The organism is Chryseobacterium sp. 2987, assembly GCF_031456375.1.
Taxonomy (GTDB): Bacteria; Bacteroidota; Bacteroidia; order Flavobacteriales; family Weeksellaceae; genus Chryseobacterium; species Chryseobacterium vaccae.
Genome location: NZ_JAVDUN010000001.1, coordinates 115,344 through 173,014 on the forward strand (window position 1 = coordinate 115,344; position 57,671 = coordinate 173,014).

53 protein-coding genes and 1 tRNA gene (1 of these 54 only partly in view) are annotated in these 57,671 nt (G+C 38.1%); 15 read left to right on the forward strand and 39 right to left on the reverse strand.

Annotated features, from left to right (window positions below):
* Positions 1-43: 43 nt before the first annotated feature.
* Positions 44-595, reverse strand: a complete 552-nt coding sequence (locus J2Y40_RS00605) for a pyruvate decarboxylase (RefSeq protein WP_309995793.1) — start codon at positions 593-595, stop codon at positions 44-46.
* A gap of 173 nt (positions 596-768) precedes the next feature.
* Here J2Y40_RS00605 and rpsO point away from each other — a divergent pair, with 173 nt between their 5' ends.
* Complete coding sequence (gene rpsO, locus J2Y40_RS00610; RefSeq protein ID WP_062696685.1) at positions 769-1,038, forward strand: 30S ribosomal protein S15; 270 nt, start codon at positions 769-771, stop codon at positions 1,036-1,038.
* 413 nt (positions 1,039-1,451) lie between these two features.
* Here the strand turns inward: rpsO and J2Y40_RS00615 are convergent, their stop codons facing one another.
* Positions 1,452-2,873 (reverse strand): sugar MFS transporter, encoded by a 1,422-nt coding sequence (locus J2Y40_RS00615; RefSeq protein ID WP_153394500.1) that lies wholly within the window; start codon positions 2,871-2,873, stop codon positions 1,452-1,454.
* A 449-nt stretch (positions 2,874-3,322) separates the two neighbouring features.
* On the opposite strand from J2Y40_RS00615, the gene J2Y40_RS00620 reads away from it, so the two are divergent.
* The gene (locus J2Y40_RS00620) at positions 3,323-5,563 is read left to right on the forward strand and encodes a polyribonucleotide nucleotidyltransferase (protein WP_153394498.1); all 2,241 of its coding nucleotides are present in this window, start codon (positions 3,323-3,325) and stop codon (positions 5,561-5,563) included.
* Between the two features lie 78 nt (positions 5,564-5,641).
* On the opposite strand, the gene J2Y40_RS00625 is transcribed toward J2Y40_RS00620, so the two are convergent.
* From J2Y40_RS00625 to J2Y40_RS00655, 7 genes are all read right to left on the reverse strand, one after another.
* Entirely contained in the window at positions 5,642-7,708 is a 2,067-nt protein-coding gene (locus tag J2Y40_RS00625) for a M13 family metallopeptidase (RefSeq protein ID WP_153394496.1), read from the reverse strand.
* A gap of 82 nt (positions 7,709-7,790) precedes the next feature.
* A complete protein-coding gene (locus tag J2Y40_RS00630) occupies positions 7,791-10,199 on the reverse strand; it encodes a TonB-dependent receptor domain-containing protein (RefSeq protein ID WP_309995798.1) in 2,409 nt (802 codons plus the stop codon).
* A 5-nt stretch (positions 10,200-10,204) separates the two neighbouring features.
* Positions 10,205-10,645, reverse strand: coding sequence for a MarR family winged helix-turn-helix transcriptional regulator (locus J2Y40_RS00635; RefSeq protein WP_153394492.1), 441 nt, complete (start codon positions 10,643-10,645; stop codon positions 10,205-10,207).
* A gap of 544 nt (positions 10,646-11,189) precedes the next feature.
* Entirely contained in the window at positions 11,190-14,363 is a 3,174-nt protein-coding gene (locus tag J2Y40_RS00640) for a M1 family aminopeptidase (RefSeq protein ID WP_309995803.1), read from the reverse strand.
* Between the two features lie 2 nt (positions 14,364-14,365).
* Entirely contained in the window at positions 14,366-15,238 is an 873-nt protein-coding gene (locus J2Y40_RS00645) for an ABC transporter ATP-binding protein (RefSeq protein WP_153394489.1), read from the reverse strand.
* A 137-nt stretch (positions 15,239-15,375) separates the two neighbouring features.
* Complete coding sequence (locus tag J2Y40_RS00650) at positions 15,376-15,579, reverse strand: helix-turn-helix transcriptional regulator (RefSeq protein ID WP_045494476.1); 204 nt, start codon at positions 15,577-15,579, stop codon at positions 15,376-15,378.
* Between the two features lies 1 nt (position 15,580).
* Positions 15,581-16,096: a DUF2975 domain-containing protein gene (locus J2Y40_RS00655; protein WP_309995818.1), complete on the reverse strand. Its 516-nt coding sequence runs from the start codon at positions 16,094-16,096 to the stop codon at positions 15,581-15,583.
* A gap of 164 nt (positions 16,097-16,260) precedes the next feature.
* Here J2Y40_RS00655 and J2Y40_RS00660 point away from each other — a divergent pair, with 164 nt between their 5' ends.
* On the forward strand, positions 16,261-16,605 hold the full coding sequence (locus J2Y40_RS00660) for a TfoX/Sxy family protein (protein ID WP_153394485.1): 345 nt from the start codon (positions 16,261-16,263) through the stop codon (positions 16,603-16,605).
* A gap of 378 nt (positions 16,606-16,983) precedes the next feature.
* Here the strand turns inward: J2Y40_RS00660 and J2Y40_RS00665 are convergent, their stop codons facing one another.
* From J2Y40_RS00665 to J2Y40_RS00725, 13 genes are all read right to left on the reverse strand, one after another.
* Positions 16,984-18,042: a DNA polymerase beta superfamily protein gene (locus tag J2Y40_RS00665; protein ID WP_309995822.1), complete on the reverse strand. Its 1,059-nt coding sequence runs from the start codon at positions 18,040-18,042 to the stop codon at positions 16,984-16,986.
* A complete protein-coding gene (locus J2Y40_RS00670) occupies positions 18,017-20,275 on the reverse strand; it encodes a MarR family transcriptional regulator (protein WP_309995825.1) in 2,259 nt (752 codons plus the stop codon). Before J2Y40_RS00670 ends, J2Y40_RS00665 begins: the two co-directional genes overlap by 26 nt.
* On the reverse strand, positions 20,251-21,489 hold the full coding sequence (locus J2Y40_RS00675) for a hypothetical protein (RefSeq protein ID WP_309995827.1): 1,239 nt from the start codon (positions 21,487-21,489) through the stop codon (positions 20,251-20,253). The genes J2Y40_RS00670 and J2Y40_RS00675 overlap by 25 nt, the downstream gene beginning before the upstream one ends.
* 122 nt (positions 21,490-21,611) lie before the next feature.
* Positions 21,612-22,025, reverse strand: a complete 414-nt coding sequence (locus tag J2Y40_RS00680; protein ID WP_309995831.1) for a hypothetical protein — start codon at positions 22,023-22,025, stop codon at positions 21,612-21,614.
* Between the two features lie 6 nt (positions 22,026-22,031).
* Positions 22,032-22,742, reverse strand: coding sequence for a hypothetical protein (locus J2Y40_RS00685; protein ID WP_309995834.1), 711 nt, complete (start codon positions 22,740-22,742; stop codon positions 22,032-22,034).
* 76 nt (positions 22,743-22,818) lie between these two features.
* Positions 22,819-24,195 (reverse strand): TROVE domain-containing protein, encoded by a 1,377-nt coding sequence (locus tag J2Y40_RS00690; protein WP_309995837.1) that lies wholly within the window; start codon positions 24,193-24,195, stop codon positions 22,819-22,821.
* Positions 24,196-24,297: 102 nt separating this feature from the next.
* Positions 24,298-24,428 (reverse strand) — tRNA-OTHER (locus J2Y40_RS00695).
* Between the two features lie 154 nt (positions 24,429-24,582).
* Positions 24,583-25,239, reverse strand: a complete 657-nt coding sequence (locus tag J2Y40_RS00700) for a hypothetical protein (protein ID WP_309995840.1) — start codon at positions 25,237-25,239, stop codon at positions 24,583-24,585.
* Between the two features lie 137 nt (positions 25,240-25,376).
* The gene (locus J2Y40_RS00705; protein ID WP_153394469.1) at positions 25,377-26,108 is read right to left on the reverse strand and encodes an ATP-grasp domain-containing protein; all 732 of its coding nucleotides are present in this window, start codon (positions 26,106-26,108) and stop codon (positions 25,377-25,379) included.
* The gene (locus J2Y40_RS00710; RefSeq protein ID WP_309995845.1) at positions 26,105-26,749 is read right to left on the reverse strand and encodes a hypothetical protein; all 645 of its coding nucleotides are present in this window, start codon (positions 26,747-26,749) and stop codon (positions 26,105-26,107) included. The genes J2Y40_RS00705 and J2Y40_RS00710 overlap by 4 nt, the downstream gene beginning before the upstream one ends.
* A 14-nt stretch (positions 26,750-26,763) precedes the next feature.
* Entirely contained in the window at positions 26,764-27,393 is a 630-nt protein-coding gene (locus J2Y40_RS00715; RefSeq protein ID WP_309995848.1) for a hypothetical protein, read from the reverse strand.
* Positions 27,394-27,403: 10 nt separating this feature from the next.
* On the reverse strand, positions 27,404-28,078 hold the full coding sequence (locus J2Y40_RS00720) for a hypothetical protein (RefSeq protein ID WP_153394464.1): 675 nt from the start codon (positions 28,076-28,078) through the stop codon (positions 27,404-27,406).
* Between the two features lies 1 nt (position 28,079).
* A complete protein-coding gene (locus J2Y40_RS00725; RefSeq protein ID WP_309995853.1) occupies positions 28,080-28,832 on the reverse strand; it encodes a nucleotidyltransferase domain-containing protein in 753 nt (250 codons plus the stop codon).
* A gap of 273 nt (positions 28,833-29,105) precedes the next feature.
* Between J2Y40_RS00725 and cobT the strand changes: the two genes are divergently transcribed.
* The 3 genes from cobT to cobC are packed head-to-tail and all read left to right on the forward strand — an operon-like array spanning position 29,106 to position 31,432.
* Positions 29,106-30,110: a nicotinate-nucleotide--dimethylbenzimidazole phosphoribosyltransferase gene (gene cobT / locus J2Y40_RS00730; protein ID WP_309995857.1), complete on the forward strand. Its 1,005-nt coding sequence runs from the start codon at positions 29,106-29,108 to the stop codon at positions 30,108-30,110.
* Positions 30,111-30,893, forward strand: a complete 783-nt coding sequence (locus J2Y40_RS00735; protein ID WP_153394458.1) for an adenosylcobinamide-GDP ribazoletransferase — start codon at positions 30,111-30,113, stop codon at positions 30,891-30,893. It begins immediately after the preceding gene.
* On the forward strand, positions 30,878-31,432 hold the full coding sequence (cobC, locus tag J2Y40_RS00740) for an alpha-ribazole phosphatase (protein ID WP_153394456.1): 555 nt from the start codon (positions 30,878-30,880) through the stop codon (positions 31,430-31,432). Before J2Y40_RS00735 ends, cobC begins: the two co-directional genes overlap by 16 nt.
* Before the next feature lie 175 nt (positions 31,433-31,607).
* Here the strand turns inward: cobC and J2Y40_RS00745 are convergent, their stop codons facing one another.
* The 3 genes from J2Y40_RS00745 to J2Y40_RS00755 form a co-directional block, all read right to left on the reverse strand.
* A complete protein-coding gene (locus J2Y40_RS00745) occupies positions 31,608-31,745 on the reverse strand; it encodes a hypothetical protein (RefSeq protein ID WP_185151952.1) in 138 nt (45 codons plus the stop codon).
* Between the two features lie 488 nt (positions 31,746-32,233).
* Positions 32,234-33,247: a YafY family protein gene (locus tag J2Y40_RS00750; RefSeq protein ID WP_153394454.1), complete on the reverse strand. Its 1,014-nt coding sequence runs from the start codon at positions 33,245-33,247 to the stop codon at positions 32,234-32,236.
* A gap of 43 nt (positions 33,248-33,290) precedes the next feature.
* Complete coding sequence (locus tag J2Y40_RS00755; RefSeq protein ID WP_309995862.1) at positions 33,291-33,623, reverse strand: HopJ type III effector protein; 333 nt, start codon at positions 33,621-33,623, stop codon at positions 33,291-33,293.
* 379 nt (positions 33,624-34,002) lie between these two features.
* Here J2Y40_RS00755 and J2Y40_RS00760 point away from each other — a divergent pair, with 379 nt between their 5' ends.
* Positions 34,003-35,388, forward strand: coding sequence for an RtcB family protein (locus tag J2Y40_RS00760; RefSeq protein ID WP_309995865.1), 1,386 nt, complete (start codon positions 34,003-34,005; stop codon positions 35,386-35,388).
* A gap of 434 nt (positions 35,389-35,822) precedes the next feature.
* Here the strand turns inward: J2Y40_RS00760 and J2Y40_RS00765 are convergent, their stop codons facing one another.
* A complete protein-coding gene (locus tag J2Y40_RS00765; protein WP_309995868.1) occupies positions 35,823-37,007 on the reverse strand; it encodes a DUF1501 domain-containing protein in 1,185 nt (394 codons plus the stop codon).
* Between the two features lie 26 nt (positions 37,008-37,033).
* A complete protein-coding gene (locus J2Y40_RS00770; RefSeq protein ID WP_309995871.1) occupies positions 37,034-38,410 on the reverse strand; it encodes a DUF1800 domain-containing protein in 1,377 nt (458 codons plus the stop codon).
* Between the two features lie 450 nt (positions 38,411-38,860).
* Between J2Y40_RS00770 and J2Y40_RS00775 the strand changes: the two genes are divergently transcribed.
* From J2Y40_RS00775 to J2Y40_RS00800, 6 genes are all read left to right on the forward strand, one after another.
* On the forward strand, positions 38,861-39,424 hold the full coding sequence (locus tag J2Y40_RS00775; protein WP_062696656.1) for a hypothetical protein: 564 nt from the start codon (positions 38,861-38,863) through the stop codon (positions 39,422-39,424).
* A gap of 114 nt (positions 39,425-39,538) precedes the next feature.
* On the forward strand, positions 39,539-40,588 hold the full coding sequence (locus tag J2Y40_RS00780) for a glucokinase (protein ID WP_153394444.1): 1,050 nt from the start codon (positions 39,539-39,541) through the stop codon (positions 40,586-40,588).
* A 147-nt stretch (positions 40,589-40,735) separates the two neighbouring features.
* On the forward strand, positions 40,736-41,302 hold the full coding sequence (locus J2Y40_RS00785) for a YceI family protein (protein WP_153394442.1): 567 nt from the start codon (positions 40,736-40,738) through the stop codon (positions 41,300-41,302).
* Between the two features lie 78 nt (positions 41,303-41,380).
* Entirely contained in the window at positions 41,381-42,007 is a 627-nt protein-coding gene (locus J2Y40_RS00790; protein ID WP_153394440.1) for a YceI family protein, read from the forward strand.
* Positions 42,008-42,157: 150 nt separating this feature from the next.
* Positions 42,158-42,823 (forward strand): alpha/beta hydrolase, encoded by a 666-nt coding sequence (locus J2Y40_RS00795; protein ID WP_153394438.1) that lies wholly within the window; start codon positions 42,158-42,160, stop codon positions 42,821-42,823.
* Positions 42,824-42,937: 114 nt separating this feature from the next.
* Positions 42,938-44,359, forward strand: a complete 1,422-nt coding sequence (locus J2Y40_RS00800) for an L-serine ammonia-lyase (RefSeq protein ID WP_153394436.1) — start codon at positions 42,938-42,940, stop codon at positions 44,357-44,359.
* 107 nt (positions 44,360-44,466) lie between these two features.
* Here the strand turns inward: J2Y40_RS00800 and J2Y40_RS00805 are convergent, their stop codons facing one another.
* The 4 genes from J2Y40_RS00805 to J2Y40_RS00820 form a co-directional block, all read right to left on the reverse strand.
* Positions 44,467-46,104: a serine hydrolase domain-containing protein gene (locus J2Y40_RS00805; protein ID WP_309995883.1), complete on the reverse strand. Its 1,638-nt coding sequence runs from the start codon at positions 46,102-46,104 to the stop codon at positions 44,467-44,469.
* A 4-nt stretch (positions 46,105-46,108) separates the two neighbouring features.
* Positions 46,109-46,690: a YIP1 family protein gene (locus tag J2Y40_RS00810; RefSeq protein ID WP_153394432.1), complete on the reverse strand. Its 582-nt coding sequence runs from the start codon at positions 46,688-46,690 to the stop codon at positions 46,109-46,111.
* A gap of 10 nt (positions 46,691-46,700) precedes the next feature.
* Complete coding sequence (locus J2Y40_RS00815) at positions 46,701-46,973, reverse strand: DUF2089 family protein (RefSeq protein WP_153394430.1); 273 nt, start codon at positions 46,971-46,973, stop codon at positions 46,701-46,703.
* 156 nt (positions 46,974-47,129) lie between these two features.
* On the reverse strand, positions 47,130-47,972 hold the full coding sequence (locus J2Y40_RS00820) for a prephenate dehydrogenase (RefSeq protein ID WP_153394429.1): 843 nt from the start codon (positions 47,970-47,972) through the stop codon (positions 47,130-47,132).
* 655 nt (positions 47,973-48,627) lie between these two features.
* Here J2Y40_RS00820 and J2Y40_RS00825 point away from each other — a divergent pair.
* Positions 48,628-49,272, forward strand: coding sequence for a hypothetical protein (locus tag J2Y40_RS00825; protein WP_309995888.1), 645 nt, complete (start codon positions 48,628-48,630; stop codon positions 49,270-49,272).
* Between the two features lie 112 nt (positions 49,273-49,384).
* Here the strand turns inward: J2Y40_RS00825 and J2Y40_RS00830 are convergent, their stop codons facing one another.
* The 8 genes from J2Y40_RS00830 to tsaE form a co-directional block, all read right to left on the reverse strand.
* On the reverse strand, positions 49,385-49,918 hold the full coding sequence (locus J2Y40_RS00830) for a hypothetical protein (protein ID WP_309995890.1): 534 nt from the start codon (positions 49,916-49,918) through the stop codon (positions 49,385-49,387).
* Positions 49,919-49,924: 6 nt separating this feature from the next.
* The gene (locus J2Y40_RS00835) at positions 49,925-50,413 is read right to left on the reverse strand and encodes a hypothetical protein (protein WP_309995892.1); all 489 of its coding nucleotides are present in this window, start codon (positions 50,411-50,413) and stop codon (positions 49,925-49,927) included.
* A gap of 82 nt (positions 50,414-50,495) precedes the next feature.
* Complete coding sequence (locus J2Y40_RS00840; protein WP_153394421.1) at positions 50,496-52,778, reverse strand: cation:proton antiporter; 2,283 nt, start codon at positions 52,776-52,778, stop codon at positions 50,496-50,498.
* A gap of 214 nt (positions 52,779-52,992) precedes the next feature.
* Entirely contained in the window at positions 52,993-53,703 is a 711-nt protein-coding gene (locus J2Y40_RS00845; RefSeq protein WP_309995894.1) for a response regulator transcription factor, read from the reverse strand.
* Positions 53,681-54,451, reverse strand: a complete 771-nt coding sequence (locus J2Y40_RS00850) for a histidine kinase (protein WP_309995896.1) — start codon at positions 54,449-54,451, stop codon at positions 53,681-53,683. The genes J2Y40_RS00845 and J2Y40_RS00850 overlap by 23 nt, the downstream gene beginning before the upstream one ends.
* Positions 54,452-54,560: 109 nt before the next feature.
* Entirely contained in the window at positions 54,561-54,932 is a 372-nt protein-coding gene (locus tag J2Y40_RS00855) for a hypothetical protein (protein WP_153394415.1), read from the reverse strand.
* Positions 54,932-56,125, reverse strand: coding sequence for an alanine dehydrogenase (locus J2Y40_RS00860; protein ID WP_153394414.1), 1,194 nt, complete (start codon positions 56,123-56,125; stop codon positions 54,932-54,934). Before J2Y40_RS00860 ends, J2Y40_RS00855 begins: the two co-directional genes overlap by 1 nt.
* A gap of 70 nt (positions 56,126-56,195) precedes the next feature.
* Positions 56,196-56,603 (reverse strand): tRNA (adenosine(37)-N6)-threonylcarbamoyltransferase complex ATPase subunit type 1 TsaE, encoded by a 408-nt coding sequence (gene tsaE / locus J2Y40_RS00865; RefSeq protein ID WP_153394411.1) that lies wholly within the window; start codon positions 56,601-56,603, stop codon positions 56,196-56,198.
* Positions 56,604-56,813: 210 nt separating this feature from the next.
* On the opposite strand from tsaE, the gene dnaG reads away from it, so the two are divergent.
* Positions 56,814-57,671 carry the beginning of a DNA primase gene (gene dnaG / locus J2Y40_RS00870; protein ID WP_153394409.1) on the forward strand. It continues 1,125 nt past the right edge of the window, so 858 of the gene's 1,983 nt are visible here — the first part of the coding sequence; the start codon lies at positions 56,814-56,816; the stop codon falls past the right edge of the window.

A 57,671-nucleotide genomic window follows, 5' to 3' on the forward strand; every position in this document is an offset into this window, starting at 1 on the left:
GGACCGTCCAACTTTAAACATTGAATATAAAACTTTAAACCAATTACAATTCTACTCCCTCAGCGTATTTAAGCTTACGTAATTTTTTAAGGATCCCCTTAATGGCACCATCTGTTCCTATTTTAATGGAGTTTTCAGTAGAACCGAGAAGCCGCATATTTTTACGATAGGTATCATAATCTGTTTCTGTTACAAGATTTCCTACAGCATCAAAAAGCTTCATGCTGACCACAACCTGATTGGAGAATACATATTTACCGATACCGACTTTAAAATATTTTACTTTTGGAACCACCGCAAAATCAGCGTCATTGTTGACACAATAATCCGTGATGGTTTGTTTTTCAATGGTATCAAAAGGGATTTGTACACCGGCTCTTAGCATTTTGTTTTTTCTGTTGCTGAAATTGTCTGAAACAGCGCTGAAAAAAGCCTGATTGGTGGGTTCTTTGATTTCGTCAATGTCAGGTTCTACCTCGGGATTAAAGTATAAAACCTTTTTCGTTTTGTCGTCGTTGCTTTTCTGCGCCTTCACTGAAGTAAAGCCGATTAATAAAAAAGTGCTGACTGCTGTAAAAAATATAATTTTTTTCATCTGTAATTCGTATGCAAAATTACTGCCTTTTAATGGGATGACATAAACTTTATTAAGAAATTTTTAACATTTTTTTCTATCAATTTTGATATATGAAATCAATAATGTTTGCAGAATCGGAAAATAGTCGTAATTTTGCACCCGTTACATAATAATCATTAAACAATATTGGAATGTACTTAACAACAGAAAAAAAGCAGGAAATTTTCGCAAAACACGGAAAATCTGCACAGGACACAGGAAGTGCTGAAGGACAAATTGCACTTTTCACTTTCAGAATTAACCACCTTTCAGGTCACCTAAAAGGTAACCACAAAGATTTTAACACAGAGAAATCTCTTGTTAAATTGGTAGGTAAAAGAAAAAGATTACTAGATTACCTTAAAAATAAAGATATCGCAAGATACAGAGCGATCATCGCTGAACTAGGTTTAAGAAAATAGTCTATAAAGATTTTCAAAAACAAAGCAACTTCGAAAGAGGTTGCTTTTTTGTTTTACAGATCCCTCCTGTTTCAACAATAAAGTGTTCACAAACGTCCGTGTATTTGTGAGATCTGCGGGCACGCAAGAGTTCTTTAAAAATCTACGATTTTTATCTGGCTATCAGCAAAAAGAATCAGCTCAATCAGCAAAATCAAAGAGACTATCTGGTAAAAATCGTTCATGTAACTCTGTAGAATTTATTCAATAGAGGTGAACTTTATCCGCCTAAATCATAAACATTTAATCCTCCGGCTTTAACAAAACTTAATAAAACAAGTAAAATCCATGAGAAAAAATCATTAGTAAGCACCTAAAAAGAAAGCGAAATCCCTTAAGTATTTCGCTTTCTATATTTATTTATGACTGATTTTCTAATGACCGGATTTTGCTTCCGTACTTTGAACATGACCGAGGTATTTCGTACAGTAAATTCCGAATACCAGAATAACCAGATAACAGAATACCGGAATAATAAATGAATGCTGCACTCCGAACTGATCAGCAAGGTATCCCTGAAGAATTGGAACGATAGCACCTCCCAGAATGGCCATAACCACTAAAGATGATCCCTGGCTGGTATATTTTCCTAATCCTGAAATGGCCAGAGTGTAAATATTGGAAAACATAATGGAGTTGAAAATTCCTATTCCTAAAATACTGTACATCGCCAGCTCACCGTGGTTCACCATGGCAGAGATCAGCAGAAGGACATTCACTGATGCAAATATGGAAAGTGTTCTTGCAGGAGCTGCTTTACCAACAAAGAAAGCAATGAAATTAAGAACAATGAATACCAGGAAGAAACTGATCTGTGCAAAACTCAGATTGACAATACTGAAAATCACCAGGAATACTGCTGCCGCTGCTGCCAGCATATAAAAGGCTTTTTTCTCCTGACTTAATGATTGATTCAAAGAAATAGCGCCAAGAAAACGCCCGATCATGGCACCACCCCAATATAAAGCCAGATAATTTTTACTGACCACTTCATTAAAACCCATGATTTGAGGCTGTTCCAGAAAGCTGATGATAAAACTTCCAACAGCTACTTCACCGCCAACATAGCAGAACATGGCAAAAACACCAAATTTCAGATGACTGAATTCCAATGCTCCCCAGCCTTTTACAATCTCTTCTTCTCCCATTTGGAAAGAAGGCAGCTTTACTCTGGAGATCAGCAGACCTACCAAAAGCAGTATTCCTGCAAAGATCAGGTAAGGAATTCTTGTGGCTACGGCACTGAATGAACCATCCGGAGCTGAGAAAAACTCAAAGATCAGGTGTCCTCCAAGTACCGGAGCGATCGTTGTTCCGAATGCATTGAAGGCCTGAGTCATATTCAGACGACTGGACGCCGATTCTTCACTTCCTAATAAAGATACATAAGCGTTGGCCGTGATCTGGAGGACTGTAAACCCTAGTCCGAGAATAAATAAAGCCCCAAGAAATAGTGGATAATAGGAAAAAGTAGCGGCCGGATAAAATAATACACAGCCTAAAGCTGCCAGAAGTATCCCGAATAAAATACCTTTTTTATACCCTAACTTGTTAATGGGATCTCCTTTGGAAATGGAAATCAGGAAATAAATCAATGATCCGATAAAATAAGCTCCGAAAAAACAGAACTGTACCAGCATCGATTCGAAAAAGGTAAGTTTAAAAAGCTGCTTTAGATACGGAATGAGAATATCATTCATGCAGGTAATAAATCCCCACATGAAAAAAAGCAGGGTGATGGTGATCAGCGGAACAGTATAATTTCTGTTCTGCGGCTGTACTTCTTTATTGATCATAAACATTTATTTAATATGAAAAGTCTGTTAAACCTGTTCAGTTGATTTTTCGTCTGCAGCATATTTTTGTGAGAAGCAGGGCAAAGATAAGGCTGTCTCCTGTTTTTTTGCAACTTTTCCAGTGTTTTATACTATTACAGACATGGTTTTGGCTTCGTAAAACTATATTTACATTTTTTGAGACAATAATACGAAAACGACCGGATTTTATCATGAATAATCTTTGAAAAAATAGGGTTTCCTGCCCCATAATGATCATTAAGTCTAATTCTTCGCATGAAATTTTTATGTTTTTGAGAAAACTGATCCATGAAATCTTACCATGTAGCATAGGTTTTTTGAAGCTGAAAATTTAATATATCATTATTATATAGTACCTTTGCAGACGAAAATTTAAAGAGTTTAAATATTAATTCATACTCAATACGGAGTATAAAGACGACAAATTTATGAGTATACCTCAAGCGTTTACAGAAACGATTACTCTTGCAGACGGCAGAGAAATCACAATTGAAACAGGGAAACTGGCTAAGCAGGCTGATGGATCTGTGGTAGTAAAAATGGGCGGAACAATGCTTTTAGCAACTGTTGTAGCCAATAAAGAAGCTAATCCCGGAGTAGATTTTTTACCATTAACGGTAGACTATAGAGAGAAATTCTATGCAGGAGGAAGAATTCCTGGAAACTTCTTCCGTAGAGAAGCAAGACCTTCAGATCAGGAAATTTTAACCATGAGATTAGTAGACAGAGTATTACGTCCACTTTTCCCTGAAGATTTCCACGCTGAAGTTCAGGTAATGATTTCTTTAATTTCTTATGACGGAAAAGCGATTCCTGATGATTTGGCAGGTTTAGCAGCTTCTGCAGCAATTGCCATTACTGATATCCCTTTCAACGGACCAATGTCTGAAGTAAGAGTGGTAAGATTTGATGGGCAGCTTTCTATCAACCCAAGCTATGAAGAATTAAAGAATTCTGAATTGGATATTATGGTTGGAGCTACTAAAGATTCAATCGTAATGGTAGAAGGAGAAATGAAAGAAATTTCTGAGCAGGAAATGTTAGAAGCGATTAATTTTGCTCATGCTGAAATTAAAAAGCAGATTGAAGCTCAGGAGAGATTAGCAGAAAAAGTAGGAAAAGCTTTCCCTAAGAGAGAATATTCTCACGAAGATCACGATGAAGAAATTCGTGAAAAAGTTTGGAAAGAAACTTACGATAAAGTATATGAGGTGGCAAGAACTCCATCTGGTAAAGAAGAGAGAGGTGAGAAATTCAAAGCGGTTCGTGAAGAATTCTTAGCTCAATATGCTGATAATGCAGAAGAGCTGGAAAGAGTAACGCCTTTCGTAAAAGTATATTATCACGACGTAGAGAAAGAAGCAATGCGTCAGATGATCCTTGAAGACAATATCCGTCTTGATGGTCGTGATCCTCAGACGATCCGTCCTATCTGGTCAGAAATTGACTACCTTCCGGGAGCTCACGGTTCAGCCATCTTTACAAGAGGTGAAACTCAGTCTCTGACTGCTGTAACACTGGGTTCTGTGAAAGATGCCAACATGGTAGACAGCGTAATTTCGCAGCACGACGAAAAATTCTTCCTTCACTATAACTTCCCGCCATTCTCTACAGGTGAAGCAAGACCTTTAAGAGGAACTTCAAGAAGAGAAGTAGGACACGGAAACCTTGCTCAAAGAGCATTACAGGCAGTTATTCCTGAAGAAAATCCATACACCATCAGAATTGTTTCTGATATCTTAGAATCAAACGGTTCGTCTTCAATGGCAACAGTTTGTGCAGGAACATTAGCATTAATGGATGCAGGGGTACAGATTACAAAACCTGTTTCAGGTATTGCAATGGGATTGATTACAGATGCAAAATCCGGTAAATTCACTGTACTTTCCGATATCTTAGGAGATGAAGATCACCTTGGAGATATGGACTTTAAAGTAACAGGTACTGCAGACGGGATCACTGCTTGTCAGATGGATATCAAAATTCAGGGACTTTCTATGGATATCATGGAAAAAGCTTTGATGCAGGCCAGAGACGGAAGATTACACATCTTAAATAAAATCACGGAAACTATTTCTGAACCAAGAGCTGATGTGAAGCCTCACGCTCCGAAAATGGTGGTAATGGAGATTTCTAAAGACTTCATTGGTGCTGTAATCGGGCCTGGTGGAAAAATTATCCAGCAGATGCAGAAAGATACAGATACGGTTATCGCTATCGAAGAAATCGGAGAAATCGGACGTATCGAAATTGCAGGTACAGACAGAGAAAAGATCAATGCTGCTGTAGCGAAGATCAACGAAATTACTTTCGTTCCTGTAGTAGGAGAAGTATACAATGGTAAAGTAGTGAAAGTAATGGATTTCGGAGCTTTCGTTGCTATTGCTAAAGGTACAGAAGGACTTCTTCACATTTCTGAAATTGAATGGGCTCGTTTAGACAAAGTTCCATATGCTGAAGGTGATGAAGTAGAAGTAAAATTCATGGGTTATGATGACCGTAAGAAAATGAAGCTTTCAAGAAAAGTTCTTTTACCAAGACCTCCAAAACCGGAAGGAAAACCAAGACAGGAAGGACAGGGTAGACCAGACGGACAAAGAAGACCGGAAGGACAAAAGCCACAAGCTGAAAGACCTGCGGAAGACCAAAACCCTTCAACAGAAGCTTAAGATTAATTCTATATAAGAAAATCCCTCACACTGAGGGATTTTTTTGTTTTATGATTCCGCAAAATCGGAAATAATCGCTTACCAGATTTTAATTCTTTCTTCCGGATTTTTATAAAGCTTATCCCCGGATTTTAACTCAAATGCTTTGTAGAAAGCTTCGGTATTCACTAGAGGTCCGAAAGCTCTGTACATTCCCGGCGTGTGCTCATCGGTCTTGATCTGGTTGATTAAAGCCGGTTCCGTGTAAAGCGTTCTCCAAACCGTAGCCCAGCTCAGAAAGAATCTTTGATCCTGCGTATAGCCGCTGATCTTTTCTATGGCTCCCTTATCTTTAAGATACATCTGAAGAGCATCGTAAGCAATGTTTACCCCTCCGAGATCTGCAATATTTTCGCCATTCGTAAAGGTTCCGTTCACGAAAGTTCCTTTTACCGGTTCATACTTGTCATATTGGGCGGCAAGAGATTTTGTGGCTTTTTCAAAATTGGCTTTATCTTCAGGTGTCCACCAGTCTGTAAGATTTCCTTCCGCATCAAACTGGGCGCCGGAATCATCAAATCCATGGGTGATTTCATGTCCTATCACCGCACCAATACCTCCAAAGTTAATCGCAGGATCTGCTTTCGGATTGAAGAAAGGGGGCTGAAGAATGGCAGCAGGGAAAACAATCTCATTGTTTTGCGGATTATAATAAGCATTCACCGTTTGCGGAGACATAGTCCATCTGGATTTATCAACCGGTTTACCTACTTTATCAAGGGCTTCCTGATACTGCCATCCTGAAATGTTCTGAAGATTTTTGTATAAATTTCCACCCTGGGTTTCAGACAGGATATTGAGTTTGGAATAATCTTTCCATTTGTCTGGATAAGCCACTTTTACAGTGAATTTATTAAGCTTTGTCAATGCCTTTTCCTTCGTAGTGGAAGACATCCAGCTCAGATTGCTGATGTGCTGTGCAAAACTTTTCTTCAGATAACCGATCAGTTCCTCCATCTGAGCTTTCGCTTCGGCAGGGAAGTATTTTTCAACATATAATTTTCCGAAAGCTTCACCCAGGCTGCCATTAATCAGTTCATAACCTCTTTTGTTAAGAGCTCTCTGCTCCTTTTGGCCACGGAGGTACTTATTGTAAAAATTGAATTTTGTTTCATCAAGCTGCTGCGTCAGGAAAGAAGCATTTCCCGACAATAGGTTGAATTTTAAATAATCCTTGATGATATTGATGTTTTGAGGAACAAGAAGCTGATCGAGGTTTTTATAATAATTCAGTTCCCCGATGATCACTTTATCCGTCTGTACCCCTGCTTTTTTAAGATATGCCGGAAGATCTGTATTCTTCACCAGAGCAGAAAGTTCCGCCATGGTTTTCGGGTTATTCTGAAGATTAACATCACGGATCTGCTCATTGGTAAGCAGAGTTTTGGCGATGGATTTTTCAAAATCAACAATTTTTCCGGCTGCCTCAGTAGAATTTTTGTAGCCCAGAACATTCAGCATTGAAGCCACATATTTTGTATACTCCTTTATGGCTTCAGTATTCTTTTCGTTATTTTTCTGATAATAATCCCGACCCAATCCTAATGAACCGCTTCCAAGATAAACCGCATTCATTTTGGAGTCTGCAAGATCAGCGCTTACTCCCCAGCCGTAAAGAGGATTGTTACCCTGTCTTGTTGCTGCAGTCAGGTATTGATTAAGATCTGCAAGGGTTTTAATGGCGTCAATTTTAGATACATCTTCTTTTAAAGGAGAGATTCCGTCTTTATTTCTTTTATCCATATCCATATACGTGAGATACAGGTTCTGGATTTTTTTACCTTCGCTTCCGTCTGCAAATTGGTCTTTTAAAAGCGAATTTAAAATAGAAATAGAATTGTTATCCGTATTCTCTCTGAGCTGGTCAAAGCTTCCCCATCTTGAACGGTCAGAAGGAATTTTGGCTGTTTTCATCCACTTTCCATTCACGAAGTTGTAGAAATCATCCTGTGGACGAACCGACATATCCATGAAGGACATATCCAATCCGGGATCATTGTTTGTAGTTCGTACTGTTGAGGCATTAGGCCCTGATTTTTGGGCGTTGGCCATATCAAAGGCTAAGAATGTTGCCATAGCCAGTAGGGTGATGTTAAGTTTTTTCATAGTGCTGTTTTTTTATCGTTAAATTTTGTTTTTCCTTAGTTGCCTTTAAGTTGTTGATGCTGAATAGAAAATTTTATTCTTTTTATGCCCCGATTCTCTGTTTCAGATCATCCGCACCGCCTGTTTTTCTTGGCTGTCCGTTTTTCGCAGAACCAAAATTGTAGGTGTAGGAAAGCGTTACCACTCGGCTGTCTCTTTTCACTACAAAATTTTCTATGTAATTATTGAAAACCACCTGTGCTTTCGGATTGCTGGTAAAGAATACATCGTTGAAAGCCAGCTTCAGCGTACTGTTATTGCTGAATTTTTTCTGAGCTCCGATATTCAGATACCAGTTAGGCTGAACATCCATATACGCATAAACTTCCCTCGCTCTGTAATTACCTGTAAGCTCAGCTGTAAAGCCGTTTCCTAATTTAAATGAATTGATGCTGTTAAGGTTGAAAGTGAAATTCCCTTTATTGTTAATCTGGGTTCCCGAAACATTTCCGGTGTAAGATCCGTAGTAAAAATTGGCGCTGTTATTCATATCCCACCATTTCGTTAATTTTACCGGAGCAATCAGATTAAGTCCGTAATAAGAGGCTGAACTTAGGTTCTCATTGGTTTGTACGGTAATATTTTTTCCGTTTTCTACTACCGGTTTTATCACATCCGTAATATTTTCGGAGGTTTTGCTATAGCTTAAAGTAGCGAAATATTTATTGCTCAGGCTGTAGGTCAGTTCATAATTCATTGTGGTCTGTGGATTCAGATCAGGATTTCCGGCTCTGTAGGTAGTAGGATCAAGATAGAATTTGAAAGGGTTCAGCTGGTTGTAGCTTGGTCTGGTGATCCTTCTGCTGAAATTGACTTCCAGGCTGCTCTTATCCGTCATATTGTAAGAAAATACAGCACTTGGGAAAAGCTGGGTATAATTCTTTTTATTGACCTGATTGGTAGTCAGCTGGGTTCCTTTTACGTTCGTATTTTCTGCTCTCAGTCCAAAAATAGCACTGAATTTCTCCCATTTCTTCGATACATTTCCATAAACAGCATTGATATTTTCTTCATAAATAAAATGGTTGGTTTTATTTACATCCAAGACAGGAGTTCCTGAACTGGCATCAAAAAATTTCAGATCATTGTCTGCCTTTACAAAACTTACTTTAGCTCCCGCTTCAATTTTCCAGTCATTTTTCAGGTTTTTGGAAAGATCGGATTTTAAGGAATAAATATTAAGATTCCCGCCAATATCACCCTGTAGAATGTCAAGGCTGTTTCCGCCAGCTGAATAAGTCCTTGTTTCAAAATTCTGAAGAGAAGTGTTGGCGTAATGAATATAATCGAAATCGGTAGTCAGTTCCGAACCTAGTGAATCCAGTGTATACTTATGATTCAGGTTGAAAGAAATATTTTTCCAATGGTCATGAGAACGGTTTTTGGTAGTGAAATTACTTTCAGGGAGATAATTATTGCCCAGCACAATGCTTGAATTATCCCCTTTAGGATCAAATTTATTACTTACAAATCCTGCGGAAAAACCTAAAATATTTTTGTCGTTCAGATAATAATCCATTCCGGCTCTGGCGATATGATTTCTGAAATTAAGTTTCAGGAAATTGTCCTGTACATAGGCTCTTTGAAAAACACCGTCCTCATAAAAATTTCTGTCAAGCTTCAGGTGGTTGTAAAATTCACGATAAGCAAAACTGTAATTCGCAAATATATTCAGCTTTTTATTCCGGTGGTTAAGGCTGATACTGTTATTGTTCTTGATAAATTTTCCGGTTCCTAGAGACGTTGAAACGGTTCCGTTAGTCCCTTTTCTCTGATCTTTTTTAAGCTTGATGTTGATGATGGAAGTACCAGCTGCATCATATTTAGATGAAGGATTGGTAATAAACTCTATTTTTTCTACAGTAGAAGAGGGAATGCCGCGAAGGTAAGCTGCCAGGTCGGTTCCCGTCATGGGAGTATTTTTCCCATCGATCTGTACCAGGAGATTTCCTTTTCCGCGGAGGCTGATATTATCGTTGCTGTCTACATTCACACCCGGAGCTTTTTCCAGGACTTCAAATGCAGAATTTCCGGTGCTGGCAATACTATTTTCAACATTCAGGATCATCTTTCCGTCCTGTCTCTCAATATATGGTTTTGCTTTTGTGATGGTAACGCCTTCAATAGATTTTACATTCAGGTCAATAGAAGAAAGTATTTTGTTCTCAGTTAAAGCAATATCACCGGACTGATAGACTTCGGTACCGTTTTTACTGATCTTTAACTGATAGTTTCCCGCTTTAAGGTCGTTAAAGCTGAATTTTCCGCCGGAATCTGCAATTTCGGTTTTGATCAGTTTATTGTCCGGGCTGAATAAGTTGATTTCCAACTGTTCCGGTTTCTCAGAACTGAGAGTTCCGGAAAGAGAATAATTTTGTAAGGTCTGGGCAGAGAGCAGGGAGCTCATCAATATTATGATCCAGGTTAATAAGAGTAAGAATATTCGGGTCATGGTATTTATTTTTTAGCGTTAAGACAGTTTTCTGAAATTTTGAGCATCGCTGAATTCACTATTTCCATTTCCTCATTGCTAATGCCTTCCAGTGCTTTGGTTCGGTTACCCTCAACAATTTTCTGAACATCTTTAATGATTTTCTTTCCGGAGTCGGTCACCTGCAGATTGGTTTTTCTGCGGTCTTCAGGATGAATGTTACGTACTACATATTCCGATTTTACAAGCAGATCTATAATTCTGGTCACTGAAGCATTATCCTTGAAGACGAGATCACCAATTTCATTCTGGGTAATTCCCGGGTTTTCCAGAACAGCTTTAATAATAAGCCACTGATCGATGGTAATGGTAAATCCGTGGGCTTTCAGCTGGCGTTGCGCGTAATTCCTGTAAGACCTGATTGCTTTATCTATATTGTAGAATATAATTGAATTTAATTTCTCCATGATTTTAAAATTTGAATAAAATGACCTATCAATTATTGATATATCAATTAATTAGTAAAATGTATTTTTATTTTGTTACAGAAACATGGAAATATTTTTTTGTAATAATTGAAAAACCAGCTGTATGATGAGGGTACAGCTGGTTTTTTGTATAATATTTGCATATTTTTCTCTCGAAAATTTCGCAGATTAAGCAGATATTTGTGGAGATTTTTCTGTGATTTTGTAGATAAAGCGAATCTTTTGTTGGTTTCGCGCAATGGCGCAAGAATTTTAATTATTATAATGCTTTTAGGCGCAAGAAAATCAAAGATTTTCGGCAACTTTTCTGGATTACTTTAAGAGTTAAAACAGCCGGAGGCCAATCCACCGCTTCATCGAATCAACAGAGTTGATTCTGGACTTTTGCTTCCTTAAAATCAAAACTGCCTATGCATTGAACTTTGCGTTCCAAAAAATACAGTATCATATTGATAAAATTTGAGTTTCCCACAGATTCCACTCATGTTTGCGGAGATTTTTGTCTCGCAGATTTTTTCATTCATTATATAGTTTTAAATAAAGCATCAATCTTCTTTTTAGTCGCAGCATCAGGAGAAAACTTGTAAAATTCATTGAGTAGATCCAGCGAAGAAGGTTTCTTTGGGTACCGATTATTTTGTAAAAAGTTTTTTAACGCAGTATTTACTTTATCTTCACCAATCAGCTCACTCAGTTTTACCATGGCTACAGCACCTTTGGAATAGGAAATATGAGGAGTATCTCCCGTAGCTCTGTAAATTGGCAGGTCTTCAAACAGTCCCTTTTCATTATCATAAATCTGCTGATGTACATTAAGCCTGTCTTTCATTTTTTCCCTGCCGTGCATTTTTTTATAAAGCATCATTTCCGTGTACATAGCCAGAGTTTCTGTAAGCATAACAGAACCTTCTCTTTCGTCGGGGTTAATCTGGCTGTTTCCCCACCATAAATGTGACAGCTCATGTCCGGCAAGTTCATTAATAACATCCTGTTCTTTATCAGCGTGAATATTGGCATGGAAAACCATATCTTCAGGCATGAAAACAGCGGATGGATAAGCAGTTGCGGCAAAACCTTTGGTGAAAGAAGAAATTTCTGCAAAATTCACTGTTTTAAAAGGATATTTTCCAAAATTCTTAATACAGTAATCTAGAGTGAGCTTGGCATTGTTGAGAAGATGATCTGCATTTTCGAAATGTTTTTCATGATAAAAGAGATTGATGGCAATTCCTTTATATTGAATAGTTTTCACACGGTAAAAAGCAGATGAAATGGCAAATCTGAATGGAATCTTGTTGACATGATACTGAAAATAACTTCTTCCTGAACGCTTCCATTTTTTTACCAGATCCCCTGTGCCGATAGCAGTTTGTCCCGCTTCGGTTGAAATAGTCATATCAAGATCGATAAAATCATTTTTAAAAACTTCGGGAGCTTCCGGTTTTTTCAGAGGAATCAGTTTTCCGAGGTTATTCTTTTTCCGTAAATGCTCATCCTGAATTTCATAGTTTTTTTGATAACCTATCAACGGGTAATATCTGCTGATTCTCATAAAAGAACCATCATCTATGACTGCATTGAAAGATTGGTGGCCATTCACAGCATACCAGCGGTAATTCAGTTGAAAATCGAGAGAAGCTGTACTGCCAGGCTGTAAAGGATGTTTCAGAAGGATTTCCGGTGCTGTATCCATAATTTTTATGGTTTCGGATTCTGTTTTTAAAAGGGCTGATTCTGTTTTCAAATCTGAATTGAAATTGATCAGGATTCTGTTAATGGGTTTTCCGGATAGATTGACAAGTGTATATCTTCCTGTAATCTGATATGAATTTTGAGAAGGATAGAGCTGTATTTCAGTCGTAACATTAGTAATTTCCGGTTGAGGAAGATTTTCGTATGGGTGAAACTTTTTTTCATATTGAACGGAGCTGGCAATATTTTCTTCTTTATTCTCAGGAATATAGCCTTTCATAAAAGTCATCCCGGTCCAGACCCCTGAGATAAGCATTAACACAGTGAAGATAAACGATAAAGTATTGAGCTTTTTGGTTTTTACCCATTGATTAACACTCCATAAAACAGTGATCATCCCGGCTCCGAATAACAGTCTTTCTGCAAACGAAGCTGCGTAGGGACCATAACCGTTAAAGTCGCTGTAAGTTCCTTTAAAATCTGAAAAGATCCTGAAAAGAGGGTAGGGAATGAGTTTTCCGGAAACCGGCCCGGCCAGCATGAAAACTGCCAGAACAGAAATTCCCAGGGCAATAAATTTATTCCGGATCAGGTTATTAACCAGCAGCATGAATGCTGAAAAAAGAATAACCGGAAAGGTATTGAACAGGAAAACCCCGAGATAAGCATTCCAGTCAATATGCAGATAGTTATAAACGGTCTGGAATATAATTCCTTCCATAATAAGAACTGTGGTAAAGAAGAATATCAGAGCAGAAATAGAAAGAAAATGCCCGGCAAGCCTGTTCTTGGAAAGGAAAGTGCTGTTTTCAATCAGTGAAAATCCCGATGAGCTGCTTCGCCAGTACAGGTCGTTGATAAAATAAGCTGCTACGATCAGTCCGAAGAGATGAAAGTTTTCTGAAATGGTTGTCGCCATCAGTCCGGATCCTGCATATTTCTGCGGAAGACGGATTCCCTTTTCGATTTCGGCATACATTTCCATTCCGACTGCAAACACCAACAGGATCACAACAGCAGGAACAACGATACTTTTAAAAAGATAGATCAGGTCAATTTTCGCATACGAAAGAACAGACTTAAAAGAAGCTGCTTGGCCGAAATGCTGTGAAGAAATAACAGGATTAGGAATAAATGTTTTTGGCTTTTCCGGTAAAACTGGGGTGATTTTCTTTGATTTTCCATGTTTTGAGGCATTACTAAACGAAAACAGACGATGAGTTAAAAACAGGAATGCCCCGGAAATAAGCATAAATAGGATTCTGTTCCATAACAGATATCCAGCGAATGGAACAAGCAATGTGTTTTTCTGATCAACGGAGAATTTTCCGGCTTCAAAAAAGTAAGAAGACAATCCGAAAGGATCCAGAAGTGCTGAGATTTGCTGGGCTTTCGGCGACTGCGGCAGGTTACCTGCCATAAAAGGCGATCTGGAAAAGATCAGGACAACCATATACGACACATACAGCAAAAGTCCTCCTGCTACTGTCATCAGCTTTTTCTTTGAGATAAACGAGGCAAAAAACAGAAAACTGCAGACCAGAAAGCTGTTCAGCATTCCGAAGATCAGTAATGGATAAAGAGAGTACATCAGATTGAATCCCGGCTGCATTTCACTTCCGGAGCGGGTCATCTGGCCTGCTATAAACCCTATGATCAGGAGCACGAAGCTAAAAAAAGTCTGACCAAAATAACTTGCGAATTTTCCGTTCAGGTAGGTTCTTTCTGTCAAAGGAAATGAAAAAAGTACCTGGTCAAACCTGGAATCCTGATCTTTGAAAAGCATCTGAACAGCATAGATTACCGCAAAAAATATAATGGAAAGACTTAACATTCCAATCATAAAACCTGTTGTATAGGCCGAGTTCAGATAAATTCCTTTTCCGGCAGAGAGGTTGAACTGGCTGCCGCAGAAAATACCCAGAAAGATCAGGATCAGGGATATAAGATAGGCTGGCCAGTGCTTGATGATGCGTCCGGCTTCAAATAAAAATAAGGTGTTCATGGCTAAATTTTTTGAGTGAGGGAATGGAAGTAAACGTGCTCCAGTAAAGGAGTTACAGGGTAGAAGTCCTTAGGTTGTTCCTGGGAGAATACGGTGATGTGCAGTTCTCTTTCTATGAGTTGTCTGCTGATCACTTCGTGGCTGGATTGGTAATTTTCCAGTTCATTTTTACTGATGGGTTTGCTCCAGATCCTGTTTTCCAGTCCGGAAATTAATTCGGAAGGCTTTCCCTGCTTCAGGATTTGCCCATGATTCATGATGGCCATTTCGGAACATAGGTTTCTTACATCTTCTACCAGATGAGTGGAAAGGATGACGATAACGTCCTGGCTGATATCGTCCAGAAGGGAATTGAAACGGTTGCGTTCTTCAGGATCCAGACCGGCTGTAGGTTCATCAACAATGATAATCTTTGGATTTCCTAAAAGGGCCTGAGCTACCCCGAAACGCTGTTTCATTCCTCCTGAAAAAGTGTGAACCTCCTTTTTCATGAAGTCTGAAAGGTTGACTTTTTCAAGCAGGTTTAAAATCTGATTTTTACGTTCGGAACGGTCTGTAATCCCTTTTAAAACCGCAATATGTTCCAGAAGATCATTCGCGGAAACTTTCGGATATACTCCGAAGTCCTGTGGAAGAAATCCCAGATTCTTCTTGATGTAATCCGGATCTTTGGCAACATCATTTCCGTTGAAAATGATATTTCCGGAAGTCGGTTTCTGAAGTCCTACGATTGTTTTCATTAACGAAGATTTTCCGGCACCGTTCGGACCAAGCAGCCCGAACATTCCGTTCTGTATCTCCAGAGAGATGTCTTTTACTGCCTGAAACCCATTTTTGTAGGTAAGGCTGAGGTGATTGATGGATAAAGTATTCATAAGTTTGAGTTTGGGTAATAGGAGGACAGGCAGGTCTTTTGAGGCTGCTATTTATATGGAGTTGATGATGCAGGAGAACCTGAGGAGTTATTCAGAAAATATTTACATTTTCAATTTCCAATTTCCAGGGTTAGAAATTATTCTTTGTATTCCAGGATATCTCCCGGCTGGCATTCGAGGATTTTACAGATGGCTTCCAGGGTATCGAACCGAACACCTTTCGCTTTTCCTGTTTTCAGGATGGACAGATTCACGGGGGTGATGCCTAATTTTTCTGCCAGTTCTTTACTCTGCATTTTTCTTTTGGCAAGCATTACATCTAAGTTGACTATAATCGGCATGTTATATAAATAGGTCTTGTTCGTTTTGCAAATGTAGCCCTTGCTTAAAGATATTCGCAAGAAACAGGCAGAAAATTCCAAGCATAAAGTGAATAAACACCAGACCCCAGATCATACTTTCCACTTCCACAAAGAAACTCGCGATAATCACTATGGGAAGCGGGACGAAAATATTATACAGGTAAAATCTCTTAAGCTGAAGGATATTTCCCCTTGTAAACAGTTTGTCCTGGAAAAATACCTTAAAAACTTTAGCGGAAAGCCAGAAAAAAATTCCATAGGAAACTAAAACCAGTAAGAAAGAGAAAATAATGTAGGAATAATTATTTTCAATATTCAAATAAGGCTGTTCCGTAAAGGGATAGTTAATGTGAATAAATTTCCCATCTTTATAAGGAGTAACAGAAAAACCTGTAGACAGGCATAATCCTGAATATACACCTGTAATAAGATACCCACCCGAAAGGATAAGACAGATGTAATACAGAATCTTCGAAATAATTTTAGTCTGGTTCATGGCAATAAACATAAGTTGATATTGCAAATGTATAATTAATTATCGTAAAACAATAATTAATTTAAATAAAATTTTATCTTGAAAAGGAGTTCTAATAAAATAATAGCGAGGAAAGATTGTCCTGAAGGCTGTTTTTAATTAACTTTAAATAAGAAAATAAGAGCATGGCTTATAATATTGAATTGGCAGACAGGGTAAGGGAATGGCTTGCTGCTGTAGAACATATTGAGGTTGAAGAGAAAAAAATGTTCAGTGGTCTGGCTTTTCTGGTCAACGGAAAAATGTGCATCAACATCAGCCATGATAATCTGATGTGCCGCTATAACCCGGAACTGGAAGAGGAGGTTTCAGAGAAAGCAGGTTTTCTCCCCATGATTATGAGAGGAAAGCAGCTTAAAGAGTATTGTTATGTGGAACCGATCGGTTTTCAGAAGCCTGATGATTTTGAATATTGGATGAAAATCTGTCTTGAATATAATCCACTGGCTAAATCTTCAAAGAAAAAGTGAGGAATTTTTTCACTATTTAACCTGGGTTGGGAGAAAGGAAGCTGGGAGTTGGAAGAGGGAAGTTATGAAGGTCATAATGAATGACACTTTTTTAGTTAATTTAATGCCCACCTTTGGTATTATAACCAAAAAGCTGTTTAACCTTTTTTATTAAACCACAAAAGGCACAAAAGTCTTATTTTAAACACTTTAGGAGTTGATTTTTATTCTTTTGAGAACTTTTATCATCTCTAATATCCGTGCAAATAACTTTTGTTCCTTTTGTGGTTAAGCTTAAAATGAGTTTAGCAGACTTATTTTATACTTTTAATGTCCTGCTAAAAAGTTTAAACAAGTTTCAAAAGTAACTTCCAGCCTCCCTCTTCCAGCTTCCAGCTGTTATTGATATAACTTCTCTCTGATTTCTATTAAAATATCCGTTGTTTTTTCTAGGTCCGGAAAGTCGGGTAGACCGGATGTTAAATAATAATGCTCAATAGATATGATCAGATTTTCTGTTTTCTGCATCACGCTTTCATAGGATTGATTTCCAGCTTTGATGTCCAGAAGCTCATCCCGGTTATCTACCCGGATCTTTACCGTTCCGGTTTTAAAGATATGCTCGCAGGACTGTAGAAGTCGGATGGTATGCATCATGTTTTTACTGTCATAATTCTGTCCGTGCTGCTGATTAACGTTGTAACGGTCTTCATTCCGTTCGGAAACCCATTTCCAGTATTCCCTGTAATCTTTGCAGTAAGTAGAGTAGGAGTCCAGATTGCAGAAGAGGTAAGCTTTAGGATTTTCACCTTTCGGAACGGATGAAAGAGAAACCTGGTTGGCTTCTTCATGCTGGATAATTCCTTTATAGCCCAAATTACCGGATTCATCATAGAACAGGGCGTGCATTCCTTTGGTATTTCCGATATTGGTCAGTCCGCAGTTTTCCTGAAGCAGATGGTTTTCCGCAAGCCATTTTTTCAAGGGAACAGAGCCTTCTCCTTCAAGAATGAAGCAGAAATCGAGAATGGATTTTCTTTCTTTTTCAATAGGATTAAGAATCTTTTTATTGAGCCCTTTCGCCTTTTTGATCTGTGAAATAGCGTAACCTGCAAAGGTGTCTTTGCATAATTTAGAGAGGAAGTCTTCAGACCGAAGCGCGTTCATCAGCGGATCTTTATGCAGAATACAATCTTCAGGCGTTGCCAGAATTTCCAGAATATTGGGATTGTTTTTTTGAAGCAGCTCTACAAACCTTCCGATTTCATAATACGTAATATCATTGGTTTCATTGGAAATCTGCGGAATATAATTCAACCCGAAAAAATCTTTTTTCGGTAAATAATAAACACCCCGGATGTCTGTGTCGGAGTTTTCGGTGGCCAATCCGAAGGCGCGGCTTCCGGAAATGGTTTCAAGGAGAATAAGGTTTTTATTTTTCAGATCCTGAATAGTCATGATGGTGTTTAAGGATTTTTTGTTCAAAGAAAACTCTTTGCTCTTTAGGAAGCTCGTAAAGGGCGGAGTTGTTTTTATTAATGATTACTTCTCTGTAAAGAAGAGCATATGCTTCTAATATCGCCATTTCTGGGATCTTTTCAATATTTTTAGCTGTGAATGCTAGTAAATATATCAATTCATCTACTTTTAGACTGTTTGAATAGCTCAGGATATTGGTGATCCAGGTCGTAAGAATTTCATTCAGGTCACCTGTTTGAATATCCTCCTCAATGGTAGCAGAAAGTAAGAAAAATATTTTGAAATGCGGCCTTCTGGTTAATTTTGAATAAATCTCAATTCTTTCTTTTATAGACAGTGATTTTATATAATTCAGATACTCGGAGGTGAATTTCTTTTCTTCTCCGTTCCATAAATCATAAACCAGTTCAAGGATCAGGTACTTATATTCATTTGAGTAGCTGTTGAATTCTAAATCAATGATATGGTTTACAATAGGTTCTGCTTCTGATTTTTTATTGTTTTCAAATAAACTTTTTGCCATTGCTGTTCTCGCCATAACATATTCATGACTCATTATTCCATGTTTTTTGTACATGGTTTCTGTTAATTCAATGGCTTTCTGTAATAATGGGTAATCATCAGTAGTGAAAAATAAGTTGAGCAAAGAATTGGTAAATCCTGTATAATAGTTATATATGCTTGTTGAATTCAAAGCAATAAAAGACTTTTTATTAACGTTAACTTTTCTGAAATAACTGATTGCTTTTTCGTACTTATGGGCGTTGTGTAAATAGATGGCAATAAGGAGGTTCAATTCATCCCTGTTTTCAGACAGGTTGGTAAAATAAACTTCTTCAGCTTTCTTGAAATCTTCTCTCTGAATTAATTCTGCAAGCTCATTAAAAATAGCATCCAGCTTTTCCTGTTTTATATTCAATGCTTTATGAATAGCTTCGATTTCGTATAAAATATTTTTCTGATCTTTTTCATTGCAGTGCTGGAGAAGTTCATTAAACTTTTTGCTCCTTTTGTCAAGCTCTTCAATATTGTAGTAATACGCCAGGAAATCTATAAATAAAGAAGTGATTCCCTCTTTGTGTTCTCCAACTTCAATGCTGATCCTGAGTAAAGGTTCGGTGATGTCATAAAACTTATTGCGCCTGTCGGCAGGATCGGGAATGGCATCAACCAGTTTTTTTCTGGAGAGTTCACTTAGCTGCTTGCTTAACGATTTTTGTTCTATAAAACAGTTTTTTGATATTTCGGTTCCTTTTTGGGGACGCCGGGATAATGCGATGTACCGTAAAATTTTCTGCTGCTGGGGTGGAAGATACCGGATATAAGTTTCATAATAGGGTTTCAGATCATTGATGGTTTTAATGAAATTTTCTGATACTTTGGCCAGGGTGTCAGCTTTAAGGAAATGATAAAAAGTAACCAGCAGACGGTGGTTGCCTTTCACCAGATCAAAGATGGCACGAACCTGAGGCTTTCCTTTTGTTTTTAAATGGTTGATAAGAGGTTGGTCTTTCTCTATTTCAGCTAAAGAAAGTAAAAAAGAATAAGCTTCTTCGAAAGACAAGTTTTTAAGATAGTACAAGGTGAAAAAACCGTAAAACGGACGGTCCTCTCTGTCGAAATCATCACTAATGGACTGGCTGGTGGCTATGATATTGATGTTATCATTTTCATAAAGCCATGCTCTTAACCTGCCTTGTTCTTCACTGCCCATCTGTTCCAGAATATCCCCGAAATTTTCAGCAAGAATAAGAAGTGGCTTTTGAGCTGTAAATGTTTTGATGATATTTTCAAGATAGCTTAATTGTCTGGAAGCTGCTGTGTTCTGCAATATTTCCAGTTCTTTTTGGAGGTAAACCTGATCTTCTTCATACCATTTAATAAAGGAATTTAAGATTCTCAGCAGAAAGTCAAAAAAATTGTCTACCCCGTATTCTTCTTCGGCAAAATAGGCCGTCTTAAGCTTTCCTTCCTTTACATAATGCTGTATCCTGGAGTGTAAAACGCTCATCAGGTGGGTTTTCCCCATTCCCCGCTGTCCTATAATAAGCCAGAACTGATTATTGTTATTCTTTACAATCGCATCGACTTTATTTTCGAAAAAATCGGCTGCTGCGGCTCTTCCGGTAAGCAGTTGTTCCAGTATTTCAGGATTTACACTTTTCGCTCCGAATGAAAGTACCGTATTTATGCTTTGTTTATTCTCCACCATTCTTTGAAAATTTTATATTTGAAACTGTATGTTCTCCCATCGCTGCCTGCTGTTTTAATAAAGTAGTGATCCTCCGTCAGGATTTCCAGAATATTTTTAATTTTTTCATCTTCAGCATCTATCTGGGTAATAATTTCTGATTCTGAAACAGGATGGTCTGCTCTGGAAATAAGTGAAAGGACTTTACTCATCAGCTTTGAATCGTCTTTATAATAGATCACAAGACGTTCTGTAAGCTGTTTAAATGCTTTTTGATAGGAAGCATCATTTAAAATCAAGTGATGGAACTTTCGTATATTGTCTTCATTCACCTCAAGATTGAACTCCGACTGAATGATAAGAAACAGATGAGCGATATAAAAAGGAAGTCCGTCACATAATTCATGGATCAACTTAAAGATTTTCGCTTTTTTTCCTGTATCAATCGTATATCCGGACAAAAGATAACATTCCATTAAGAACGAGGATTCTTCTTCTGAAAAAGAAGTTACATTGAACTCTCTCATGTCATTGGTGGGCTCTCCCGTATAATTTAATGTTCTCCTTAAAGTCTGTAATATTACTTTAATGCCAATAGAACCACAATACACAAATCTTAAGCCTTTGTTTTCCAATTCCTGTCTTCGTTCTCTGAGAATATCAAGAAATTCAGTAACTTCTGCATGTCTTCCTGCCTGATACCATTCCCACAGCATGATGGGTAATTCATCCAATATCAGAATAAGCTTGCTGTTATCTTTCTGTAAATTTTCCCCCACATTTTCTAAGGTCTGAAAAAAGATTTTCTTCCAGCTTCTTTGATATTCCGGCAGATTAACCGAAAATTCAGCTCCATAAACATCAACTTTGATGGAACTTACCAGTTTGGCTATAAATTCTCCGGTTTTGGCCAGGTCTATCTTATACCATTTTTTGAAACCATTGAAGCCTTGTATCAGTTTATCTATAACCTCGCCCAGATTTTGCTGTCCCTGCAGAGAAAAATAAATGGCTTTGAAGTTTTCCTTTTTAAATTGGTCAGGAACCTTATTGTGGTTACACAGATAAACCAGTTTTTTAAGAAGAAGGGTTTTGCCCATTCTTCTCATTTCCTCCAGAGTGATACTTTGTACACTTAAGGCTCTGAGAATATTATAGATCTCTTTTTCTCTGCCTATAATCTGCTCGTCTTTTAAAGTCCCTGTTGAAGGAGTAAGAGGAAAAAATTCTTTCATGATATGGATGTTTGGTATCAGAAAGGTACGATAAATTTATCATACGACAAAATTATCGTACGATAATTTCATCTTATAATTTTTGAATGAAAATATGAATGGTTATGAGCCGTAGATGACAACTATTCTTCCCTTATTTCTTTTTTATTAATGAGTTTTATTTCACCACTGGCTATTTTTTTACTAATGCTTGTGAAAAAAGGATTTCTTCCTTCCTGCCATTTTCCATCCCGGAATATCAGGCTGAAATATTTATATTCTGCTGTGGTATCAGCATTAAAACTGATGTGTAATGTATCTCTTTCCTGAGCGGTATATTCAAAATCGAAAATATTTTCCGTATTTAACTTTGATATGATATTTTCCGCAGAAATCCCATTTTCAAAATCTTTGACAGGTATCACGATCTTTCCCCGCCTCATGGATTCTTTTGAACCTATATACCTGCTTAAAGTCCAGATGTAAATATTTTTTACTTCATCAATACTGCCCTCAATACAGGTGCAGAATTTTATTTCATTGCCGGATGCACACATAGCAGTTTAATTTAAAAAATAAGGTGAAAACTCAATTCCCTGGATGCAACCCGCTATAGGAAGCACATTATCACCATTCATCGTTACTTCATATTGATCACAGGTTAGCTGAGAAACCTTCTGGTACCAGCTTTTCTGATATTCCTTTCCGATAGCTTCTGTTTTGATGAGGCAGTGCAGTCCGCCATGGGTTTTGATAAATGTAAGACAATCCGCATTGATGACATTTTCTATATCAGCTCTGAATTGATCAATAACCTTCTGATGATCCCCGGTTCTGAAATCAATATCCAGGTCAAAGAAAACCTTCCTTGATGTGGAGGTCTGGATGAGGTTTAAAGACAGGGTATGAGGATTGATGGCATTATCATTACGGATCAGCCTTTCGGAAATTTCCCGCATCAGAAGCAGGGAAGCTTTATGAAGATCCCTTGGATTCGGGGTAATGTATACGGCAAGATTATCCTGTGAAACCCCAACTCCGCCGGATTCATACAGACCGAGAGGAAGTTCAAGCTGTCTGATTTTATGAAAAAGCATTTCTTTGGTTGCCGTAAAACGTTTTAGCTGGGCTTTATCTGCTTTCAGTCCTGTTTCCGGATTGTATTTTTTCCGGGCCAGAAGTTGTACATAATAGTGTTCATTAGGTTTCAGATCCGGAAGCCATTCAATAAATTCTCTTAATTTTTCTTCGTTACAGATGATTTTATAGTTCATGAGTTGATTAGTTTTTTGCATAAAGTTTTCACTTAAAAATAGGTAAAGTGCTTCGTGTAAAAAGCTCCGGAAAATCTTAATTTTCCAGAGCCTTAATATAATGAAATACTTTATCACTCCATCCATTGATCTCTGCGGTCCAGTTTCCTGTTTTTATACCGTGGGTATGGGTTGAAATATCAATGATATATGAATTTTTATAAGCCGATGTATCCGGCTTTCTGTCCAGTCCGTAATGCGCATCGATATCCTGGCTATCAGAGATCACCACCAGCCTTTCTGCATCTTTTGCATATCCTTTTTCTTTCAGCCATTCACATAACTGATAGGTAAAGATGCCACCTCCGCCTAATTCCTGGTGAATCTGCTGATAGCTGTTGAAAAGTCCAAGACCTTTACCATTGCTCCACAGCATATGCTTTCCTTTTCTATTACCATCGTTTCCGGCGGTGAATACTAGGATCATATCTTCAAAAATATAAGAACCTGCGGCTGCCATGGTAAAAGCAAGATCCATTCTTGAAAATTTAGACTGGGAAGAAGTGACCTGTCCCATACTTCCGGAAACATCAATCGCCAGGATGGTTGTTCCTTGAATTTTTTCCTGGGCAAAACAGTTTTTCATGGCTTCATCAATATCAGCCGTGAAATCCGGAGCATTTTTCTGGGCAGACAGAAAGTTCAGCGGAGTAAGCCAGCTGCTGTTGACCTGTGATATCACTGTTTTTATAATCTGTCTCGAAACTCCTGCTTCGGCCATATTTCTCAGGTTTCTCAGAATTGCGAGGGAACCCAGACTTTTTTCACCTATCATTCTCTCAAATGTTTCTTTTTTATCAGCACCCTGAGAAAGGGCTGCTTCCCATGTATTGGCAGGCTGTAAAGTATCTTCGATAAGTGCTTTCAGAGCATGCTCATTTCGGGAAGTTGGCTTTGGATGTACCAGATTGACAACGTCTACCAGGGATAACTCCAGGTTGCTTTTTTTATATTTGGCGATCTGGTATTCATCATATTGATCAAAAGCTTTGGCCAGACCTTTTTTAATGGATTTAGACATTTTATATGAACCATTTCTTGCCTTTAGCATCTGAAGAAGATCCATAGTCATATCCGGACGGTTGGCAATTTTAGCCACAGCATCTTTTACGGGAACTCCGTGAATTTCATGAGCAAGAATAAGCAGCCATAGAGGAGTATGTCTCAGTTTCTGTTCGAAACGGCATTCCAGAGCCAGCTCAATGATCTGTTCTCCGTCTACTCTGTAACACAGATCCTCAATCTGATTCATGATCTCATCGGCAGACTGATAATAATCTGATTCGAAAAGCATATTGGCAAGGGTTACTCTTCTCAACAGCTCGTAATCAGAATATTTTCCTGCTGTATCAGTAAGTTTTCCGGCAATAATACCAGATTCGAATCCTGTTTTTCTTGTGTTAAATTTTGACATACCATTAGTTTTTGCATTCATAAAAAAGAAGCGGTTAAACATTGATTAAGGTGTTTTTTTGGGAATCGAAGTAACCTTAATCTCACACCGCTTCATCATCAGGAAGACCGGCCGGATTCGAACCGGCGACCCACGGCTTACGAAGCGAAGTAACTTTATCATCACACCCATTTCACGGGTTAAAATTTAATAAAGTATGTTTACGTTGCTCTACCCAACTGAGCTACGGCCTTCCTTATTGATGATGCAAAGTAAAGAGGGTAATGCGCAATGTTTTTGCGTAATGAAAAATGTTTGAAATTTTTTCAAAAAATATTTGCTTTAACCGAAATTCAATTGATAATTGATAAAAGAAAAATACCTGTTGTTACTAGGATTTGAGGGCAGCTAGCATGGAAACCACCAGTGCATAAAAAAGATCCTGTTGTTTTTAAAAAATAAATTAAGATGCCCGTCTGAAATTCCTTCATGGTCTTCCCTGAGTTGTATCACCTGGAATTTACCTTCTTCATACACATCCAGTGTGCCGATATTTCTGATGGCATTAGGAAAAATGGGCTTCAGATCGTTAAGAGTTGTCCGGGCATCAATTTTAATGCCTTTGTACAGGATATAATTTCCATTAAGAAACCTGAATTCATCTACCGCAACTTTATTTTGAGTGTTTTCAAAACGGGAACCGTTTTTATAGAGATACCGGTCGTTCATATCTTTGCTTCCGTCAGGGTTTTCAAAAATATAGGTGCAGGGTGCTTCTTCAGACATCAGTTTAATGCTGTCTGCCTTTCCAAATACTTTTTCAAAATCATTGAGGGAAAAGAATCTTTTCAGCTTACCGTTGAAGAGAATATCATCTTCCTGCATAACTTCATTCAGGCTGTCTTTTGGAATTTTTGTAGTTGCAGGAACTGCAGATACTGTTGAGTCTTTTTTAGCCACTGTTTTCTGGTGTGGGGCGGTAAGTTGGAGATCTTTTTTATTCCCTTCCTTTCCGATACAGGATAAAAGCAGGGTAAAGATCCATAGAATGGAAAGGTATTTCATATTTATATTTTCCACTAAAATACAAAAGGACCGGATAAAAGGAAACCATTAAGATCATGAATCCGTTAAAAATTAAAATCGCTGCTGTTACAGCATATTTATTGACTTAAAACGTTCATTTCTCTTAATGGTTTTTTCTAATGTTTAATACTGCTTTCCACAATCACCTCCAGGGCTTTTTCTGCATCACAGGCATATAAACCGGAACACCAGGCGGGATTCGCTTCAATGAGAGCCCAGCCTTTTCCCTGAATGATTCCAAAGTCCAGAACAACCGCTTTGGGAAGGGTAGAGGCGTATTGTCTGATGAATTTCTCAAAAAATGAGAACATTTCCTGCTCTTCTGTTTCAGAAAGCGGATTGGTATCAAAAGTATTATTCCTCCAATAGGACGAATGGGTTTTTATTTTCCCGTTCAATACAAAGCATCGCACTTCAAGTTCCCATTCCACCACTTCCGAAATAAAGACGGTACTTTCAGGGTCAACGGTGTCAAAACCCTTGATATCAGTTATTTTATCATAAACCCCTGCTTTAAAGCTTTTAAAATCTGCACATTTGATGAAAATGTTTTCCAGATCTGTAAAGTCTTTCAGCCGGCCGTAGGAAATTTTCCGTTGGGTAAATTCTTCTGAAATATGAACCATCCAGTCATCATCCGGTTTGGTAAGGGTCAGTCCGCACTGCCCGGCAACAATCTCTGCATAAATATCTTCTCCGTATACGCCAATGACATCAGAACGGAATTCTTCCGGAACCTTCCATTGGGCATTAAACCGGTTCAGTTCATAAGGAGAGTTGAGGGATGCTTTTTTCAGATTGTTGCTGTCTTCCGTGTACATGGGAGAAAGCGCGATTATATTTTTCATGGTATTAAGTTTTCTGATTTTAATGATGAAATCAATTCATGGCGGGCATTTTCTGAAAGACTGTCAATGTAAATAGACCATCCTTCGGGAAAAAGCCGGGCATGAACCAGATTCAGACTGTTTTTCCAAAGATAATGATAGCTATCGGAGCATTCTTCAATTTCTTCATAATCTGAAAAATATTCTGAAATCATATGAATGTCACAGGTGATCTCATAGGCCAGAGCTGGAAGATATTTATAATACCTGAATTCCTCCCAAAAAGCCTGATGTTCTATGAGAACTTCAAAGCTGTCTGAGTAAAAAAAGAAATCATAAGATTCACATCCGCAGTCTCTAAATGTAACCTTTCCACTTTCGGAAAGATAGATATCATCACCAATCGCAAATAAGACTTCATCATCCCAATAATAAGTATTCACTCCTTTGTGTTCTTTGATTTGTTTGGAAGTAAAGATACTCATGGTAACTCCTTCAATGGTAACCCCTGAAAAGTTTTCATTAAACCTGAGGATTTCCGAAGGATTTTTAACAGGGTATACTGATAAATGCTTTTCAATCAGCTTTCTGTCAATACAGAGTTCATTTTTCCTTTCGGTCTTCTTCAGAAAATTTAAGGCTCTGTGTGATAATTCTTTCATTATTTTTAATCAAATTAGGAGGTTCCTTCCTGATTCCGGACTTTTCGGATAACTTCTTCAAGCGACTGGTAATCCTGAAGCTCTTCATATCTGATTCCGGCAGTCGTTCTGTATAAGGTATTTAAACCCGGATAATCCTGCCCGACCTGTCCTGTCAGTTCAGTGGTAAGAACAAGATTTTGGAAATCGAAATCAAGCGTAATAATCAGTTCTTCACCAGAATCTTTGAATTCTCTGTAACATTGATTGATGAAACCCGAATCTTGAATAGTGTTATCAAAACAGTCTTCTTTCAGGTTAAATTCATACCTCATCTCATCCAGTAAATCCTGAAGTGGGGCTAAATCTACTTCTTTGCCATGTACTTCCTGATACCGATTTATAACATGTTCAATAAATTTCTCAGTGAAAAATATTTCAAGGTGATCGTTATCAAAATGCCAGAACGGACTGTAATAATAATGATCTTTTGGAAGATTGAAACGTACCAGAGAGTCAATAGCAGATGGAGGAACTACCAATCCGAATTCCTCTTTTAAAACTCTGCATTGTTCAATAAAAGGATGAGGTGGTTCGGATTCTTTTTTTCTCCGGACATTTTGAGTTTCCTCGCTCATATTTTTAAACCATTGAAATAATTTCATTGTTTTTTATTTAATAGGATTGGTTATTCCTGGCAGATGAGTGTTCCTTTATAATGGTTTCACCAACTGTTCCATAATAATTCAGGACTTCATAGGTAATTGTAATGCCATTAATATCCAGATCCTCAGACATACCATGATAGCTTCCTCCTCTATATCCTTTTTTATCACTGGTCATAATCATATATTCAGCACCGCCGCAATCAGCATAGGTTTCGATTCCTATCATAAGGTAGTCCTGGTTTCTTTCCAGTTCTTCATAGCATTGATCGATGAAAGAAATATCCATATGATCTGCTGCAAACCTGTTCTCTTTAAGGATAAATTCATAATGGGCTTCATCCAGAATTTCCTGTAGATGGGCATAATCAGCTTGCTCGCCATGAATTTCCGTATATCTTTTTACAGCATACAAAATAAATTCTTTGGTATAAAATACCCTTTCATAAATCTCATTATCCCAAAGACATTTGTACCTGAAATTGTTTTCTGATACCTTATGCCGGGTAAAAAATGAAATATAAACATCAGGAACAATCAATCCATATTCCTCTCTGAGGTATTTACATCTTTCAATAAAAGGATGTGGTGGTACATTGTCGTTATTTTTTCCTGTCTGAATTCCAGATCCTGTATTGTTATTTTTCATTGCTTTTTCTTTTCTGAACCATTGAAATAGTTTCATGTTACCTTATTTTTAGTATTTCTCTGAAAACCCTTTCCATTTCACTCTTATCTGCTTTTCCTCCAGCCAGGTTTTTGGATCTTTCCTCATTTTCAAGAATTGTTTTTTCCAGAAATCCGAAGAGTTCCCAATCGTTCGGATGGTAATAGGATTCTCCTTTTGTCGCTTTTAAAGAAACAAGATTTTCTATTTTTCTTCGGGTGTGATCGTCAGTGAGAACCAGCAGATTACTGAACAGAACCGGAGGAACCGTTCCTCTTTCTATGATCCATTTTCCTGTAAGCGCAGTTCTCAGACAGTAAAAATAGCTTTTCAGTTTTACTTCATCACTTCTGCACGCTTCCAGATACTTTTTGCTCATGCTCAGGTAATGATAGGAAACCGCTATCGGAGAAAAACAGGCATCGGCCAAAGGTCTGAATAATTCTACAAACTTTCTGTTCTCTTTATACACGATCGGAGAATAAAACCAGCTCAGTAAAGCCGCATTCGACTTCAACAGCAGATGAAATGTCTTTCTGAGGTCCCAGCCGGAACCATCCAGATCATCTTCGGTCATAAATTCTATAGTTTCATCTTTATCCCATGGTGAAAGGTACCAATCTTTTTCATGACGGTAGATAAAGCGGATGTCATAATCGCTGTCCGGAGAGGCAAAACCCCAGGCCCTGCTTCCTGATTCTACAGCCAGAAGTACTTCCACACTGCGTTCTTCCTCTATTTCTTTTATTTTTTCTAGTATTTTAGGTGTCATTATTTTTAATTTTATGGCAAAGTAAAGAGGAGAGTGCGTAGTCTTTTTGCGCAGGCGGAAAATGATAGGTAATAGGTAATAGGTAATAGGTAATAGGTAATAGGTGCAGGCAGCCGGTCTATAAAATCTTATCATTTAAATCTTAATGTCTATCATCTCTTCGTCTATTCTCTTTTTTCTTTTTTTTCAAAACAAAAGCTCATCATATTTACCCCAAAACCTCCCCAATTTCACTAATATTGCACTTTCACGAATAAATCCAACTTTATACTTATGTTAGCCACCGAACTTCAGCATAAAATAGACTTCAAAACAAAACCATTAGGAGCATTGGGACATCTGGAATCTCTTGCTCATAAAATAGGAATGGTTCAGAAAACTATTTCACCTCAGCTTTTACATCCGCACATGGTTGTTTTTGCTGCGGATCACGGCATTGCTTCGGCAGGAGTGAGTGCCTATCCGCAGGAAGTAACGTATCAGATGGTGATGAATTTTCTGAGCGGCGGGGCTGCTATCAATGTATTTTGCCGACACCAGGGAATAGAGATCAAGATTGTGGATGCCGGAGTGAATTTCGATTTTCCGGAAGGGCTTGAACTGATCGATAAAAAGGTAAGAAAATCCAGCCGTAATATGCTTGAAGAGCCAGCTATGACAAAAGAAGAATATCTCCAGGCTCTGGAAAACGGAAGAGCCGTGGTATTGGAAATTGCTGAAACGGGCTGTAATATCATTGGTTTCGGAGAAATGGGAATAGGGAATACTTCTGCATCTTCATTGATGATGAGCAGGCTTTTTGATCTTCCCGCAGCGGATTGTATAGGAAGAGGAACCGGGCTTGATGATGAACAGCTTCAACGTAAAATCAATATTTTATCCGAAGTTTTACAGCAATATGCTCATATTCAAACGGCTGATGAGGTGGCACAGACTTTTGGCGGACTTGAAATTGTACAGATGATGGGAGCTGTGGAAGAAGCCTTTCAACAGAATATGCTTATCATGGTGGACGGCTTTATCGCCAGTATGGCTGTAGCAGCAGTCTCGAAAAAGAATCCTGAGATCCTGAAAAACTGTATCTTCTGTCATGTCAGTGATGAAAATGCCCATCAGAAGCTTCTTGAACTTTTGGAGCAGAAGGCACTGTTAAATCTTAACCTGCGTTTGGGAGAAGGAACAGGCTGTGCACTGGCTTATCCATTGATACAAAGTGCCGTGAATTTTCTGAATGAAATGTCAAGTTTTGAAGATGCTCATGTTTCAAATAAAGAATAAATGAAAGCGGTAAAAAACGAACTGATCTATTTTGCAACGGCCCTGATGTTCTTTACGAGAATTCCGGTTCCGTTCAAGATTCCGTATTCCGGGGAAATTATGAACCAGTCGCAGAAATATTTTGCCTGGGTAGGGCTGCTGGTCGGGCTTATTAATGCTGTTGTCCTCTATCTTTCCTATCATATTTTTAACCTGGATATTGCCATTGTCCTGATGATGATTTCCAGTGTTCTGCTTACCGGAGCTTTCCATGAAGACGGTTTTACGGATGTCTGTGACAGTTTCGGAGGCGGCTACGGAAAAGAAAAGATCCTCACCATTATGAAAGACAGTAGGGTAGGAGCTTATGGGGCAGTAGGAATTATACTGTTATTTTCTCTGAAGTTTTTTAGTATCAAAGCATTGGGAAACATGGATCTGATCCCGACATTCAGCATTATTGTTCTTGCTCATACGGCCAGCCGCTTTATTTCAGGAACGATGATCTATACCCACCAATATGTGACGGATATTGATGTCAGCAAATCAAAACCGTTGGCCAACAGGCCTTTGAATGGAATATCTTTATTGGTGAGCTTTTTCAGTGTATTAGTGGCTTTTGCCCTGATTCCGGATCCCCGTCTGATTGTGGCATTCGTATTGGCATATATTGGAAAAATCTGTATGGGCTGGTATTTTAAGAAACACATCGGCGGTTATACAGGAGACTGCCTTGGATCTGTACAGCAAGTGAGTGAAGTTTTGTTTTACCTTGGAACAATGATTGTATGGAAATTCATCTGATCCGCCATACCGCAGTAGAAAATCCGTCGAACTTATGTTATGGATTTGCAGAAATGCCTTTAAAGGAAAACTATATTGAAGATTTTAAGAATCTGAAGCTGGAGCGAAACTTTGACAGGGTGATTTCAAGTCCTTCCCAGCGGTGTACCCTTTTAGCAGAGTATCTTCAGATGAATTATACCACAGATGAAAGACTGCGCGAAATGAATTTCGGAACCTGGGAAATGAAACCGTGGACAGAAATTCCGGAAGAAGAGATCAATCCCTGGTATGAAGATTTTATTCACGTAAAAGCTTCACAAGGTGAAAATCTTCTGGAAATGCAGTCTCGTGTTATCAATTTCTGGAATGAACTTGCCGCTGTTGAAGATAGAGATAAGATCCTTTTGATAACCCATGCAGGCGTAATACGGCTCATCCTGCAGGTAATTCTTCTGTTCCCGTTAGATAATATGTTTAAATTGCAGATCGGCTACGGAAAGAGAACCGTTATTGAGGTGAAAGACGGATACTTTTCTGTAAAAGGACTGAATTTGTAGGAGTAAAACAGTCAGGAAAATTTGTAAGAATTTAAGCCTGTAATTAATAAAAATAAAGGGTATTACTTATTGCTCATTATTCATTACTTATAATTTATACCGTCAGCAGAAAAAAAGAGGCTGTTCAATATATGACAACCTCTTTTCAACAATTTTAAATTTTAACTACCTTTGTTTAAGCAGTAATCTGTTTGGGTTCCTTTGGTTTTTCCCCTTCTTTTTTATCAAATCTCTCTGATATTTTCTTTACAATATATTCTATAGCAATCGGAGCTATAATAGCAATCAGGGCTTTAAATATTCTTGATTTCATAGTGTTATTTTATAGGTAAGTAAATACAATTTCTAAGCCATTTTTTATTTTCCCTGAGATCGGCTTTGTAGGGCAGGGCTTTTATTGGGCTTAATGGTTTCTCACAGATTACCCCAGATGACACAGATCTTAATCCATATTTTATTCGCTCGCTTATTGTGCAGATGGCGTATTTGCTGTAGAAATTTAGGCTAAAGCCAAAGGATTGGGTTTTTATTATTTAGGCGGACTAAAGTCCACCTCTATTGAATATATTCTACAGCTTTTTTCTCTCGCAAATTTTGCAGATTCTTTTGACACAGACTTTTTATGGAGATGAGCACACCGAAAATCTTTGATTTTCTTGCGCCTTAAAAACATCATGATAGTTTAAAAACCTTGCGAAAATCCCAAAAAATAAACCTTACAAATCCTTAAAAGGAACTATAAGGTTTAATAGTAAGGTCAATCCGCTGAGAAAATAATTGCAGATTCAAAGCTTATCCGTTTTAATCCGGAATATCCAGATTTTTATAATTTCCATATCCGGCTTTAAACTTTTCCTCCATTCTCAACCTCAGCTTCCGGGGTTTATGAACAATCAGAGATTCTCCGAAACCCAGCAGCAGTCTTTCCAGCTCAAAGTTAATCTGAACACAAATTTTAAATAATGTGCCCTCTTCTGTTTCGCTGATGATTTCCTGACTCTTGTGCAGAGGCTTGGTCTTTATATAAGGAGAATTGGAAGAGTCGACGAAGAAAATGACGTTTTTAGGAGCCATACCTTCAGAAACTGTCACTCCTACAATATCTTTAAAATATTCATCACCGTCCAGATCTTTATCAATATAAGGCAGATCTTCTTCCGGGGTTATTTTTTCCATTCTGTCCAAAGCAAGGTTATATATTTTGCCTTTATGGATGCAGATGAGGAACCATCGGTTGTTAAACTCTTTCAATAACTGCGGATGTACAAGGTAACTGCTGGATTCCTTTGCTGTGAAACTGCGGTACAGAATATTTAAAACTTTTTTATTGGCAATGCTTTCGTAAAGAATATCAATATGTTCCAGACCTTTCAGCTGTTCATTTTTATCAAGATGGATAATGGATTTCTGGCTGGTGGAATGAATCGAATCTTCCAGTTTCTGAATCACCCCGTTCATCTCTTTGAACATTGAAAAATCTTTGAACTGCTTCAGGATCTGTATGGCATTGTTCATGGCTTTCAGATCACTTTCGTTCACTGAAATATTATGAATACTGTACTCAGGATCGCTGTAACGGTAATATTTCCTTTCATATACCTCAATTGGCGCTTCATATCCGAATTTCTCACTGCGCATATTCTGAAGGTCGAGCTGAACAGTACGTCTGCTTACATAAGATTCTTTCCCCTCAAACTCAAAAAGGGCTTCGGAACATTCGTCGATAAGATCTTCCAGAGTGTATTTCCGGTACTTGTTTTTTAAACATTTATCCAGCGTTTTATAGCGGATCAGTGCGTTTTTATTGGATGACATGGTTGTACGTTTTTAAAAGGGTGAGTGAGAATTTATCTTATCATTACTTCTCTTTCAGGGCTTCTCCTTCAAAGACAATTCCGTCCCATCCATATTCCATAAAGTTTCTGATGTTCTGGTGGTCCGTTCCTTCGGGATTTTTTAAAACATCCTCTCTGTAGAATTCTGCAAAAAGTGGAAGAGTTTGTTCTTTGGATAGTTTCTGAAGTTTTGCAAAACTGAAAACTTTGCACGAACCGTTGTTCTGTCCGGCCTCATTCATTGTGTTTCCGTTTTTAAATGCAGTAGGAGTAAAATCATAATGCTCGTCAATATAAGCGATAACTTCTTTGAACTGAATAGACTCTGGGTTGTTTTTTACTATTTCTGATAACATGCATATTTTTTTTCAAAAATAATTAAATTTTTTCATCTGCGCACAACTATTGCGTACTTGTGTTGTTACTTTGCATCATCAAAATGACCTTGTAGCTTAAAAGGAAAAGCCTACGGAAAAATTTACGTATTCGTAGAGTTTGAGGATATTCCGGTTAGACCTGCGCGGACTAATGGGTAGAGTTTACAGATGCACCGAAATTTTCAGAAAAGTAGGGAAGCGTATTTACAGCCTCAATGCCAATCGGGAATGTGAGTTCGAATCTCACCAGGGTTACATAGAAATGAATAACAATAAATTGTAGCAGCTTTGCCTGAATAGGATAATAAAACCAGAAATGAAGACAGATAAGGCTCTGAAAAATTAAAAACCAAATAAAATGAATACAATTACAGGAAACGAACTGATTGAATTAGGGTATAGACCAGCAAAATGGTTTAAAGAGGCCATTGCTTATATCAATGAAAATAATCTGGATGAAACCCAGACCAAACAATATCTGGAACAGTTTAAGCAGCCAGACCTGATTCCGCTTCATGATGCACCGAAAGATTTTGTGATCAATATCAGAGCAGAACATGAAAGTGAAAACGATAATGTAGAAAAAGTAATCAAAACCATGAATGTGCTGATGAAAACCCCTACATTAATGGCAGGAGCTATTATGCCGGATGCCTGTCCTACAGGTCCTGAAGGCCAGATTCCGGTGGGTGGAGTGGTTGTCGCTAAAAACGCGATCCATCCAGGATTCCATAGCGCGGATATCTGTTGTTCGGTGATGCTTACAGATTTTGGAAAAGCTGACCCTAAAGAAGTGCTGGATGCCGCGCATTCCGTGACGCATTTCGGATATGGAGGAAGAGCGAGAGGAGAGCAGATGCCGATGTCTCAGGAACTAATGGATGCTTTCAGAGAAAATGAATTCTTAAATGATGAAAAACTCATCAGTATCGCCCGTTCTCATATGGGAACACAGGGTGACGGAAACCATTTCCTGTTCGTTGGAATTTCTAAAAATACCGGAAATACAATGTTGGTTACCCACCACGGATCAAGAGCTCCGGGGGCTGCATTATATGATAAAGGAATGAAGGTGGCCAACCGTTTCAGACAGGAAATTTCTCCTGAAACCCTAAGAGAAAATGCATGGATTCCTTACGATACCGAAGAAGGTAAAGAATATTGGGAAGCCCTGCAGCTGATCAGAAAATGGACGAAGGAAAACCATACTTCCATTCATGATGCAATTTTGAACAAACTGGAAACAGAAAAAGAAAACAGATACTGGAATGAGCATAATTTCGTTTTCAGGGATGGAGACCTGTTTTATCATGCTAAAGGAGCTACTCCGCTGGATGATAAATTCATGCCGGATATTACAGGACCAAGATTGATTCCACTAAATATGGCAGAACCGGTATTGATTGTTCAGGGAAAAACCAATGAAAGAAACCTTGGATTTGCCCCGCATGGAGCCGGAAGAAATTTCAGCAGAAGCCAGCATAAAAGGTCCCTTGCCCATAAGACAACAGAAGAAATCTTTGAGGAAGAAACCAAAGGACTTGATATCCGTTTCTTCTCTAATGAAATTGATATTTCCGAGTTGCCAAGTGCCTATAAAAGTGCTAAAAACGTAAGAGCACAGATCGAGGAATACGAATTGTGTGAAGTACTGGATGAGGTGATGCCGTACGGATGTATCATGGCAGGGGATGTCGGTAAAAATGCGCCCTGGAAGAATAAAAAGAAATATAGAAAAGCATAGACTTATAGATCAGTAAATGATATTACCATGTAAACCTTATGGGTCCTTTTATGGATCTGTGAGGTTTATTTTTGTTGGATCTTCGCGATGACGCAAGACTTTTAAACTATTGTGCTGCTTTTAAGGTGCAAGAAAATCAAAGATTTTCAGCAAACTCATCTCCATAAAAATCTGTGTTATCTGAGAGATCCGTGGGAAACTTTTAAAACCACAAACCGAAGGTTTAATGTAGTCAATAGACACAAAAGAAGAATCTGCGAAATCTGCAAAATTTGCGAGAGAAAAAAATAGACAAACATTTTCTATACTGTAGAATTTATTCAATAGAGGTGGACTTTAGTCCGCCTAAATAATAAAAATCCATATAGAATGTAAAAATAATCTTGCGTCCTTGCGCAAATCCAACAAACCAGATCAATCAACATTCAAAATCATCATATAAAATCATAAACCCCGTTTTTCCAGCCCAGCACTTTGGAAGAATCTGCTTTAAGCCAGTTTTTCAGGATGGTAGCGTACACTTTTCTGAAATCCTCAGTATAAATCAAATCACCCTGATTGAGCTGCTGAAGGTTGGGGAGAGCATTCAGAAGTCCTTTCTTCTTAAGTCCGCCACTGATAAAAAACATCTGATTGGCAGTTCCGTGATCAGTTCCGTTGCTGGCATTCTGGGCTACACGACGTCCGAATTCCGAGAAGGTCATCAGAAGAATATTGTCGAAAAGTCCGTTACTTTTCATATCGGCTACAAAAGATTTTATGGCTTCATTGATGTCGCTGAACAGTTTTTTCTGTCTTTCATTCTGGTTGACATGGGTATCAAAACTTCCTACAGAAAGGTAATATACCTGGGTGTTGATATCAGATTTGATCAGAGAAGCTACAGTCCGGAAATCTTTTCCTAACTGTGAACCAGGATAGATCTGATCCGTTTTTTTAGCTTTACTTTTTTCAAAAATATAGTCGGCGTTATTGATAGTGGAACCTAGTGTTTGATATAAATAAGAAACCGTTTCATCTTCATGATGGTGGTCATACAAAGCCTTGAAATATTTTTCCTGACTGGTCTGATAGAGCCTTTTGGGATCTTTGAACGCGAAAGCTTTGTTATTTTCGCCTTTCAGGGCCAGGCTCAGCATATCATCTACTTCCAGAGCCTGGGTAGGATGTTCACAGCGGTAACATTCTTCATCCAGAAAACGGCCTATCCATCCGGTTTCCAGAAACTCATCACTCCGGCTTGCGGAATGCCAGATGTCCATACTTCTGAAATGGGACTTATCAGGCTCAGGATAGCCAACATTATTCATTACAGAAAGTTCACCGTTATCAAAAAGTTCTTTAAAATAAGAAAGGGCGGGATTAATTCCCGTTTCATCATTCAGTGTCAGAGAATCTTTGATAGCGATGCTGTTTCTTTCCCTGAAATAAATATCATTTTTTATTGGAATAATAGTGTTCAAACCGTCATTACCGCCTGTGAACTGAAGGACGATCAGGATTTTCTGATTCTGTTCCAATGCACCGTCAAGTGTCATTGCTTTTAAAAAATCAGGCATCATCAGTGAAGCTGCGGCCAGTGAACTTATTTTGAGGAATTCTCTTCTTTTAATTAACATACTTCTTGATTTTGGTTATGAATACCTTACATTAACTGATATTCCGGTGTAGACATCAGGTTGATCACTGTCATTTTTATACTCTTATCTGAAAAATTCTTTACCGAAGCCATATCAAGAGTTCCTGAATTCTGAATCAGATAATCTTCACAATTTTTACCGGCAAAAGCCTTTTCTACACTACTCCAGTCAATCGTAATATTAGGATTTTTAAAGGTTTTATTTAAGGCTGTCTCACGGGATTTCATGCCCATGTCAATATCATCATCCTGTCTTGGACTGTATTCCAGAGGTCTTAATCCTGACCATATCTGGGGAATCTGCAACCGCAGCATAAGGGTAGAACTGTCTATCCATGATTTGCCATTCGGCCATCCGGATACATTGGGAGGGTAGAGCAGCATTTGCCCCAGAAGTTTCTGATAAATGATGAGGTTTTCCGGATTCTGGATATGCATTGGAAGCATCCGCATCATGCCGGCCATAAGCTCTATAGGAGATTTTATTCTGTTCCCGATATTCTTTTTATCATAAAACCACGAGCTTGAAAATATAGCATGCATGAGTTTTTTTATATCATAGCCGGAGTTATAGAAATCATTGCTCAGCGTGTCGATGATCTTATTGTTCGGATTTTCATTCACAAAGAACTTATAGATTTTAGTGGTAATAAAGCGGGCAGTTACCTTTTGCTCAAGAATGATGTTTAAAATGTCTGTACCTCTGAAATTTCCCGTTTTTCCTAAAAAAGTTTTGCTTCCTTCGTCATGAAGCTGCTTTCTTTCTTTAAATTGCCCTTCTTTATCAAATCCCCATCCCGTAAAGGCTCTGGCCCCTTCACGGATGTCCTGCTCGGTATAGTTTCCTCTGCCCATGGTAAAAAGTTCCATTACCTCGCGGGCAAAATTTTCATTGGGATGATCCTTTTTATTCTGCTGATTATTGAGAAAACTCAGCATGGCAGGAGAGCTGCTTACAGCAAAAAGAAGATCTTTAAAGCTGCCCAGCGCATTTTTTCTGATTGTATTGAGAAGTTTCTTGTTAAATTTCGGATTATTTACTCTTGTGGCAAAATGTCCGTGCCAGAAAAAAGCCATCTTTTCACGCAGCTGCTCACGACTGTTGACCATTTTATCAAGAAAATTGAGGTTCAACTCGTTGTTCTGCTCCCTGTTGATGCGTTGTAAATCCTTTCTTTTTTCTTCAGGTAGGCGGTTGTCCATATTGGCTGTAAAATCAGGATCAGGCGTATCATAAATTACTTCTGTGAAAGTTTCTTCTTTGAAAAGTTCATCCGTGAGCGTCTTAATACTCTTATTCTTCATATCCTCAATCTGGTTGAGACCGGTTCCGAAGCCTGCGCGCCAGAGAAGATGTTTATGATTTAATAATGGATCAGCCATTTGAGAAAGTTTATGTTTTGATGTTTTTGAAGGAAAAAGGTTAAAATGATAACGGGTGAAAGTGGAGAGTAGTATTTTAGACAGGAAGATGGAAGAAGAAAGTTTTGAGAAGCCTGAAAAACTATTTAGATTAAAGTAGGTTTAAATACTTTATATATTTAACATAAATATCAAGGAATAGGTTCCCATCCTTTATCTTATTCTGTATACACAAAATGCTATGATCAATTTCTCATCATCAGGTTCAAAGAAATCATGATTGTGAAATAAACTTCCATCCTCCTTTTCCGGCATCCATTTCTCTTAAACAATCATTTAATTTTTAAAATAATTTAACACATTGAAATTCATTTAATTAAATTTTTTTTAAGTGTTAAAATAATGAGAAATACTTCCGTTGGCATGATTTTTACATCCTATTGCTTAGTAAAATTTAAAAAAATTAGAGTTATGAAAATGTTAAAACAAGCCATATTGTTAGCTGGAATTTTAACAGCAGGTATCGCAAGCGCGCAGGACTCAAAAATGAATAATATGATTAAAGTAGGAGCCAATGCTGGTTTAGCAGTTCCTGCAGATAATCTTTCCGCAGCTGCTGGTGTGGATGTATCCTACCAAAACCTTATTACTCCAGGATTCGGATTAGGTATTGCCACCGGATATACCCATTACTTTTCAAAAAATAACAACGGGTACGATAATAATGATGTTGGGGTAATTCCTGTGGGAGCTTTAGTAAGAATCTATCCTAAGCAGACTGGTTTCTATTTCGGAACAGATTTAGGGTACGGATTTCTGGTAGGCGATAAGAAAGTGGCTTCCAACAGTAGTGTTGACAGACCTGACGGAGGTTTTTATATCAAACCTGAGATCGGATATCACAACAGAGACTGGAATTTCTTTGTACAATACCAGAAGGTTTTTGTAGGAGATAAAGGCGATCTTGCCGGACAGGACTATAATGTGGGGAATATCGGAGTTGGCTTCGGATACAATATCCCATTAGGAAAGTAGTTAGATTTATATATAAGCAATTATTAACCAAACCTTTTCATTTTTGTGAAAAGGTTTTTTTGTTCCATAGAGAATTTACGAAAACTATTATTATATTTGATAAAATTTGAGGTTATGATTTTGAATCCAAAATTTCCGCTTTATTTACCAGGAGTAGAGAACAGTAATAATGATAATGTTTCTATCATTGGAGCCAGCCTCCGTGAAGATATGACCATCTTAGGCTATTTTGTTTCCAGTAACGGAGGTCTTGAGATAAAAATTCAGAATACGTATACAACTAAAGAGTATGCGTCATTTTCCGATATCCTGAGAAAATTTATTCAGGATAATCAGTTAAATAATGTACAGCGTTTGTCAATGGCTGTGCCAGGACCTGTCATCGAAGGAAAGAGCAGCCCGGCAAGATTGGGCTGGGATCTGGATATTGAAGAATACACCAGAGATTTCGGGTTCGAAAAAGGGGATATGCTGAACGATCTTGAAGCTTCTGCCTATGGAATGGGACTTCTTGAAGACAGCGATCTTGAACCTATCTATACCAGCGGACACCTTGAAAAAGGAAATGTTGCCATTTTGGCACCCGGAAACGGACTGGGAGAAGCCGGATATTTTTTTGACGGCCAATTTCTGAGACCGTTTGCTACGGAAGGAGGGCACTCGGAGTTTTCACCAAGAACCAATGTAGAAGTAGAATTCTACCAGTTTTTAAATAATATTTACGGTATCGTAAGCTGGGAAAATGTATTGTCCAAAACAGGTCTTTTCAATATTTACAGATTCCTGAGAGACGTTAAAAGACATCCGGAACCGGAATGGCTGGCTGAACGTCTGGCGGGAGGAAACTTTGTTCAGGAGCTGTATAAAGCTGCAGTAGAAGAAAATGTACTGATCTGCAGAATTGCACTGGATACTTTCCTGGAATTCCTGGCGAGAGAAGCTAATAACCTTGTCCTTAAGCTTAAAGCTACCGGAGGGCTGCTGATCTCAGGAGATATTCCACAGACGGTAAGAGAATACATAGACAAAACCAAGTTCTATGAGAAATTCAAGATCAGTGATAAGATGGAGGCTATGCTTAAAAACACCCCAATCTACCTGATCAAACAGAACCATACGGCATTAAAAGGAGCCGCATTGTACACTGCTTATTATCAAAATTAAAATAGACAACTCCGGATCATTTCCGGAGTTTTTTTATGGGATGATATTATTCATAAAAATAATTGTTCTTATTGATATACATCAATGAAATCTATCAGATAAGTTGGCTACATTTGCAATATTAAATAAGTAAATAACTTTATTCAAATGAAAAAAATATTTTTGTTAGCCGTTTTAGCTGGTGGTTTAGCTTTTGGACAGTCAAAGAAAGTGGTAACTTCTGATATCCACTGGTGGGGATACAAAGTCGCAAAATCTGAGGCAAGCTCTCACGACGGAACCATAAAAGTAAAATCCGGAGAAATGGTGATGAAAGGAAATCAGCTGGTAGGAGGAAGTTTTGTTTTGGATATGACTTCTATCAATGCAACAGACCTTTCCGGAGAATATCAGCAGAAACTGAACGGGCACCTTAAGAACGGTGACTTCTTTGAAGTTGAAAAATTCCCTACAGCTTCTTTCAAAATTACTTCCGTAAAGAAAAACAACGATAAAGTTTACAATTCATTAGTAACAGGAAACCTTACGGTGAAAGGAAAAACAAATGCTGTAAGCTTCCCTGCAAAAATTACCTACAGCAATGGAACAGTAAGTCTTGTTTCCAACAAATTCTCTTTCGACAGACAGAAATTTGATGTAGCGTACAAGTCTTCTATGCAGGATGTTTTTGTGAAAGATGATATTGATATGACCGTAAAGGTAACTGCTAAATAATTTAATCAAAAAAAGATTGTTAAAAGTGTAGAAGTTCTACACTTTTTTTTATTTTTGTTGAATTGTAAATAAAAAAGAATGAAAAGATTACTATTGTTTGCTATGATGTGCGTAAGTGTATCATTTGTTTTTGCCCAGAAGAAATTTGATAAGGTATCGAAAGTAACCTCATCAGAGATCAGATGGTGGGGATATAAAGTTGTAAAAACGGAAACTTCCTCCCATTCAGGAACGGTAAAGCTGAAAAGCGGGAAATTCAATTTCGATAAAACGGTTCTTGTAGACGGAGAGTTTATTATAGATATGAGAAGCATGATGGCGGGAGATGTCTCTGAAGAAGATCAGATCAAACTGACTAATGAGCTTAAAAGCACTAATTTCTTCGAGGTTAAGAAATTCCCGATCGCGAAATTTCACTTGACTAAAATTATTCCTTTAGCAAACAGCGAGTACAATTCAACAGTGTACGGAGATATTACCATTAAAGGGGTAAGAAAGACCATTACTTTCCCTGCCAATGTATATGTAACTCAGTTTACTGTAGTAATAGAATCTGCGAAGTTCTCTTTGAACAGAAGAGATTTCAAAGTATTCTACCAGTCTTCACTGAAAGATTACTTCATCAAGAACGAAATGGATTTCCAGTTCAGAGTTTCTACGGAAAAACTGGATAACGAAAACAGAGTTCCTGTAAAGAAAAAATAAACTTAAGAAATAACGATTGATAATGCAGAAAGAGTGGTTCTATGAACTGCTCTTTTTTTATTTTTGAGATGATCCTGAATGACACGAAATACTATGGCCCGGAATTGGCAGACCTTTGATTTTTTATCATGTTTTTTATAAATTAGCCGTATGAAAATTTACATAGTAAGCGGGCTTGGTGCCGATTTTAAAGTACTGGAAAGGCTGGAATTTCCCAAGCACTGTGAATTGATTTTTATAGACTGGCTCATCCCTGAAAAAAATGAACCTTTTGATTCTTATGTACAGAGAATGGCGGAGAAAGTAGATCCTTCTGAGCCTTTCTGTCTGTTAGGGTATTCCTTCGGGGGAATCATGGTTCAGGAGATCAATAAGCTGAAACCTGCTGAAAAAGTAGTGATCCTGGGAAGCATCAAATCAGATAAAGAAAAGTCCAGGTTTATCAGGACCGGGGAGGTTACAAAGATCCCGAGAATATTGCCGGTAGGTTTATTCAACGATAAAGCGGCCAATGTATATTCTGTGGTGAGAAAGCTTTTTGATCCTAAAAATCCTAAGATCCTTCAGTATTTCAAAGTAAGAGATCCTTACTATTTGAAATGGTCTGTAGAAAAGGTTTCAGAGTGGAAATTTGAAGAAAATCCAGAAGTAATCCAGATTCTGGGTGACAAAGATATTGTTTTTCCGATCCGCTATTCAAAACCGGATTATGTCATCAAAGGCGGAACCCATTTATTTCCTGCCACCAAACCCAAAGATGTTTCTAAAATATTAAATGAAATATTTGATGAAGTGATAGAGAATAATATTCATTAAAAGTCTTTATCGGTTCTCAAAGTTCTTGTTTTATGCATAGTTCATTAATATAAGATCAACTTTATTAGGATTTATCATGTATCTTTGCTTTTCGAGGAAAATGAAGAATCACTTATGGAATCAATATCGGTTTTTGAGATTATTAAAGTAGGAATAGGCCCGTCCAGTTCGCATACGATGGGGCCATGGAATGCGGCGTCTGCATTCATCAGAATTATAAAAAGAGAAAGATCAATAGCAGAAGTTAAAGAAGTTTTTCTTGAATTTTTTGGTTCACTGGCTAAAACAGGGATCGGGCACGGAACAGATATTGCCGGGATGCTTGGGCTAAATGGTGAAGATTTCAAGACCATTGATACTTCAAAAATTGATGAGAAAATAGACCATATCAAGACCACTCAAATCCTTAATCTGGGTGGTGAAAAAGAAATTCCATTTGTTTACGGCTATCATTTGGTTTTAAATATGCATAAATCCCTTGATTTTCATCCGAACGGAATGATCTTCAGGGCTGTTTTTGAAGACGGAACCGAGCTTGTTCAGGATTTTTATTCTGTAGGCGGAGGCTTTATTGCCAGCCAGGAAAAAAACTCAATACAAAAGCAGTGTATACGTACATTATATCCTTGCCATCATGGTTCGGATATTGTTAAGTACTGTGAAAAGCTGGGACTGAAAAGAATTTCGGATCTCATATTCATTAATGAGGAAAGCTGGAGGCCACAGGAGGAAACCAGACAGGAGGCTTTATACATCTGGCAGCAGATTAAAGAATGCATCTACAAAGGTGTGAATAAAGAAGGTATTCTTCCGGGAGGACTTAATGTTACGAGAAGAGCTGCGGGAATCAACAGAAAGCTTTTGGGAGAAGATAAAATCTACAAAAACCTTGATGAATGGTTTAAGCTGGTGGTAGATGCAGAAGAAAACTTTACCAATATCAATAAATGGATTGCCTGCTTTGCCCTTGCCGTGAATGAAGAAAATGCCAGCTTCGGAAGGATCATTACTGCTCCTACCAACGGGGCCAGTGGTGTTATCCCGGCTGTGCTGATGTATTCTCAGGCATTTACAGATTTTATCAGTGAGGATGATATTGTGAGATTTATCCTGGTTGCCGGGGAAATCGGAACATTATTTAAAAAGAATGCAACAATCTCAGCAGCGATGGGAGGTTGTCAGGCTGAAATCGGGGTTTCATCTGCTATGGCGGCCGCAGGACTTACCGAAATTCTGGGAGGAAGTGTGGGACAGGTACTGATGGCGGCAGAAATTGCGATGGAACATCACCTTGGACTTACCTGCGATCCGATCAAAGGTCTGGTGCAGATTCCGTGTATCGAAAGAAATACAATGGGAGCGATTAAAGCCATTACAGCAGCTAATATTGCCCTGGAAAGTGATCCTACGAAAGCAAAAGTTACTCTGGATGAAGTAATCCAGACGATGTGGGAAACCGCCTTGTCAATGAGTGACCGTTTTAAGGAAACCTCAGAAGGTGGGCTGGCCATTGCGGTGAATGTACCGGAATGTTAATAGAAAGCATATCGTTTAAAATATAAAATCCTTGGACATGATTTCGTCCAAGGATTTTTTTATTCTGAATAGATTAATATGTATAACCACTATTTAAAAACGTCGGGTTACTTTTTATTAAAGAGATAAGTATTTTTTCCCTGCATCAGTTTCAGCTGGCTGTTTTCAGGAATGAATACAATCGTAATGCCAGCTTCATCAAACTTGTATTTGTTTTTTTCTGTATAAGTCAGTGGGAACTCTGGTTGCCCGGATCCTTGGGCATATAAAGTTCCGTCTTTGGTGAAGACTTTCAGATCCAGAGGAGCTTCTTTTGAAGTATAGCTGCCTGAATACAGATCTGTTTCCGAGGTCTTTTTATCCTCTTCAAACTGAGGAAACTGATAATCCTGTCCGTAAAGGATATTTAAAATCCCAATATAAAGGTTGTTGTGCACGAAACGCTCTCCATTTATCGTAATGGCGAAAGCAAGCTTATCTGTAGGTTCATAACTCAGCATAGAGTGGCTGCCGTAGGTATCACCGCCATGTCCATAAGAAATAATATTGTAGAACGGCGGCTTCATAATTCCGGTTCCAAACATCAACTCTTTCTTATTGGAGGTCATCATATCCAACGTTTCCTTTTTAATAAACTTTCCATTAAACAGAGCATCGATGAAGGTATTCATATCTTCTGTGGTAGAAACAATATCTCCTACACCAATACAGTTTCTGAAATCAAAATCCGGGATTTCTTCCCAGTTGTCATTGGTGAATTTATAAGGCTTGAAGATATTTTGAGGGTTATCCATTACTGAAAAAGTATATTTCATATCCGCTTTTTCAATAATGTTTTGTTTTAAGATCTCATGATAGGGCTTTCCATTATATAATTTTTCAAGAATCCTGCTTAAAAGGAAATAGGCAGAATTGGAATATTTAATCCCCTTTCCGGGCTGAAAATGAAGTCCCTGATCTTTGATAGCGGTGATAATAGCTTTATCTCCAACAGCTTTTCCTATAAGCCAGCCCTCTGCTCCAGCAGAGATATAATTTCCAAGTCCGCTGGTATGGTTCAGCATCTGACGGATGGTGATGTTTTTGGAATTGGCAATCTCGGGATAGAATTTAGAAAGTTTTTCATTAAGGTCCAGCCTTCCTTTTTCTACAAGCTGCATAAGTAGGACTGACGTGAAAAGTTTACTGATAGAACCGATATGATACTGTGTATTTTTGTCATACGTGATATTTTTTACCTGCTGCTGGCCAAAATCCTTATGATATTCCTGAACCCCATTTCTGAAAATAGACACACTTCCGATTCCCTGATTTTTCTGAGCGATATAATCCAGAAATTTATTAAGCTTTTCAGCATTGATGGCTTTTCCTTTAAGATAAGAGATGTTCTTGCCTTTGGATGAATTAGGATCACGGGAAAAATGTAAAGGGATGGTTTTGCCGTTTTGAATGAAGATGCCCTCAAAAAGATCGTTTTGAAAAGTACCTTTATAAGTAGCATTGATTTTCTTTATTTCAAAGTTCAGTTCATTATTGATGAAAGAAGTACGGTCAACGTTGATGTCATCTTTGCTTTGCTGAGGGCTGTTAAGGAGTGAAGTATACCCGTCCGCCGTTTTTTTAATCTTTAAAATAACTGGTAATTTCTTAATCTGAAGATCGACTTCACCATACCAGGTTCCTTCAATTTGGGCATAACAAAGCTGTGCTAAAAAAACAAGCACTAATAATAATTTGGTTTTCATAAGGTTATAAGTATTTAGCAGTTAAGATCTGACAGACAATGATCATGATGAGCGATACCACTCCGAAAAGAACGATGTGCTGCCATTTTTTTAAGTTGGTGGCTGTTTTAAAGCCATTGTAATACACGGTAATGCTGTAGATAAGAACAGCGATGACAAAGGATGCCATAGACATCATGACTATAAAATCGAATACGGGGAATGCTCCTGTAGGATTAGTCTGATAACTGATCATATGTTCCTGAGCCTTATCAATATATGGAATTTGGGAGACAGCCTGTAAAACAACGAGTGCCATCTGGGATATTAAGACCGTATTGACGATGTCTATAAATCGCGTTTTGCCGTTCAGTATTTTACCCAGAATAAAGAGTATCAATATCGCCAAAGCAAAGCTTGTAAGGGTAGGAATGGCTACGGCCTGTAGGGAAGTTTTTTCCAGACTATTGATTTTATAGATGCTGCTGAAGAAACTATCCGTCCAATATCCGGTCAAAATTGCTGCTACCACGGTCAAAATTCCGGCTACGAGAATCTGCTTATCATCAAATCTTTCAAAAGGATTGAAAATGGTTTTCCAGTTCATAACAATCGGTTTAGGAATTAGTTTTTAGCTGTTCGACTTTGGTGATAAGATCATCCATTTTATTTCTCATGGTAGGGTAGGACAATCCGGCTTGTTTGGCCATTTCCTTGATACTTCCGCTGGAAAGAAAAAAGTTGAGGATAAACTCCTGCTCTTCACGGTTGAGTTTAAGTAGTACTGGAAGTTCGTATTCGCCACTTACCTCTGTTTGGCAGCTGGGGCATTTCATCCGGCTTACATTTAAAGTATGCTCGCAACTCGGGCAGATAATAGGGAGCTTCATGAATTATTTTTTTACGAAAGTAATAATAATTTTAATAAAATTAAAACGTTTTTTAACTTTATTAAAATTTAATATTGAAATGTAAAAGATTGAAGCCCCAAAAAAAAGACAAATCTTTGAATTTACAAGCTTGCCCTTTAATGATTTTTCCATAGATTATCTCAATATTCCCCTGATTCTGTTGGCGTTACTGATCAGTTCTTCCAGGTATTCATAATTCTCCTTTTCCAATGCAGATTTGAATTTTCTGAGCTGTGTAATGTGTTCATTCAGAACATCCAGAACATTTTCTTTGTTTTGTTTAAAGATCGGAACCCACATTTCAGGATGGGATTTTGCAAGACGTACGGTACTGGAAAATCCTGAACTGGCAAGCTGAAAGATGGTTTCTTCTTCACGTTCTTTTTCAAGCACGGTATTGGCTAGCGCATAAGATGTAATGTGAGAAATATGGGAAATATAAGCGGTATGAATATCGTGGTCTTTTGCATCCATGTAAATCATATGCATATCAAGCGCTTCAACTATTTTCTCAACAGTTTCCAGAGCGTCATTCGCAGATTCTTCTTTATTGCAGATTACTCCGGCTTTGCCTGAAAAACTTTCAGCAATGGCAGATTTTGGACCATTATTTTCGGTACCCCACATTGGGTGGAAGGCTACAAATCTTGAGCGTTTCGGATGATTTTTAACTGCATTCACAATTCCTGCTTTTGTAGAACCTGCATCCATTACCGTCTGATGATCTGAGATGAGGTCCAGAACACCTGGCAGCAGCTTCCGGGCTGCATCCACAGGGACAGCTATAATAATCAGGTCCGAATTTCTAACGCCCTGTTCCAGATCTGCTCCTTCATCAATGATTTTCAGCTCGAGTGCTTCATTAATGTGCTGCTGGTTATGATCAATTCCGTAAATAAAGCTGGCGATTCCTTTTTCTCTTAACTTCAATGCCATTGAACCTCCAATCAGTCCCGCGCCTATAATACTTATTTTCATCGTTTAAATTTTAAAATAAAAAAACCCCGTCCAGGACGAGGTTTTAAGTTATGTTCATAAGAATCCCTATCCCAGATCTGAGGCAAAAATTCTATAATAATATGTTTCGTTGTTGAAATTCACAAAGCGAAGGTATAAAATATTTTTCAAATCTGGAATATTTTTTTATGTATTGCTGTGCAAAAATCTGGGTCATCTGTAAAATCTGTTGAGAAAAAAATACCGTAAACATCTGTGAAATTTGAGGAATCTGTGGGAAATTATTTTAACCACAACAGACACAAAAGATTTTTACACTTTAGTGATTTCTAAGTTTAAAGAAGTTCACATAAGAGTTTTTAAAAATCTGTAGAATGCGAGATGAATATATTCGCAAAGATCTGTGAGATCTGCGGGAAATAATCACATCAAATCAAACTTTATAGATTTTAAAATCAGCATATATTGAAAACCAATAAAAGTTTAGGAGAAGTATAAAATCTGCGCTACCATCATGGAAAATTAGTCTATTCGTGGCAATAAAAAATAATTAAGGCATCAATAGAAATAAATCTTCCGGTTTTACATCTGTTAACTTAGTATATAGCAGAGCAGAAGTTTTTACTAGCTTTGCATAAACCAATACGGGACTTTCTGTATCGAAACACATCAAAATATGAAAAACAGTATTTTCTACGGATTATTGATAACAGCCGGAAGTTTCAGCCTGATGCATGCGGAAGAATATACTGAAAGGGCAGTATGGAAAATGTCAATCCATTCAGATACAGCAAAAATCAAAGAAGCCTTCAACGAAAATGATATTGAACGTAATGAATATTTGAAAGACCACCTGAAACCTATCCGCTCCAATTTCAAAAGAATTAATTCCATCAAGAAATGGACAACAGTTCAAAAAAGAGATATAGAAGGAGAATCTGCTGAAGGCGGAGAGGCCTTATTTTATGAACAGAAAGGAAAACTTGAAAAGATTACGGCAAGATTATATGGAGAAATGGGGCAGCTATTTATCGAATATTATCTCCTGGATGGAAAACTGTCATTTGTTTTCGAAAAAAATTATCATTACAACCGCCCGCTGTATTATAATGAAAAAGCGATGAAAGAAAATAATGATACGGAAGTCTTTGATTTTAAGAAATCAAAAATAACCGAAAGCCGTAATTATTTTGAAAAGGGTAACCTCATCTATATCATAAACACTGAAAGTCGTGGAACATCGTTCAGCAGTGAATATATTTCTGAAGAACAAAAACGGATTTCTGAGTTATATGAGAAACTTCTGAAACTAAGGGATTAATGTAACAGTCTGAGAATATAACAATGGGTTTTAAGAAGTATCATTCCTGGTTTGAGAAAATCAAAGAATTGGTAAACTGCTACATTGTTAAATTGTTACATTGATTATATCCTTACATTTTTTCAGCAAGTTTTATCCGTTCTTCCACTTCGTGGATCCTTTTAATCCAGTAGTCGATTCCCTCATGATTGCTTACTCCCTGCTTTTCCGCATTGGATTTTACAACGGATAATTGATGCCAGTTTCGTTGGTAGTCTTTTATGCGTTCTTCTTTACTCTCTGGCTCTGTCCTGTTTCTCCAGAAAACCAAAGATTCTTCATAGCCGGAACGAATCTGTTTCAGGTAAGAAATAGTGGTTTCTTTATCATTGGGAATATATCCGGGGCCGGAACATCCACAGGAATGAAAAGTAATTCCTACCGTATACAAACTGCGTATATGCTGCCACTTTTTATCGTCATTTTTTGGAGGAGATTTAAAATCCTTGCCCATACTGGCCATAAGTTCGCCGCATTCCGGGCATCTGGCTTCCGTAGAAGTTTCTGCATCCCTGTCTACATCTTTCAGGAGACGACGTTTAAAGGTTTTCTGACAGCTGAAACATGCGTAATGCGGTTTGTAGGCTATCATGGCATATCGGCACATATTAATCTATTTTATCGGGGTTACTTCTTCATTATAGCTGATTCCCATAATACTGCTGGCACTTCGGGGATCATAAACGGACCAGACATTTCCCCACGAAAAATGAAACGTACACTGCGGGTAAGGTGTTTTGCTTTTGCGGGTAGGGGGTATTTCAAGGATTTTGGACAGGAACTTATTATTTCGGTAGAATACCTGCATTTCTTTTTCTTCAGTCCAGTCATCCCAGGTTTTAGCATCCTTCTCTTCCCGGGTATTCATGTGAATACTTTCCAGACGGTCTTCCAGGAAGCAGAGTTGAAAACTGAGTTGGGAGCCTTCAACAGAGATGGCATTAAAATAATACCAGAAGTATCCCGTTTTCACATCCCACATATTATGATAGCGGGATTTATAAAAGTCAGTCTGCTGCAGATGTGCCAGCAGCATCCCCCTCTGCAGGAAGGTATTGAATGCTGCCAGCTCTACAGTTCCGTTTTCAGTATTGATCAGCATATATTGTTTTGGAACGATAAATATAGCTGTTTTTAATCACAATACTGAATCCGGAAGATATGGACTAATGAACTGTTCTGTTTTATGGATTGGAAATAATCAATGTTGAAGGAATATCCGACAGCCACAGACTTTTCGTATCAATCAGGTTTTTCCAGCTTTTGCTGCTGATCAGCATCAGGTCCTGGCCATTCAGAAATTCTTTCTCTATCTTTTTTTCGTTGTATAAAGTGATGTGGTTAGGAGCAACCTGTTCAATGCTTCTGATCAGTTCTTTTACCTCGATATTGTTGCGGATCTGCCCTGCAGCATCCAAGATAATGATCTGAGAATTGTTATTGTTGATCAGTCTTTTAGCATATTCCAGAAGGTAAAAATCGCTGAGGTTAAAGATCGGAACAAAAACCTTATCGGCAGAAGTAAAATCTTTTTCTACCATGATTCCCACCGGAATATTGGTTTTGTCCAGAATCTGTAGCGTAAAATCGTCAAAAGGAGAGTTGTTGAAAATATTTCCTTTGCCTTTTACCGTGTTCAGAAGCTTTTCAGGGTTAATGATCTTTGTGGTAAAACCAAGCAGTCTTCCCAGAAGGCTTCCTTCATACATCGATTTGCCCAGCATAATCAGGAGAAGGTCATAATTTCCTTTATTGGAAATACTGGTAAGGTCATGTTCTATATCGGTGGAAGCTTTGAAAAGAGTGGTGACTTCCAGTTTCAGGTCATGTGAGGTTTCAATGACATTTTTGAACTGGGCTTCTTCATATTCATTAATATCATAGGCATGCATTTCGTCAACCGGAGCAATATTCATAGCCGTAATGCTCTTATTGCCGTTCATTTTATGGGTAAAGTCGTGAGCTAATTTCAGAAGAGTGCTTCCGGATTCAGGTTTATCAAATGACAGCAATACGCGGTATTTTGCTTCGTTTTTGTCATGGGTTTCTTCGTCCGTATTTTTTTTAGATTTAAAAACAAAATTGATGAAATCAAGGGCCGGCCCGGTCATAAATGTTGTAAACAAAGCCATAATCACAAGCATGGCAAAGATCTCAGGGCCTAAAACGCCCAGATCATATCCTATGTTCAGGACAATGAGCTCCATCAATCCTCTGGTATTCATCAGGGCACCAATCGTCAAGCTTTCTTTCCAGTTGATCCCTACAAATCTGGCGGTCAGGGCACTTCCTGCAAATTTCCCGACTACGGCAGTCAGAATAATCAATCCTGCCGTCATCCACAGATGGCTGTCGTTCAGAAGCCCAATCTGTGTACGGAGGCCTGTAAATACAAAGAACAGTGGAAGAAGAAGCACTAAGGCCACATCTTCAACTTTATCAATGAAAAGAGTACGGAATTTAGCATTTTCAGGCATAATGGCTCCGGCCATAAAAGCTCCGAATAAAGCATGAATACCAATTACTTCAGTAGCATAGGAAGAAAGAATAAGAGTCAGGAAGAAAATGGCCACCATAGGTTTGCTGATGGTATTTTTTCCGGCTTGAAGATCTCCGACTCTTTTCAGGAAAGGTCTTACAAGTTTAATCATTAAAAATACATAAGCAATGGCCATGATGATCACGTAAATGGAACTCGTAAAAGATCCTGCCTTTACAATGGCTATTACCGCTGCAAGGATACACCATGCTGTAATATCATCTGCCGCGGCACAGGTAATCACAATGGTTCCCAACTTGGTTTTCTGAAGATTTCTCTCCTGAACGATCCTCGCCAGTACCGGAAAAGCGGTAATACTCATTGAAATGGCTATAAATAAGGCAAATGATGTAAACTGAATGCCATCCGGTGAAAATTCCTGGTAAATAAAATAGGAAAGCCCGATCCCCAAAGCAAAAGGAATGATAATACTGGCATGGCTGATGACTACTGCATCATGTGCTTTTTTTCTCAATACGCTCAGGTCCAGTTCCATACCTACAATATACATGAAGAGGATAAGGCCTATCTGACTGAGAAACTGAAGATTGCCTAATGATTCTTTAGGAAAAAGAAAAGCTGAGAATTCCGGGAAATACATCCCTAAAAGGGAAGGTCCCAGAACAATTCCGGCAATCATTTCACCGATTACGCTGGGCTGTTTGATCTTCATGCAAATCCATCCGAAAAGTCTTGCTACCATAATAATAGTGACAATCTGGGCAAGAAGAAGAGCCAGCGGATGGTGAAGATTAGCTTTGAAAGACTCCTGGAAATTATCCCATGTAGAGCCTGTGTTTGTTTTCGTAACAATATTTTCCTTGATTTCCAACGTCTGACCTTCTATGATGAAAAAGTACATCAGACAGGAAAAAAAGGCTATAGTTGCGATATAAAAAATTAAATTTCTGTATTTCCCCCAATTCATGATTCCAATATTTTAATGCAAAGTTGATAAGAATATATTGATGTTAGATACGCTTCTTTTGAAAATGTAATGAATGTTCCAAAAAATGTAATAAAATCTATTTGATCTCAGTTCGGGATAAGGATTTCTGATTAATACCGCTTTGAAGCTGGGAGCTGGAAGAGGGAAGTTATGAAGGTTATCAATAATAAATGTTGATCTTTTTTAAGGTAATCTACTTTCCAAAGAGTTCCATTAATGAATTTTTATAGGCTTCTCCAATTGGCAGCTTTAGAAAATGATCTCCCTCAGTAGGAATGGTTGTAATAATTTCGTTGGTGGAAAATACTTTGATAGAAGAGAGTGCAATAATTTCTTTTTTATTGATCTGAGCGAAGTCTTTGGAGGGAAGCATTTCCAGCAGGGTTTTAAAGCTGAGGTTTTTCAGAACGATTGCCGTTCCGTCATTCAGGATGATGTCTTTATCCCGGCTGTCGATCTCAGAGGTTTTGATGTAGGTGATCTGTTCCGTAAAGATGACGGTTTTTCCGATATTGGTATTCCATTCTATAAAATCCTTTTTAAGAGGTACAGAGATGAGTTCTTTTGCTTTTTCAAAGGCCTGGATCAGTCTTTCTTTTTTGATAGGTTTCCTTACGTAATCTACCACATTCAGGTCAAAAGCTTCCGCAGCATATTCCTTGTAAGCGGTGGTGAAAATGATCTTTTTGGAATCGGAAATCAGCTCAGCTACCTGAAGCCCCGTCATTCCGGGCATTTCAATATCCAGAATACAGAGATTGCAGTCGATGCTGCCAATTTCATTTAAAAATACCTTAGGATCATTGAATGCTTTTACCACTTCTACATGATCAATCTGTTCACACAGGAGTTTCAGATAGCTGATGGCCAGCAGTTCATCATCAAGAATAACGCATTTTATCATGGAATTCGCCTAAATTGATTTTTAATTCTGCGGTGAAGATACCATTTTTTGAACTTTTTTCAAGCTGATAAAAATTGCTGTAGATCATTTTCAGCCTTTGATCCAGAGACTGGCTTCCAAAGCCGCTCTTTTCTTTTTCCAATATATTTTTTAAAGATGCTTTATTACTGACTTTCATCGTGAAAACCCGGTTTTCAAGCTCCAGAGAGATCGAAATGAAAGAATCCTGTGCCAGAAAATCAGTATGTTTGAATGCATTTTCAATAAGGTCCACAGAAATCAGCGGGGCAAAAACTTTCTCTTCATATACCGCATCAGACTTGTTGATCCTGGATTTGATCCTGAAATCAAAAAGAGGATTGATTTTGATCTTATTGATCTCAATGAGACTCAATGCGAAATTAAGTTCTTCTTTCGGGCTGACGAATTTGTTGTTGCTTTCGTATAAAATATAATCCAGAACATTCGCCAGTTTATCCAGAGACATATATGTTTGATAGGCATGTGACTGAACGGAATTGAGGATGTTTTTAAACAGATGCGGATTCAGCTTGGTGCCGATATGCTCCAGTTGAACCTCATTCAGCTTCTGTTCAATAAGTTTATTCGTTTCAGAAAGTCTTGTATTTCGCTGTTTGATCTTGCTGTTTTGGCTGAACAGATAAATGCTTACGGTCAGGAAAAAGAAAATAGCAAATACTCCAATGAATATCAGATAATCGTGGATCATGTAGTAATTGCCTTCCATAAATAGTTATTTAGCGTAATGCAAAATTAAAAAAGTTAGGCTTACTATGTGAAAGAATAAAGATGACTTTTTCCTGTCCGGAAGTTGTTTTCTGCCGTTTAAAGAATAGTTATCTAAGTTTTTTCAGACTGTTCAGCGTAGCATTTTCCTCACATTTTTCAAAAGTGATCTCGTATACGGGGTTCTTTTCAGGATAGGTCAGGACATAATCAGGACAGGGTTTTTTCTGTGCGTGGCTTCTGTCAAAATCAACCTTTCCTTTGGTAATGATGCTGTCTTTGATAAACTTTTCGTCAATCTTATAAGTACTCATTTCGGTCTTAAAGTTCTCAGAATAATTGAAATCTTTGGACAGAGTTTCTGCAATAACACGGCTGTTAGGCAGATAGCCGCTGCAGCTTGCTCCTTTTTTGTTTAATATAAAAAATACGATAACGAGCCCCGGAACAAGGCCTATCAGGTAGAATTTCAGTTTTTTCATTAGAAAATTAAAAGATTGATATCGTGGTAAGTCAGTCCGAAACGGTCACAGATGATCTTTTTCGTATGCCTTCCTTTGTACATGTATAAACTCTGCTTCATTTCATTTTTGCGGATCAGCATATTTTCAAAACCGCCTTCTTCATCATAATTAAGAATATAGGAAAGGAAGAAATTGGAGATCGCTTTCGTGGTGGTTCTCGGCATTCTTGAGGTAAGATTCGGAAGTCCGCAGTGGATGACACCGTGTTTGATGATATAAGGATCTTCCATCGTTGTAAGCTCAGAAGTTTCAATGACCTTACCGTTGTCAATAGTAATATCAATAATGACGCTGCCCTTCTTCATATTCATTACCATATCTTCTGTAACAATAGGCGTCATATTCAGTCTTGGAAGGGCCCCGATTACTACATCGGCACGTCTTAAGCTTTTGCTGAGTTCTTTAGGATCAATGATAGAAGTTGGAACGCGGCTGTCAACAAGGGTATGAAGTCTTCTCAGTTTTGAAAGGGAATTATCAAAAACCCTCACGCTGGCGCCGAGTCCGATGGCTGCTTTGGTAGCAAATTCACCCACGATTCCGGCTCCTAAAATAACCACTTCCGCAGGTCTTACTCCAGTAATTCCTCCCAGCATTAAACCGTTTGAAAGGGCAAGCAGTTCCGATGCATATAAAATAGAGACGGTTCCTGCAATTTCGCCAACCAGTCGTACTAAAGCCAGCTGTTTATATTCGTCTACAATAAATTCAAAAGCAATGGCATTGATCTTTTTCTCAGCAAGCTTTAAGAAATAATCTTTATCTCTCAGGTTGATCTGAAGTGCTGAAACCAGATACGTATTAGGCTTCATATAATCAATTTCATCCTCAGTAGGAGGATTGATTTTTAAAATAAGATCCTGTCCGAATGCTTCCTTTGGATCATTGGTAACCCTTGCTCCGGATTCAGAATACTGAAGATCTGTAAAAAAAGAGCCTTCTCCGGCACCGGCTTCTATAATAATTTCGTGGCCGTGTTCTACCAATACCTGTACCGCGTCCGGAGTAATGCAGGTTCTCCTCTCATTAAGACAGGTTTCTTTAGGAATCCCAATACTGAATTGTTTCCCTTTTTTTATAACCTCCAGTTTTTCCTCTTTCGGCATCAGCTCTTCTTCAGTGAAAGGAGTAAAAATATTTGTAGTACTCATTCTTTAAATTAAATTAGGTCTTACAGATCGTTATTTTACCATTGAATTAATAAGCAAAGATACACAATATTTAATCGAATGTGATTTCTCTTTCATCACCTGTATTGATGATGCTCATTGTGTGATAATTAAGCCCGTAAAGCTCTTCTTCATACACTTCCGGCCACTCAATAATGCACAGAAAAGCATTGTCCAGATACTCCTCGATGCCAATATCGTACACTTCTTCAATATTCTTCAGACGGTACAGGTCAAAATGATACACTTTTCCTTTTGGGGTGTTGTATTCATTCACGATGGAGTAGGTTGGAGAATTAACCTCATCATTACTTCCCAGATTTTTAAGCAGAAACTGAGTGAAAGTGGTTTTTCCTGCTCCCAGATTTCCCTTTAAAAGAAAGATGTTATGCTTTAATTCCGGGACAATGGTTTCAACAATTTTCTGCCAGTCTTCAATGGTATGTATGGTGTAATTCATGATGGATTTAAATTTAAAAATACAGGTTAACCCGACACTGCAAATTTAATTCTAAATTACCAGCAAAACAAAAACCGGCCTGAAAATACTTCAGACCGGTTCTCCGATGAAAAGTTGTAAAATTATTTTTTAATCACTTTATGGATTAGTTGCCTCGTGTTACTTTTTGGGAAGTTTTTTTTCTTCAAACTAAATATTTAATTTTACACTATGATTTCCAAGCAGACCATAGATAAAATTTTCTCAACGATACGGGTAGAAGAAATAGTAGGAGAGTATGTTCAGTTGAAGAGAGCTGGGTCTAACTTCAAAGGGCTCAGTCCTTTTCACGATGAAAAGACCCCGAGTTTTGTAGTTTCTGCCAGTAAACAGATCTGGAAAGATTTCTCTACCGGAAAAGGAGGGACAGCTATTTCTTTCCTGATGGAGATCGAAAATTTCACTTATCCTGAAGCGCTTCGCCATGCTGCGAAAAAATACGGAATTGAGATTGAAGAAGATCAGCGTGAATTTTCCGAAGAAGCTAAAAATGCCCAGTCTGAAAGAGACCAGCTGTATAAGATCCATGAAGTGGCCAATGCCTATTTTCAGGATATACTCTGGGATTCTGATGAAGGAAAAAGCATTGGTCTATCTTATTTCAGAGAGCGTGAATTAAAAGATGATACGATCCGGAAATTCCAGCTGGGATATTCACCGGAAAAGAAAAATGCGTTTACAGCCTATGCGCTGGAAAAAGGATATACCAAAGAAATTCTTGAAAAATCCGGACTATCCATTTTTCCGGAAAATACACCCGCAGGGGTTGACCGTTTCCGGGAAAGGGTTATTTTCCCTATTCACAGCTTTTCAGGAAGGGTACTGGGATTTGGCGCCAGGATTTTAAAGAATAACGTTAAAACCGCCAAATACCTCAACTCCCCTGAAACTGAGATTTACCACAAATCCAATGTTCTTTACGGACTGAATCAGAGTAAGCAGGCTATTTCAAGGAAAAACGTCTGCCTTTTGGTGGAAGGATATATGGATGTGATCTCGCTTCATATGTCTGGAATAGAGAATGTAGTG

Coding starts and splice junctions, on each gene's coding strand:
- J2Y40_RS00605 (WP_309995793.1), bottom strand. CDS start 595: ATGAAAAAAATTATATTTTTTACAGCAGTCAGCACTTTTTTATTAATC.
- rpsO (WP_062696685.1), top strand. CDS start 769: ATGTACTTAACAACAGAAAAAAAGCAGGAAATTTTCGCAAAACACGGA.
- J2Y40_RS00615 (WP_153394500.1), bottom strand. CDS start 2,873: ATGATCAATAAAGAAGTACAGCCGCAGAACAGAAATTATACTGTTCCG.
- J2Y40_RS00620 (WP_153394498.1), top strand. CDS start 3,323: ATGAGTATACCTCAAGCGTTTACAGAAACGATTACTCTTGCAGACGGC.
- J2Y40_RS00625 (WP_153394496.1), bottom strand. CDS start 7,708: ATGAAAAAACTTAACATCACCCTACTGGCTATGGCAACATTCTTAGCC.
- J2Y40_RS00630 (WP_309995798.1), bottom strand. CDS start 10,199: ATGACCCGAATATTCTTACTCTTATTAACCTGGATCATAATATTGATG.
- J2Y40_RS00635 (WP_153394492.1), bottom strand. CDS start 10,645: ATGGAGAAATTAAATTCAATTATATTCTACAATATAGATAAAGCAATC.
- J2Y40_RS00640 (WP_309995803.1), bottom strand. CDS start 14,363: ATGAACACCTTATTTTTATTTGAAGCCGGACGCATCATCAAGCACTGG.
- J2Y40_RS00645 (WP_153394489.1), bottom strand. CDS start 15,238: ATGAATACTTTATCCATCAATCACCTCAGCCTTACCTACAAAAATGGG.
- J2Y40_RS00650 (WP_045494476.1), bottom strand. CDS start 15,579: ATGCCGATTATAGTCAACTTAGATGTAATGCTTGCCAAAAGAAAAATG.
- J2Y40_RS00655 (WP_309995818.1), bottom strand. CDS start 16,096: ATGAACCAGACTAAAATTATTTCGAAGATTCTGTATTACATCTGTCTT.
- J2Y40_RS00660 (WP_153394485.1), top strand. CDS start 16,261: ATGGCTTATAATATTGAATTGGCAGACAGGGTAAGGGAATGGCTTGCT.
- J2Y40_RS00665 (WP_309995822.1), bottom strand. CDS start 18,042: ATGACTATTCAGGATCTGAAAAATAAAAACCTTATTCTCCTTGAAACC.
- J2Y40_RS00670 (WP_309995825.1), bottom strand. CDS start 20,275: ATGGTGGAGAATAAACAAAGCATAAATACGGTACTTTCATTCGGAGCG.
- J2Y40_RS00675 (WP_309995827.1), bottom strand. CDS start 21,489: ATGAAAGAATTTTTTCCTCTTACTCCTTCAACAGGGACTTTAAAAGAC.
- J2Y40_RS00680 (WP_309995831.1), bottom strand. CDS start 22,025: ATGTGTGCATCCGGCAATGAAATAAAATTCTGCACCTGTATTGAGGGC.
- J2Y40_RS00685 (WP_309995834.1), bottom strand. CDS start 22,742: ATGAACTATAAAATCATCTGTAACGAAGAAAAATTAAGAGAATTTATT.
- J2Y40_RS00690 (WP_309995837.1), bottom strand. CDS start 24,195: ATGTCAAAATTTAACACAAGAAAAACAGGATTCGAATCTGGTATTATT.
- J2Y40_RS00700 (WP_309995840.1), bottom strand. CDS start 25,239: ATGAAATACCTTTCCATTCTATGGATCTTTACCCTGCTTTTATCCTGT.
- J2Y40_RS00705 (WP_153394469.1), bottom strand. CDS start 26,108: ATGAAAAATATAATCGCGCTTTCTCCCATGTACACGGAAGACAGCAAC.
- J2Y40_RS00710 (WP_309995845.1), bottom strand. CDS start 26,749: ATGAAAGAATTATCACACAGAGCCTTAAATTTTCTGAAGAAGACCGAA.
- J2Y40_RS00715 (WP_309995848.1), bottom strand. CDS start 27,393: ATGAAATTATTTCAATGGTTTAAAAATATGAGCGAGGAAACTCAAAAT.
- J2Y40_RS00720 (WP_153394464.1), bottom strand. CDS start 28,078: ATGAAACTATTTCAATGGTTCAGAAAAGAAAAAGCAATGAAAAATAAC.
- J2Y40_RS00725 (WP_309995853.1), bottom strand. CDS start 28,832: ATGACACCTAAAATACTAGAAAAAATAAAAGAAATAGAGGAAGAACGC.
- cobT (WP_309995857.1), top strand. CDS start 29,106: ATGTTAGCCACCGAACTTCAGCATAAAATAGACTTCAAAACAAAACCA.
- J2Y40_RS00735 (WP_153394458.1), top strand. CDS start 30,111: ATGAAAGCGGTAAAAAACGAACTGATCTATTTTGCAACGGCCCTGATG.
- cobC (WP_153394456.1), top strand. CDS start 30,878: ATGGAAATTCATCTGATCCGCCATACCGCAGTAGAAAATCCGTCGAAC.
- J2Y40_RS00745 (WP_185151952.1), bottom strand. CDS start 31,745: ATGAAATCAAGAATATTTAAAGCCCTGATTGCTATTATAGCTCCGATT.
- J2Y40_RS00750 (WP_153394454.1), bottom strand. CDS start 33,247: ATGTCATCCAATAAAAACGCACTGATCCGCTATAAAACGCTGGATAAA.
- J2Y40_RS00755 (WP_309995862.1), bottom strand. CDS start 33,623: ATGTTATCAGAAATAGTAAAAAACAACCCAGAGTCTATTCAGTTCAAA.
- J2Y40_RS00760 (WP_309995865.1), top strand. CDS start 34,003: ATGAATACAATTACAGGAAACGAACTGATTGAATTAGGGTATAGACCA.
- J2Y40_RS00765 (WP_309995868.1), bottom strand. CDS start 37,007: ATGTTAATTAAAAGAAGAGAATTCCTCAAAATAAGTTCACTGGCCGCA.
- J2Y40_RS00770 (WP_309995871.1), bottom strand. CDS start 38,410: ATGGCTGATCCATTATTAAATCATAAACATCTTCTCTGGCGCGCAGGC.
- J2Y40_RS00775 (WP_062696656.1), top strand. CDS start 38,861: ATGAAAATGTTAAAACAAGCCATATTGTTAGCTGGAATTTTAACAGCA.
- J2Y40_RS00780 (WP_153394444.1), top strand. CDS start 39,539: ATGATTTTGAATCCAAAATTTCCGCTTTATTTACCAGGAGTAGAGAAC.
- J2Y40_RS00785 (WP_153394442.1), top strand. CDS start 40,736: ATGAAAAAAATATTTTTGTTAGCCGTTTTAGCTGGTGGTTTAGCTTTT.
- J2Y40_RS00790 (WP_153394440.1), top strand. CDS start 41,381: ATGAAAAGATTACTATTGTTTGCTATGATGTGCGTAAGTGTATCATTT.
- J2Y40_RS00795 (WP_153394438.1), top strand. CDS start 42,158: ATGAAAATTTACATAGTAAGCGGGCTTGGTGCCGATTTTAAAGTACTG.
- J2Y40_RS00800 (WP_153394436.1), top strand. CDS start 42,938: ATGGAATCAATATCGGTTTTTGAGATTATTAAAGTAGGAATAGGCCCG.
- J2Y40_RS00805 (WP_309995883.1), bottom strand. CDS start 46,104: ATGAAAACCAAATTATTATTAGTGCTTGTTTTTTTAGCACAGCTTTGT.
- J2Y40_RS00810 (WP_153394432.1), bottom strand. CDS start 46,690: ATGAACTGGAAAACCATTTTCAATCCTTTTGAAAGATTTGATGATAAG.
- J2Y40_RS00815 (WP_153394430.1), bottom strand. CDS start 46,973: ATGAAGCTCCCTATTATCTGCCCGAGTTGCGAGCATACTTTAAATGTA.
- J2Y40_RS00820 (WP_153394429.1), bottom strand. CDS start 47,972: ATGAAAATAAGTATTATAGGCGCGGGACTGATTGGAGGTTCAATGGCA.
- J2Y40_RS00825 (WP_309995888.1), top strand. CDS start 48,628: ATGAAAAACAGTATTTTCTACGGATTATTGATAACAGCCGGAAGTTTC.
- J2Y40_RS00830 (WP_309995890.1), bottom strand. CDS start 49,918: ATGTGCCGATATGCCATGATAGCCTACAAACCGCATTACGCATGTTTC.
- J2Y40_RS00835 (WP_309995892.1), bottom strand. CDS start 50,413: ATGCTGATCAATACTGAAAACGGAACTGTAGAGCTGGCAGCATTCAAT.
- J2Y40_RS00840 (WP_153394421.1), bottom strand. CDS start 52,778: ATGAATTGGGGGAAATACAGAAATTTAATTTTTTATATCGCAACTATA.
- J2Y40_RS00845 (WP_309995894.1), bottom strand. CDS start 53,703: ATGATAAAATGCGTTATTCTTGATGATGAACTGCTGGCCATCAGCTAT.
- J2Y40_RS00850 (WP_309995896.1), bottom strand. CDS start 54,451: ATGGAAGGCAATTACTACATGATCCACGATTATCTGATATTCATTGGA.
- J2Y40_RS00855 (WP_153394415.1), bottom strand. CDS start 54,932: ATGAAAAAACTGAAATTCTACCTGATAGGCCTTGTTCCGGGGCTCGTT.
- J2Y40_RS00860 (WP_153394414.1), bottom strand. CDS start 56,125: ATGAGTACTACAAATATTTTTACTCCTTTCACTGAAGAAGAGCTGATG.
- tsaE (WP_153394411.1), bottom strand. CDS start 56,603: ATGAATTACACCATACATACCATTGAAGACTGGCAGAAAATTGTTGAA.